Genomic DNA, 57,260 nt, shown 5'->3' on the forward strand with positions numbered 1-57,260 from the left:
GAGGCGGCGCGAGAGGGCTTCGGCGAGATACTGCCCGGCCCGACCGGACGGAGTGCGGGTGCCGTTCGCCCAGTGGGAGATGGCTGACTTGTTGGGCGGGGGCCCGGGTGCGACCGGCCGTGTCCGGCTGCCTAGCTGGCCGGGCCGGGCTCCGGCTCGGGGGCGGGCACGGGCTCGGGGCCGGGGGGCTTGGGCACGGGGTCCGGCTCGGGGCCGGGCGGGGGGCCGGGGTGCGGCGGTGGGGTGGGTGCGGGGCCGGGGACCGGGCTGGGAGCGGGGCCCGGCTGGGGTCCCGGCCCCGGGCTCGGCACCGGCGTCGGCGGCGCCGGATCCGGACCCGGGCCCGGCGTGGGCGCGGGCGGGACGGGGTCGGGGTACGGGTTGGTCATGGCGACTCCCCTGGTGGTTCGGCCGTGGCGGTACGGGCCTTTCGCCCGCACGGACCCGCTACGGGCGGCGGCCCCGCCACCCGTACCGGCTCTCCCCCGCCGCGTTCCCGCCCGCGAGAGGATCACTCGTCCACCGGTCGGGCTCTCCGGGCTGAATACGCCGGTGTCAGCCGCGCGGCCCGGGTACGGCGTGCGGGTCGCGGGCGGTGCCGCTGCCCGGCACCGGGGCCGAGGCGTCCGTCCCCAGCTCCACGATCCGGTTGGCCCCGTCGACGTGCACCACCCGCGGCACCAGGGCCCGCGCCTCGGCGTCGTCCACCTGGGCGTAGCTGATGAGGATCACCAGGTCCCCGGGGTGGACAAGGTGTGCGGCGGCACCGTTGATCCCGATCACGCCGGAGCCCCGCTCCCCCTCGATGACATAGGTCTCCAGCCGGGCGCCGTTGTCGATATCGACGATGTGGACGAGCTCCCCGGGGAGCAGGTCGGCCGCCTCCATGAGGTCGGCGTCCACGGTGACGGACCCGACATAGTGCAGGTCGGCCTGGGTGACGGTGGCGCGATGGATCTTGGACTTGAACATGGTGCGCTGCATCGGAGTGCTCCTGTGACTCGGCTCCCTGCCTGCGTACGTGCAGGTCAAGGGCGGTTCGGTCAGCCTACAGCGAGGCGCGTGCCGCGGGGCAGCCCCCTCCAGCGTCCTCGGGCGCCGAGCGGCGCGGTCGGCCAGCGCGGCCCTGTCCCCCGGCTCGTCGGCGGCAACGCGCCGGCGCGACGGACCCCGTGGTGCCCGCCCTCACGGAGGAGGGTCTTGCCCCGGGCCTAGGACTGCGTCGGCGCCGGTGTGGACGGGGTCGGCGGGACGGGCGAGGGGGACGCACCCGGGAGGGTGGGGGTGTCGGACGGGACGGTGGGGGTGGGCGTGGGGCGGGAGGGGCCGGCGGGCATGGGGGCCGGGGAGCGCGCCGGGGTGTCGGGGAGCAGGAGGAGGACGGCGGCGAGCACCGCGGCCAGGGCGAGGAGTGCGCCGGCACGGGGGGCGTGGCGGAGTATCCAGCCGGGTCGCGGGGCGGCGGTAGGCGGGCGGGGGTGGGACAGGTCCTCGAAGCCGATCGAGGCGGCCTTGGCGTGCAGCGCCTCGCGCAGCCGGTCTTCCGGGCCGGTCACGAAGCCTCCTCAAGTCGCCGGGCCAGGGCGGCCAGCGCACGGCTCGCGGTGGACTTCACCGCGCCGCGGGACAGGCCGAGGGTGTCGGCGATCTCGGCCTCCGACATGTCCGACCAGTATCGGAGCACAAGGACCTCACGTTGACGTGGGGTGAGCCGGCGCAGGGCGCGCAGCACCTCCCGGTGCTCCTCGCGCAGCAGGACGTCCTCCTCCGGCGGCGGGGCGGGTGATGCCCGCGGCGGGACGTAGGCGCGTACGGTGCGGCGTCGGCGCAGCACCGAACGGGCCCCGTTGACCACGCTGCGCCGTACATACGCCTCCGGGTCGTCCAGGCCCGAAAGAGCGGTTCCGTGGCGCCGGTAGAGGGCGGTGAAGGCGTCCTGCACCACGTCCTCGGCGGTGGGCACGTCGTCCACCAGAAGGACGGCTAGCCGTACGAGTGCCAGCCTGCGGTGGTGGTACAGCAGGTCGATGTCCGGCGCGGGACCGGGACGGTGGCGGCGGTCGGCGGGGCGGGCGGGGCCGGTGCGGCCGGTGAGGTCGGCCGCGGCGGGGGCGGGGAGGAGGCCCCGGTCGCCGTCGCGGAGGCGTCGCAGCAGCCCCCGTACACCGTGGAGAGGGCGTACGGGGGTGGGGGCGGGTATCGCGAACACTCAGGCGGCCGTCAGCGGTCGGCGGGAGTGGGGGACGCCGACGCGGGCCCCGGCTCGCCCGTGCCGGGGGCGGGCGAGGCGGGCACCGGCGCGGCGGACACCGACGGTACGGGCGTGGGCGTCGCCTGGCTCTGCGCGGGGGTGGGGCTGGCGGCGCTCGGCGCGGGGGTGGGGGTGGGGGTGGCCTGGCTTGGCGCGGGCGTGGGCGTGGCGGTGCTCTGCGCGGGCGTTGCCTGGCTCGGCGCGGGCGACGGGGTCGCGGGCCGCTCCGGGGAGGATCCGGCAGGGCGAGGCGTGGAGCTGTCGGCGTAGGAGACGGCCGCGGTGCCGCCGAAGGCGAGGGCCGCCGCGACGGCGGAGAGGGCCACCGTCATCCGGGGCCGGGCGCGCGACGGCCGGGACGCGGCCGGGTTCCTGCTGTCTGACATCTGTTCCTCGTTCTCTCGATCGATCGGGCGGGCCCGGAGGCGGCGCTCCGTACTCGGCCCTTCGCACTGACAGACGCGCGACCTCCGCCGAGGTTGCAGGTGGCGCTGAACGGTTCGCACACGACCGAAAGGCCTGGTGGCTCGTTGGGCCGGGTGACCACCCGACGCGTCCACAGGGAGACCTGGAATGAACCGTGCCCCGCTGCCCGGCCCGACGAGTGCGCCCGAGGCGGACCGGCCGGGCTGGCTGCCGCCCGAGCAGTACGCCGAGACGGTGCTGAAGGCGACGGCCTTCGCCTGTGTGTACTTCACCGACGAGGACGATCGGCCGCTCCAGTTGCGTTCGGTCTACTCCCCCGAGCATCCCTGGCAGTTGGTCGGCGGCACCATGGATCCGGGTGAGCGCCCCTGGCAGACGGCCGTGCGCGAGTGCCGCGAGGAGACGGGGCTGGTGCCGGCCGGGCCGCCCCGGCTGCTGGCGGCGGTGTTCGGGCAGCCCGGGGCCGGATGGCCGTACAGCACCACGGGCCTGGTCTTCGACGGCGGCCGGCTCAGCGGCGCGCAGCTCCGGGGCATCGTGCTGGATCCCCGGGAGCACGACGAGGCCCGGGTGCTGCCGCTGGGCGGGTGGGAGCCGCTGATGCCGCGTACGGACTTCGCGCGGCTGCGGGTGGTGGCGGAGGCCCGCCGTACCGGGGTGGCCGGCTACTTCGACAGCTGGGACTGGGCGGATGCGGATACGGAGGTGGGCGGCGGGGGCGGTTGAGGGTCAGCTCGGTTCAGCGGGCGTGGGTGGTGTAGGCCCGGGTCACCCAGTTGCGCATGTGCGGGGCCTGGGCCAGGAGGTGGCGGTGGACGCGGACAGCGTGGTGGTGGAGGGCCTCGGCCACCGGGGGTTCGACGGTGTCGCGGCGCCAGAGGAGCAGATGGCGCTGCCAGAGGGGGTCACCGGCCAGCGGTTTGACCAGGACGCCGTCGGCCGGGCGGAGGGTGGGCTGCACCAGGGTCACCCCGAGGCCCAGGGCGATCATCGACTGGAGCTGTTCCAGCAGATGGAACTCATGGACGCCGGTGGGGTGGAAGCCGGCCGCCTCGCAGGCGTCGTAGAAGGCGCCGGGCCAGCCGGCCCCGTCGTCGGCGGCGACGAACCAGCGGTCCTCGGACAGCTCCTCCAGCGGGACCTCGACCCGGTGGGCCAGCGGATGGGCGGCGGGCATGGCCACGAAGACCGGCACGGTGTTGATGGCCCGGTGGGCCAGGGCCGGGGAGTGCCGCAGCGGCAGGCCGGGGTAGTCGACGGCGAGGGCCGCATCGAGCGCCCCGCTCTCGACGAGCGCCAGGAGCTCCCCGGTGGCGTACACCCCGGAGACGGAGACCGTGAGGTCAGGGCGGCCCTCGCGGAGCCGGTCCAGCAGGGACGGCAGTACGGGGGTGTTGGTGGCCCCGAGGCGCAGGGTGCGTCCGGGGGTCGGGGCCTCGTGGGGCCGCCGGGCGAGGGCGTCGGCGCGGGCCAGCACGTCCCGGGCCCGGCTGACGGTCTCGACTCCGTAGGCGGTCAGTTCGACTCCGGTGCTGCCGCGCAGGAACAGTCCCTCGCCGAGCAGCTTCTCGATCCGGCGCAGCTGGGTGCTCAGCGCGGGCTGGGTGTAGCCCAGCGCCGCGGCGGCCCGTCCGACGCTGCCGGAGTCCGCGATTGCGCAGAGCACCCGCAGATGGCGCAGCTCCAGTTCCACGGCACACCCCTCGCTGGTCGGGAAACCGGACCATTATGCGCCGGGGCGGGGGGGAGGGGGCCGGGCGGGCGTTATGGCCTCGGCGCGGGTTCTCTTATGGGCTGGGCCGTTGTGGGGGGCTGCGGCGGCGTGGAACTCTCCGAGGGCCGCCGGCCCCGCGCGTGCGCGCCATCCGAAAGCCGCCGGGGCCCGCATCCGTCACCGAGTCGCAGAGGAGACAGCCGTGGCCGAGGAGCCGGACGAGAACAGGCAGCGCAGGAACGGCCTGTACCGGGAGGTGAGCCCCGAACTGGCCGAGAACATGCGGCAGGGCTGGGCCGACACCGAGCGCCGCGATCTGGCGCCCGCCGCGCAGTCGGCGCACACCGCGCGGCGCCGGGCGGAGCTGTCCGCGCGCTTCCCCGGGGAGCTGCTGGTGGTCCCCTCGGGGCTGCCGAAGGTACGCGCCAACGACACCTCGTACCCGTTCCGGCCCTCCTCGGACTACGCCTATCTGACCGGTGACCTGTCCGAGGGCGCGGTGCTGGTGCTGGAGCCGGAGGAGCGGGGCGGGCACCGGGCGGTGCTGTACCTGCGGCCGCGCTCCGACCGGGAGAACGGCGAGTTCTGGCTCGACTACCACGGGGAGCTGTGGGACGGGCGGCGCAACAGCCTCACCGAGAACGAGCGGCTCCTCGCCCTGGCCTGCCGCGATGTGCGGACGCTGGCCGAGCGGCTCGGGGAGGTCGGCGGTCCGGTCCGGCTGCTGCGCGGCGAGGATCCGGAGGTGGACGCCGCGCTGGAGGGGCGGGTGACGGAGGAGGGGGATGAGGACTTCCGTACCGCGCTGGCGGAACTGCGCCTGGTCAAGGACGCGTTCGAGATCGCCGAGCTGCGTTTCGCCTGCGAGGCCACGGCGCGGGGGTTCGAGGACGTGGTGAGGATCCTGGCGGGGGGCGAGCCGACCTCGGAGCGCCTGGTGGAGGGGACGTTCTTCACCCGCGCCCGGGTGGAGGGGAACGACGTGGGGTACGCCTCGATCTGCGCGGCCGGCCCGCACGCCACCACGCTGCACTGGGTGCGCAACGACGGCGAGGCCCGCCCCGGTGAACTGCTGCTGCTGGATGCCGGGGTGGAGACCCGCCGGCTGTACACCGCCGACATCACCCGCACCCTGCCGGTCGACGGCCGTTTCAGGCCGGTGCAGCGCCGGGTGTACGAGGCGGTGTACGCGGCGCAGGAGGCCGGGATCGCCGCGGTGAAGCCCGGGGCCGCGTACCGGGACTTCCATGATGCCGCCCAGTGGGTGCTGGCCGAACACCTCGCCGCCTGGGGGCTGTTCGGCGAGCGGTCGGCCGAGGAGGCGTACCGGCTGGGGCTGCACCGGCGCTGGACCCTGTCGGGCACCGGGCACATGCTCGGGCTGGATGTGCACGACTGCGCCAAGGCCCGTACCGACACCTATGTGGACGGCACCCTGGAGGCGGGCATGGTGCTCACCGTCGAACCGGGCCTCTACTTCCAGCCCGACGACCTGACCGTGCCCGAGGAGCTGCGCGGGATCGGCGTACGGATCGAGGACGATCTGCTGGTCACCGAGGACGGGAACGAGAACCTGTCGGCCGCTCTGCCCCGGCAGGCCGACGAGGTGGAGGCGTGGATGGCGCGGCTGCGTGGGTGAGGGCCGGTACGGCGGCCGGTACCGCGGCTGTCCGCGGGGGCGCGGGGTGAGGTGTCCGGTTGTTCGTCGCGGGGCCGTCCGGCTGGTGGGACAACGTGACATTGTAGGGTGGGGCCGACCCGGACGACGGCTCGGAGGAGCGCGGATGCCCCATCTCCAATCGCGGGCCATCTCGGTGCAGACGCATCTGCGCGACCAGGTGGCGGACGCGCTCCGGGCCGCACTGATCGCCGGTGAACTGCGCCCCGGCACCGTCTACTCGGCCCCCACCCTGGCGGCGGAGCTCGGTGTCTCGGCGACCCCGGTCCGGGAGGCGATGCTCGACCTGGCCCGGGAGGGCCTGGTCGAGGCGGTACGCAACAAGGGCTTCCGGATCACCGAGCTGACCGACCGTGATCTGGACGAGTTCACCGAGCTGCGCACTCTGATCGAGGTGCCCACGGTGGGCCGGGTGGCGGGGACGGCGTCCACCGAGGAGCTTCAGGCCCTGCGCCCGCTGGCCGAGCGGATCGTGACGGCGGCGCAGGAGCGCGACGTACTGGCGTATCTGGAGGCCGACCACCGCTTCCATCTGGAGCTGCTGGCGCTGGGCGGCAACCGCCATCTGGTGGAGGTGGTGGCCGATCTGCGCAAACGGTCGCGGCTGTACGGGCTGGGGCATCTCAACGTGTCCGGGCAGCTGGTCGCCTCGGCCCGGGAGCATGTCGAGCTGCTGGACCTGCTGGTGGCCGGCCGGGGCGCGGAGGCGGAGGAGTGCATGCGCCGCCATCTCGCGCATATCCGCACGCTCTGGGCGGACGGGACGGGAGACCGCTGACTACCGGCCGGATCCGGTGAGTTGAGGCCGCTGCCCGATGGGGTGGCGGCCTCGATCCGTGCATGACGGGCGATGTGCACGACGACTTCCCAAGCCATGTCACGTGTGCAATGGTACATGTCACAGGTCAAGTCGTGGTCATGCCAACGGCTGTTTCGACGGACCGCTGGGCGTGCTCTCTCCGCCGGTGTGCCCGTCCGTTCACGGGCACGGCCACTCCCCCGACTTGACGGTTCGCACGGTTCCGCACATCCCATCGGTCACGCGCCGCGTGACCCCACCCCCTCATGGGAGGCGCAGTGAGATACCCACTCGTCCGGAGAGAATCGGTACGGAGAGGTCTGGGGCTGGTGCTGCCGCTGGCGCTGGCCTGGTCCCTGGGCGCGGGCGGCCCCGCGCTTGCAGCAGCCGACGCCCCGGACGCCCGTCCGGCCGCACCCGCCACCGGGCCGGCCGATCCGGCGGCCGCCGAGCCCGCGCCCACCGGGCGGACCGGCGCCGCCGACGCCGCGCACACGGGCCGGGAGCGGCTGGACCCGTCCCGGATACCGCCGTTGACGGCGAGCAAGGACGCGCTCCGGCAGGAGTACGGGGGCACCGCCGCCTCCCGGCCGCCGGCCGCGAAGGGGGCGGCGGCCGCCGCTTGCGACCCCGCCGACTTCAGCGGCCGGACCGGCGCCGAGCTGGTGCGCCAGATCAAGGCGTCCCCGATCGACTGCGTCAACACGCTCTTCGGCCTCACCGGCGACCACGCCCGACGGGCGTTCCGGGAAGCCCAGATGGTCACGGTCGCCCAGGCGCTGCGGGACGGGTCGGCGGCCTACCCCGGGCACCCCGGCACCGGGATGCCGCAGCTGGTGCTCTATCTGCGCGCCGGCTACTACGTGCAGTACTACGCCCCGGACACCGTGGGGGGCTACGGCAGCGCCCTGCGGACCGCGATCCGCTCCGGACTGGACGCCTTCTTCGCCAGTCCGCGCTCACGGGACGTCAGCGACGCCAACGGCCAGACGCTCGCCGAGGCGGTGACGCTCATCGACAGCGCCGAGGAGAACGCCCGCTACATACCGGTGCTGCGGCGGCTGCTGGCGGACTACACCCCGGCGTGGAACAGCTCCTGGTGGATGGTGAACGCGGTCAACAACGTCTACACCGTGACCTTCCGCGGGCACCAGCTGACCGCGTTCGTCGCGGCCGTGCGGTCGGATCCGCGGCTGGTCGAGTCGCTGCACGCGTTCGCCGTACGGAACCGGGCGCTGCTCGGCACCGAGCGGTCGTATCTGACCGCCAACGCCGGACGGGAACTCGGGCGCTTCCTCCAGCACCCGGCGCTGCGGCCCACGGTGCGCCCGCTGGCGGCCGGGCTGCTGAAGGCGAGCTCCATCACCGGCCCCACCGCACCGCTGTGGGTGGGGGTCGCCGAGATGGCCGACTACTACGACCGGGCCTCCTGCTCCTCGTACGGGATCTGCGACCTCCGGGCCAAACTGGCGGCCGCCGTCCTGCCGGTGACCCACTCCTGCGGCCCGGGCCTCACCATCCGGGCGCAGGCGGTGGACGCCGGGCAGCTCGCCGCCACCTGCACCGGGCTGCGCGGGCAGGACGCCCACTTCCACCGGATCGCCGGGGACGGCGGCCCGGTGGCCGACGACCGCAACGAGAGCCTGGAGGTGGTGGTCTTCGACTCCGGCAACGACTACCGGACCTATGCCGGGGCCATGTACGGCATCCGCACCGACAACGGCGGGATGTATCTGGAGGGCGACCCGGCGGCCGCCGGCAACCAGGCCCGGTTCATCGCCTATGAGGCCGAGTGGCTGCGCCCCGCCTTCCAGATCTGGAACCTCAATCACGAGTACACCCACTACCTCGACGGCCGGTTCGACATGTACGGCGACTTCGAGGCGGGCATGACCACCCCGACGGTCTGGTGGATCGAGGGCCTGGCCGAGTACGTCTCCTACTCCTACCGGTCACTCCCCTACCCGGAGGCGACGGCCGAGGCCGGGAAGCGGACCTATGCGCTGAGCACCCTGTTCGACACCACCTACGACCATGACACCACCCGGGTCTACCGCTGGGGCTATCTCGCCGTGCGGTACATGGTCGAGCGGCACCCCGAGGATGTGGCGCGGGTGCTGGGCCACTACCGCTCGGGCGACTGGAACGCCGCCCGGGCCCATCTGACCGGCACCATCGGCAACCGCTATGACGCCGACTGGTACGGCTGGCTGGCCGGTTGCGCGGCCGGTGACTGCGGGGGCGCCGGGGCGCCCGAGTGCACCGGGGCGGACAGCAGGGAGCTGGGCCGCGACTGCCGGCGCGGCGGCCGCTCCGGGGCCGCCGGGGCACATGACTACCTCTATCTGGTGGTGCCGCCCGGGGTGTCCCGGCTGACGCTCACCACCTCCGGCGGCACCGGTGACGCCGATCTGTACTACAGCGCCACCGAGTGGGCCACCAGCACCCGCCACAGCCAGCGGGCGACCGGCGCGGGCAACGTCCACACCCTGACCGTCACCGACCCCCCGGCCGGCGTCCACTTCGTCACCCTGCACGGGGTGCGGGACTTCGCCGGGGTCGGCGTGACCGCGCGGTACTGACCACCCCGCGCGCGCCACGCGAACCGGGGCCGCTCACCGTGACGACGGTGAGCGGCCCCGATGTGCGGTCGGCGTCGGTCAGAGGGCGAAGCCCGCCGGGTAGGGGTCGGTCGGGTCCAGCAGATACTGCGCGGTGCCGGTGATCCAGGCGCGTCCGGTGACCGAGGGCCGGACGGCCGGGCGGCCGCCGACCTCGGTCTCACCGAGGATCCGCGCGGTGAACCGGGAGCCGATGAACGACTCGTTGACCATCTCGCGGCCGACCGGCAGCAGCCCCCGGGCGTGCAGTTGGGCCAGCCGGGCGCTGGTGCCGGTACCGCAGGGCGAGCGGTCGAACCACCCCGGGTGGATGGCCATCGCGTGCCGGGAGTGCTCGGGGGTGGACCCGGGCGCCTCCAGATAGACGTGGTGGCAGACGTCGATGGCGGGATCCTCGGGGTGCACCACCGGGTTCTTGCCGTTGATGGCCTCCATGATGGCCAGCCCCGCGTCCAGCATCCGCTGCTTCTCGGACCGGGCGAAGGGGATGCCCAGGTCCGCCAGCCGGACGAAGGCCACGAAGTTGCCCCCGTAGGCGAGGTCGTAGCGGACCGGCCCGTACCCGTCGACGTCCACCACCTGGTCGAGGGCGTGGCAGTAGGAGGGGACGTTCTCCAGGGTGACCGACTCGGCGCGGCCGCCGAAGACCCGTACCCGGGCGGTGACCAGGCCCGCCGGGGTGTCCAGCCGGACCACGGTCTCCGGCTCGGCGGCCGGGACCATCCCGGTCTCGACGAGGACCGTGGCGACCCCGATGGTGCCGTGCCCGCACATCGGCAGGCAGCCGGACACCTCGATGAACAGCACCCCGTAGTCGGCGTCCGGGCGGGTCGGGGGCTGGAGGATCGCCCCGGACATCGAGGCGTGCCCGCGCGGCTCGCACACCAGCAGGGTGCGCAGATCGTCGCGTTCGGCGACGAAGCGCTGCCGCCGTTCGGACATGGTCGCCCCGGGCAGCACCCCGACCCCGCCGGTGATCACCCGGGTGGGCATCCCCTCGGTGTGCGAGTCGACGGCGTGGTAGCAGACGGTGGAGCGCACGGTCACTCGGTCCCGGCGTCGATGACGGCCTGGGTCGCGGCGCGCACGGCGGCCTCGGTCTCCGGGTGCAGGGGCCCCCGGGGCGGGCGGCAGCGGCCGCCGTGCCGGCCGGTCATGTCCTGGCCGAGCTTGACGGCCTGGACGAACTCGGTCCTGCTGTCCCAGCGCAGCACCGGGTGGAGCCGGCGGTAGAGGGGCAGGGCGGTGGCCAGGTCCCCGGCGAGCACCGCGTCGAACAGGGCGCGGCAGGCGCGGGGGAAGACCTGGGGGTAGCCCGCGACCCAGCCCTTGGCGCCGGCCAGGCCGACCTCCAGGACGGTGTCGTCGGTGCCGACGAGGAGGTCGAGCCCGGGCGCCCGCTCGGCGATCTCGTAGGCCCGCCGGACGTCGCCGGAGAACTCCTTGACGCCGACGATGAAGCCCTCGGCGTGCAGCTTGGCCAGCAGCTCGGGTCGCAGGTCCACCTTGGTGTCGACGGGGTTGTTGTACGCGGTGACCGGCAGGCCCGCCGAGGCGACCAGCTCGTAGTGCTCCAGCACCGCGCGGTCGTCGGCCCGGTAGGCGGTGGGCGGCAGGCACATCACCGCCCCGCAGCCCGCGTCCCGGGCGAACTCGGCGTGCCGCTTGGCCTCCCGCGCCCCGTAGGCGCCGACGCCGGGCATCACGGAGAAGCCCTCGGGGGCGTGGGCGACGGCCGTCTCCACGACCCGGTCGCGCTCCTCGTAGGTCAGGGTCTGGTACTCGCCGAGCGAGCCGTTCGGGGCGACACCGTCCACCCCCTGCTCGGCGAGTTGGGCGACGTTCTCCCCGTAGGCCGCGTAGTCGATGGTCAGATCGGCGTGGAACGGCAGACTGGTCGCGACGACGACCCCGTGCCAGGGCTTGCGGCTGTCGCTCGTGGGCGGCATATACGGCTCCTTGTGTCGGATGAGGGGTGTCGCATGAGGGTCGTTTCCTACCGGTCCGCGGCGCCGCGGTCGGTGTCCAGGTCGGCGAGCGCGCCGAGGGTGACGGGGGTGGCGATCAGCCGCTCCGTCGGGGTGTACGGGCCCGGGGCGGCGGCCAGGCAGTGCACCGCGGGCCCGCAGATCCGGCCCTGGCACCACCCCATGCCGGCCCGGGTGAGCTGCTTGACCTGCCGGTGGTCCTGCGCGCCGTGCTCGTTGCGGGCGGCGAGGACCTGGTCGGCCGTCACCTCCTCGCAGCGGCACACCACGGTCCGGTCGGTGAGCCAGGATCCCCAGGCGGGTGGCAGGGGGTGCACGAGGGCCATCGCCCGGGCGAAGGCCCGGTGGGCGCGCGCCCGGGCGCGCAGGGCAGCGATACGTCGGGGGGTGTTGACCGATGGACGGGCTCCGGTATCGATTTCGGTTCCGGCTTCGGGTCCGGCCTCGGCTACGGCTCCGGCTCCGGCTCCGGCTTCGAGGTCGGCGAGGACGGAGGCGACGGCGAGGTGGCCCTCGGCTACCGCGAGCGGGGCCCCGCCGACGCCGCACACCTCCCCGGCCGCGTAGAGCCCGGGGACGCTGGTGCGCTGGCCGTCGTCCACGGCGGCGACCGCGTTGCCGTCCGGGGCGGGGACCAGGGCGCAGCCGAGCGGGATCAGCAGATCGAGCTGGGGGGCGAAGCCCCAGCCCACGCCCACGGCGTCGGCCTCGACACGCCGTTCGGTGCCCGGGCGGGGGGTGCCGTCGGGTGCCAGGGCGGCGAGGGTGACCGAGGTGACGCGGTCGGTGCCCTCGGCGGCGGTGATCGCGGTACGCGGGAGAACGGGGATACGGTGCCGGGCGAGCGCGGCGCCGTAGCGGGCGCCCTCGGCCAGTTTGGCGGGGTTGCGCAGCAGTGGCCCGGGGTGCCGCAGCCAGCCGAGCGGACCGGCGGCCTCGCAGACCGCGACGACCTTGACACCATGGGCCGCCAGGCCGGTGGCGACCGGCAGCAGGAACGGGCCGGTGCCGCCCAGCACCACCCGCCTGCCCGCCGCCACCCCGCCGCCCTTCAACAGCGCCTGGAGCCCGCCGGCGGTGAGCACTCCGGGCAGCTCCCAGCCGGGAAACGGCAGTTGGCGATCGTACGCCCCGGTCGCCACCAGCAGCCGGGGCGCGCGCACGGTGACCGCGCACTCCGCCCCGTCCCGGCTCCGGTCGACGGCGTGCACCGCGAAGCCCTCGCCGTCCCGGGTCACCGACCACACGGGATGCGCCAGATGGAGGAGGAGCCGGCCCTGTGCGCGGCCCTCTGCCAGAGCCCGGCGCAGCGCGCGGTGGGTACGCGCCCCCTGGTGCGGGTCCGCGTCCGGGATCGGCGTCCGGGCGTGCTCGGGCGGGGGCCGCCAGAACTGGCCGCCGACGGTGGTGCCCGCGTCCACCAGCGCCACCCGCAGCCCCCCGGCCAGCGCGGTGGCGCCCGCGGCCATCCCGGCCGGGCCCGCGCCCACCACGATCAGGTCCACCGGCTCACCCATCGCCGTCCTCCCGGGTGGTGACGGTCATCCCGGGGCGGGCGGGCACCAGGCAGGCGCGCCGGCCGGTGGCTCCGTCCACGGTGACCAGGCAGTCGAAGCAGACGCCGATCCCGCAGAAGATCCCGCGTGGGCGGCCGCCGGTGCGGGTGGTGCGCCAGGCGACCCGGCCGGCGGCCACCAGGGCGGCGGCCACGGTCTGGCCCTCGGTGAAGCCCAGCGGCTCACCGTCGACGAGGATGCGGTTCACCGGTTGCACCGGGGTGCACCTCCGGGGGGTGAGGAAGGGGGTGTGGAAGGGGTGAGGAAGCGGTCGGGCAGCAGGGCGGAGTACGCGGCGGGGTCGGCGCCCCGCCAGGGGCGGCCGAGCAGCTGGGCCGTCACCAGGGCGCCGGTGGCGGGGGCGAGCCCGATGCCGGCGCCCTCGTGGCCGCAGGCGTGCACCACCCCCGGGGCGCGCGGGTCCGGTCCGATGACCGGCAGATGGTCCGGGCAGTACGGGCGGAAGCCGCGGTAGGCGCGGATCAGCTGGACGTCCCGGAGGAAGGGAAAGAGCGCGCAGGCCCCCGCGGCGAGCCGGGCTACCACCGCCGAGTCCAACGCCGGGTCGAAGCCGACGCGTTCACGGCTGGCGCCGATCAGGATGGTGCCGCCCGGGGTGCCCTCCACCACGCAGGAGGTCTCCAGACCGGCGCCGGAGGAGGCCACATTGGCGACGTAGTCGGCCGAGTAGACCTTGTGCCGGATCATCGGCGGCAGCGGCTGGGTGACCAGGACGAAGCCCCGGCGCGGCAGCACGGTGAGGGGTGCGCCGAGTCGGCGGCCCAGCTCGCCGCCCCAGGTCCCGGCGGCGTTGACGACGGCCTCGGCGGGCAGCACCCGTCCGTCCGCCGTGCGCACTCCGGTGAGCCGTCCGCCCCGGCCGGTGACCGCGGCGGCGGCCTCCCCGGTGAGCAGCCGCGCCCCGTGCCGTACGGCGGCCCGCAGCAGCGCGGCCGCCGCGAGGACCGGCTGCACCTGGGCGTCCTGCGGGTAGTAGACGCCGCCGGGCAGCCCGGGAGCGATATGCGGCTCCCACTCGACTGTCTTGTCCACCGGTTCGGCGCGCACTCCGGCCGCCCTCTGCCGGGCGGCGAAGGCGCCGAGCGCGGTGAGGCCTTCGGGGGTACTGGCCACGACCAGGCCTCCCTTCGCCTGGAGTTCGAAGGTCTCCGGCCCCAGCTCCTCCCCCGCCTCGTCCCACAGCGTCCGGCTCAGCCGGGCGAGTTCCAGCTCGGGGCCCGGCTCCTTGTCGGAGAGCAGGACATTGCCCTCACCGCGGCTGGTGGTGCCCGCGCCGACCGGGCCGCGGTCCAGGACGGTGACGTCCAGCCCGGCCGAGGCGGCATGGTAGGCGCAGGCGGCGCCGATGATTCCGGCTCCCACGATGACGACCTTCAGGGCCACCGCCTCCTCTCCTCGCACTTCCCCGAGCTCTGTGCAATGTCACATGCCAGTGCGTACGCTATAGCCGTCCTCCGGTGCTCACAAGAGCACGGCAACGACAGCCCATCGACAAGAGAGGCGGAGCACAGGTGGTGGAGATGACAGACGGGGGCGTCGCCCCGCACACCGGTCACTCGATCCTGGCGGGGCGGGAGGTGCCCGGCACCGGCCCCGTCTGGCGGGGTGTCAGGGCGGCCACCGGGGAGGTCTGGGGCCCGCCGCTGCGGGACGCCTCGCCGGAGCGGGTCGCGGAGGCCGCCGGGCTGGCCGCCTCCGCCGCGCGCCCGTACCGCGCCCTTCCCGCTGAGCGGCGGGCCGCCTTCCTCGATGCCTGCGCGGAGGAGATCGAGGCGCTCGGGGACGGGCTGCTGGAGCTCGCGGCGGTCGAGACCGGGCTGCCCCTGCCCCGGCTGACCGGCGAACGGGCCCGTACCTGCGCGCAGTTGCGGATGTTCGCCGAGCTGGTGCGGAGCGGGGAGGTGGCCGGGGCCCGGTTCACCCCCGCGCTCCCCGAGCGCCGGCCACTCCCCCGGCCCGATCTGCGGCTGCGCCGGGTGCCCGTCGGTCCGGTCGCCGTGTTCGGGGCGGGCAACTTCCCGCTGGCCTTCTCGGTGGCGGGCGGTGACACGGCGTCCGCCCTGGCGGCGGGCTGCCCGGTGGTGTTCAAGGCGCATCCGGCGCACCCCGGCACCGGGGAACTGGTGGCCCGCGCGGTCACCGCCGCGGCCCGGCGCACCGGGATGCCCGAGGGGGTCTTCTCGCTGCTGGTCGGCCGGGGCAGCGGGACCGGCCAGGCCTTGGTGCGCGATCCGCGGATCATGGCCGTGGGGTTCACCGGCTCCCGTTCCGGCGGGCTTGCCCTGCTGGCGGCCGCCGCCGAACGGCCGGTGCCGATCCCGGTGTACGCGGAGATGTCCGCCGTCAACCCGGTGGTGGTGCTGCCCGGGGCACTGGCCGATCCGATGGCGCTGGCCGAGGCGTACACGGCCTCGCTCACCACCGGCGCGGGCCAGTTGTGCACCAGTCCCGGGCTGCTGCTGGTGCCGACCGGGCCCGAGGGGGACGCCTTCCGCACCTCACTCGCGAAGGCGCTCGCCGGTGCGACCGGGCAGGTGATGCTCACCCCGGACATCACCGGCGCCTTCACCGAGGGGGTACGGCGGTGGGCGGCCGTGGACGGGGTCGCGGTGGTGGCCCGGGGCGTGCCCGGCCCGGGCCCGTACGCCCCCGGGCCGGTGGTGCTGGAGTGCGAGGGGTCGCTCTACGCGGCCCAGCCGGACCTCGCCGGGGAGGTGTTCGGCGCGGCGGCCCTGCTGGTGCGCTGGTCGGACACCGGCGAACTGACCGCACTACTGGAGGGCATGGAGGGGCAGTTGACGGCCACCCTGCACGCGGACGAGGCGGCGGATGACGATCTGGCGATGGCCCGGCGGCTGCTGCCGGTGCTGGAGGAGCGCGCGGGGCGGGTGGTGTGGAACGGCTGGCCCACCGGGGTCGAGGTCTGCGAGGCCGTGGTGCACGGCGGGCCCTGGCCGGCCACCTCCGCGCCCGGCACCACCAGCGTGGGCACCCTGGCGGTGGACCGCTGGCTGCGGCCGGTCTGCTACCAGTCGTTCCCGGACGCGCTGCTGCCCGAGGAGCTGCGCACCGACGGCCACCCCGGCTGACCCCACCCGTACGGGCCGGCTCAGACCACGGTCACCGGGTGGCGCACCACGGCGTCGAACAGATACCCCTGGGTGTTGTACGCCGCGGTGTCCGGCTGGCTGCGGCCGGTGCCGTCCGTCGCCCGGGCCAGCAGCACCGCGGGGCCCGGGGCGGGCGGGGTCCACTCCAGGGACCAGCGCACCCAGGTGTTCCGCCGGGGGGTGTCATGGAGCCGGGCGCGGCGCCAGCGGTGGCCGCCGTCGGTGCTGATCCGGACCGTGTGCACCGGTGCGGCGCCGGACCAGGAGCGTCCGGTGAGCCGTACCGGGCGGCGGGCGGTCAACTCGGCACCCCCATCGAGCTCGAAGGCGCTCTTGAGGGTCTGCCGGGTGAGCGGGGCGCTGCCCTCGGCCGGATGGTCGGGGCCGAACAGTCGGTACAGGTCGGTGTTCCAGGGTGTGTAGAGCGGGGTGTCGCTGACCTCGATGTCCCCGAGCCACTTGATGGAGGAGATCCCGATCCAGCCGGGGACGACCAGGCGGACCGGGTGGCCGTGGTCGGGTGGCAGCGGCTCCCCGTTCAGCTCGTACGCGAGCAGCGCGTCGTCCAGCGCCTTGGCCACCGGCAGCGGGCGGCGCACCCGGCCGAGGTTCACCCCGGCGCTGACCACCTCGGCGTCCAGCCCCCGGGGCAGCACGTCCACGGCGCGCCGGGTGATTCCGGCGCGGCGCAGCACCTCGGCGAGCCGAACCCCGCGCCACCGTCCGACGCCGATGGCGCCGAGGGTCCAGGCCGTTCCGGACACCGTCTGGCCCTGCTGGGTGGTGTAGTGGCTGCGCCCGTTGCCGGCGCATTCAAGGAAGGCGGTGGCCGTACGGGCGGGCAGGGCGCGCAGTTCGTCGTAGCCGAAGTGCACCGGGCCGCCGCGCAGTCCGTCACCCCAGACGGTGAGCCGCCAGTCCGCGGCGTCGATCAGCGGGGTGGAGGTGTGGTTCCGTACGAAGAACCGGTCGGTGGGAGTGTGGTGGCCGGTGTCCCGCAGGGCGGCGAACCGGGTCTCGGCATTGGTGCCGCGGAGGGTGAACAGCTCCGGCGGCAGCGGCTTGACGATCCCGGGCGCGGCGGGGGCGGTGGCTTGGGCCGGGACGGCTGCGGCGGGCGCGGCCTGCGCACCGAGCGGGACGGCGACCCCGGCGGCGGCCACCAGCCGTAGCAGATCCCGCCGGGCCACTCCCGCGGTACGGGCCTCGGACCGGGTCCACTGGCCCAGCCGCCGCCGGTCGTAGGCGGACTCCGGGGGGACGCTGCCGGGCATGGGGCTCCTCGGGCGGGGGCGGGGGAACAGGCCCTGGGGAGCGGCCCGTTGTCGGACCCTAGGGAGGGCGACGACGGGCGGGGAAGGGAAAGCGCCCGACCGACAGGAAGCCGCAACACCGCGGCAACAGTCGGGGCGGCCGCATACCGTCCGGGTGGCGGGAACCACCCGGACGGCGGGGCGGCGCCGGGGTCAGGAGGCGGGGGTGAGGCGCCACATGCGGCTGTCCCAGCCGATGTCGGTGACCGCGTGGACGGTCAGTCCGGCGCGCTCGGCGAGGGCGGTGAGGTGGGCCTCGTCGCGGACGCCGGAGCCGAAGGCGCACTTGAGGCGGAGGTGGTGCAGCACGGCGTCGACGTCGTCGGTGTCGGCGGGGGTGGTGGGCTCGACCAGCAGCAGGGTGCCGCCCTCGGGGAGGGCCGCGCCGGCCTCGGCGAGGACCTGGACGGCGTCCTCGTCGGCGAGCTGCTCCAGCAGGCGGGAGATGAGGAGGACGGAGTCGGGGCGGGCGGGGACGGGGCCGGTGGCGGGGGTGAGTTCGACCTTCGGCAGGACGTCGGTGTCCAGGATCCGGTCCTGGACGGCGCGCAGCGCGGAGGGCAGCGCGGTGATCCGTACCTTCAGCTCGGGGAAGGCCTTGACCAGGGCGTTGACGACGGTGGCGGAGCCATGGCCGGTGGCGGTGAGCGCGGGGACGGAGGCCCAGTCGTGGGCGCGGACCACACCGGGGGCGATCCAGCGGGCCTCCTCCTCGATGGCGGCGCGGGCGGTGCCGGCCAGGTGGTCGTCCTGGGCGATGGCGGCGGCCAGCGGCAGTCCGGCGGAGGTGCGGTAGCCGGCCTCGCCGGTGCGCAGGGTGTGCAGCAGCCCGGAGAGCGAGGCGTCCAGGTGGGCCTCGGCGCCGTCCAGGTGGTACTCGTCGGCGGAGTGGTCGTCCTCGACCAGCTCCTCGCTGATCGGGGTGAGCCGGTAGCCGTCGGCGTCGCCGTCCAGCACGTCCAGGGAGACCAGGTAGCTGAGGAGCGCGGCCAGGGTGGAGCGGTCGGCGGCGGTGGCCTGGTGGAGGGCGTCCAGGGTGCGGGTGCCGGACTCGACCAGCTCGAACAGGCCCAGGGTGACGGCGGCGCGGATGGCGTAGCCGGGGGCGAGGTCGGTGAGGGCGTGCAGCCGCTCATGGGCGTCGTCGTCCTCGTCCTCCTCGACGGCGGTGGCGGCCGTGTCCTCGGAGACGGCCGCGACGGGGGGCGCGGTGCGGCGCCAGTAGCCGGTGATGTGGGTGTGGTCGCGGGGCACCTGGCGCTCGGCGGCGAGGTGGCGGCGGATGCCCTTGAGGGAGATCGCCTCGCCGGCGACCCAGGCGAAGACGGTGCCGGGCAGCCACTCCAGCTCCCGGACGGCCTGCTCCAGCAGGTCGGTGGTGCCGGCCGGGGCGCCGTTCCGGGAGAGCCAGGTGATGTCGGCGTCGGCGCGGGTGGGCAGCTCCTGGCGGTGGCTGTCCTCGCCGATCTCGATGAGCACCTTGGCGCGGGTGCCTTCGGGCATCTCGTGCAGCCAGCGGGCGATGGCGGGCAGCGCGGTCTCGTCGCCGGCGACCAGGATCCAGTCGGCGCCCTCGGGGTGGCTGTGGGACATCTTGGGGCCGGCGATCCAGGCGCTCTCGCCGGGCTTGGCCTGCTCGGCCCAGGTGGAGGCGACGCCGCCCTCGTGGCGTACGAAGTCGAAGTCGATCTCACCGGCGGCCGGGTCGAAGCGGACCGGGGTGTAGTCCTTGGCGACGGGTCGGCCGTCGTCGGGCCAGTCCAGGCTGCTGGTGTTCTGCCGGGGCAGCACCAGCCGGCCTTCCTCGTCGGCGAAGAAGAACTTCACATGGTCGTCGAAGCCCTCGGTGCGCAGCTCGGGCAGGTCGAAGCCGTCGCGGTGGAAGGCGTGCAGCTGCTCTCCGCCGAGGGTGATCCGCCGCATGCCGGGGGTCAGGTTCTCGGCGCGCAGCACCGTCAGCTCCCTGAGCACGATGGGGAAGGTGGCGACCGAACGGGGGCTGCGGGTGGGCATGGTGATGCTCCTTCGTACGCGGCGGCCTCGGGAGGTCCGCGGCGGCGCGGGGTGGGGCGGAGGGCGCGGGCAGGCGGGGGCCGGGCCGCCGGAGGGGTGCTCCGGCGGCCCGGCCCGCCCGGTGGCGGCCGGGTGTATGGCGGTACGCCCGGACGCCGGTCGGCTTACTTGCCGGCGACGGCCTTGGCCAGGATGGGGGTCAGGTTCTCGACCACCCAGGAGGCGCTGAGCGCGTCGGGGTAGGCCATGGCGACCGCGAGGCCGTTGGCGGAGGGGATGACGGTGTCGTGGTTGCCCTTGACGACCTTCAGCGAGCGGTAGAGCTTGTTCTTCTCCAGCTCGTCGGCGCTGAGCAGGCCGTTGTCACCGAAGGGGTACGTCATCAGCAGGACGTCCGCCTCCAGCTCGTCCAGGTTCTCCAGCGAGACGGCGTTCTTGTTGGGGCTGTAGTTCTTGGCGGCGGGCGCCTTGGTGAAGCCCAGCTGCTCGAAGACGCCCGGGTCCTGGGCGGCGTAGGAGCCGTAGCTCAGCTGCTCGGGGTGGACGATCGCGTAGGTGTAGGTCTTGCCCTTGAACTCGGGGTGGGCCTTGGCCGCGTCGGCGAGCGCCTTCTCGTTGGCGGCGATGACCTCCTCGGCCTTCTCCTCCAGGCCCAGCGCCTTGGCGGCGCCCTTGAGGCGCTCCTGCCAGGTGAGGGTGTCGGCCTCTTCCTTCTTGCCGTAGGTGACGACCGGGGCGATGGGCGAGAGCTTGGCGTACTCCTTGTCCATCTGCCAGGTGTTCATGCCCAGGATGACGTCGGGCTGGGCGGCGGCGATGGCCTCGAAGTCGGTGCCGTCGGTGTCGTCGTACGTCTTGGGCTTGCCGCCGCCGAGCTTGTCGAGCGCCTTCTGCTTGTACTCGGGGAAGGGCGAACCGTCCTCGACGTCCGGGGTGATGACCGGGACCAGGCCGAGGGCGAGCGCGATGGAGGTGTCGCCGTCGGAGACGGTGGCGACCTTGACCGGCTTCTTCTCGACCTTGGCGGTGCCCCAGGCGTTGGTGAGGCTGACCGGGAAGGCGCCGGCGGAGGCGCCGCCCTTGCCCTTCTCCTGGGACTGGTCGTCCTTGGCCTTGTCCTCGGAGCCGCAGCCGGCGACCAGGGTGGCGCAGACGGCCGCGGCGACGAGCACGGTGCCGCGGCGGAGGGCGGGTCTGGCGAGGCGGTTCATATCAGCTGTTCTCCTGTGGTGCGTGACGGCGGCCGAGCGGGAAGATCTGCGGCCGGTCCGTGCGAGGGTGGGGTACGACGACGCAGTCGAGACCGAAGACCTCGGCGACGGTGCGGGCGTCGAGGACCTCTTCGGGCGGGCCCTGGCGGATGATCCGGCCATCGCGCATGGCGACGATGGTGGAGGCGTACAGGGCGGCCTGGTTGAGGTCGTGGGAGACGAGGACGATGGTCTTGCCGGCCTTCTCGTTGAGGTCGGCGAGCAGGTCCATCACCTCGATCTGATGGGCGATGTCCAGGTAGGTGGTCGGTTCGTCCAGCAGAAGCGTGGGGGTGTCCTGGGCCAGGGCGAGGGCGATCCAGACGCGTTGGCGCTGGCCGCCGGAGAGCTGGTCCACCGGGCGGTCGACCAGTTCGGCGGTGCCGGTGGCGGCGAGCGCCTCGGCGATCAGGATGTCGTCCTTGCCGGTGCGGCGTTCGCCGAAGCGGCGGTGCGGGTGGCGGCCGCGCCAGACCAGGTCGCCGACGGTGATGGACTCGGGGGCGATCGGCGACTGGGGCAGGATGCCCAGCCGGCGGGCCACGTCCCGGGTGGGCATGGCGTGGATGTCGGCGCCCTCCAGGAGGACCGATCCGGCGGCCAGCGGCAGCAGCCGGGCGACCGACTTCAGCAGGGTCGACTTGCCGCAGGCGTTGGGCCCGACCAGGGCGGTGATCTTCCCGGCGGCGATCTGCACGTCGAGCCCGTCGATGACGAGGCGCTTGCCGTAGCCGGCGGCGATGGCGCGGGCTTCCAGTGGGTGTGTCACGAGGCTCCCTGTCCGCGCCGAAGGATCAGCCAGACGAAGTAGGGCGCGCCCAGCAGCGCGGTGAGGACCCCGGTGGGTACCGGGCTGATCAGGGGGGCGTGCAGGGCCAGCACATCGGCGCCGATGACGATGGCGGCGCCGACCGGGGCGGCCAGCATCACCGAGCGCTCGGCTCCGACCAGCCAGACCGCGATGGGGCCGCTGATCAGGGAGACGAAGCCGATGGGGCCGACGACGCTGGTGGCGAGCGCGGCGGCCGCGGCGCCGAGCAGCAGCACGGCGACCCGGGCCGGGTTGACCCGGGTGCCCAGGCCGGTGGCGAGCTGGTCGCCGAGCGCCATGGCGGTGAGCGAGCGGTTCAGCCAGACGGCCAGCGGGAGGCAGCAGGCCAGGCCCACGGCGAGGGTGGTGACCCCGTCCCAGTCGGCGGCGTTGGTGGAGCCGATGGTCCAGCGCATGGCGATGGCGAGGTCGTTGGCCTCGGCCATGGTGAACAGGTAGTTGGTGTAGGCGACGCAGACCGCGCTCAGGCCGATGCCGACCAGGATCAGCCGGTAGGTGTCCACCTGCCCGCCGCGCCAGCTGAGCGCCTGGACGGCGGCTACCAGGACGAAGGAGCCGGCGATGGCGGCGACCGGGGCGCCGACGATGTACGCGGCGGGGGCCAGCAGCAGCACGGTGGCGGCCCCGGCGCTGGCGCCGGCGGAGATGCCGACGATGTCGGGGGTGGCCAGCGGGTTGCGGATGAGCCGCTGGTAGAGCGCGCCGGCCAGGCCGAACAGGGCGCCGGCCAGCAGCGCGGCCAGGGTGCGGGGCATCCGCAGCTGGAACACCAGGTAGTCGGCGAGGCCTTCGCGCAGTCCGAGGGCGGCGGGCAGCACCTCGCTCGCCGGGACGCCGTTGAGGTCGATCAGCAGCGCGGCGGCGGTGAAGGCGACCAGCAGCACGGCGAGGGCCGCGCAGACCAGGGCGGTACGGCGGTGGCGGGCGCGGCGGACGGCGCGCAGGCGGGCCGCGGCGGCGAGCGCGGGCGCGGCGGCGGAGTCCGGGGCGGTGGCCCGGGTGTCGAGGACGGTCATCACACCCGTACCAGGTCGCGGCGGCGGGCGAGCCATACGAAGAAGGGGGTGCCGACGACGGCGGTCATCACACCGACCTGGATCTCGCCGTGGTCCAGGATGAGCCGGCCGGCGGTGTCGGAGACGGTGAGCAGTACGGCGCCGGTGGCCATGGCGACCGGCAGCGACCAGCGGTGGTCGGCGCCGACGAGCATCCGGGCGACATGGGCGCCGACCAGTCCGACGAAGGCGACCGGGCCGATGGCGGCGGTGGCCGCGGCGCAGAGCAGCACGGCGACGGCGGCCGCGGTGAGCCGGGCCCGCTCGACCTTGACGCCCAGTCCGCGGGCGGCCTCGTCGCCGAGGCCGAGGACGTTGAGGGTGCGGCCGAGGGTGAGCGCGAGCAGCAGGCCCGCGATCGCGAACGGCAGGATCTGGCCGAGGGCTTCGGACCGTCCGGTGAGCTGGCCGACGGACCAGGCCCGCAGATGGGCGAAGGCCACCCGGTCGCGGACCACGAGCAGGGTGATCAGGGAGGACATCACGGCGCCCATGGCGACCCCGGCGAGGACCAGTCCGATGGTGGTGGAGCCGGTGTTGGTGCGGGTCCCGATGAGGTAGACCAGGGCGGCGGCGCAGGCGGAACCGGCCAGCGCGAGCCAGAAGTAGCCCTGGACGCCGGTGACTCCGAGGAACAGGATGCCGAGGACCACGAAGAGCGAGGCGCCCTGCTCGACACCGAGGATGCCCGGATCGGAGAGCGGGTTCATGGTGAGCGCCTGCATGATGAGCCCGGAGGCGCCGAGCGCGGCGCCGACCAGCAGGCCGAGGAAGGTCCGCGGGATCCGGTCGGTCCACAGCACATGGGAGTTGAACGTCTCACCGCCGGGGTGCAGCAGGACCCTGACGACCTCGCCCGCGGAGATGTCGCGGGCGCCGAGGGCGATGCCCGCGACAAGGGTGGCGGCCAGCGCGGCGAGGGCCAGCACCGCCACGGTGGCGCCGCGCGAGGAGCGGGTCCGGGCCAGTGGCGGGGCGGACGTCACCGGTGGGGACGTATCGGTCATGTGGTTTTCCTCGGCTCCTTACGCATCGGCTCGGTGGGTTAGGTTACCCTAACCTTAATTCCGCCGATCCAACAGGGAGGCGGACCGATCATATGTGGGGTCCGAAGCCTCGGCCCCGCCGTTTCAAGGGGGTTGGACTGGCATGGTGCGGCATGCGGTGCAGGCCGGGCATATCGGACGATACGAGGAGCGGTTCGGCGACGGCCATGTGACGGCCGTCGGGCACGGGTTGCGGGTGTACGACTTCCACCGGTTCCTGTGGACCCCGGTGGGCCGGATCACCGTGAGCGCCCAGGGCCGGGACCACGAGCTGTCCCCGGCGGTGGCGCTGTGGGTGCCCGCCGGCGTACCGCACAGCGCGCGCTACGACCCCGACTCCCTGGTGGTCACCGAGGACTTCGCGGCCGACCGCGACCTGCCGTACGCCCGGGCCACCCGGGTCAACGTCGGCGAGGCCCAGCGGCGGCTGCTGCTCGGCCGGACCCGCACCGCGCGCCCGGAGCCGGACGACCCGCGGGTGTTCGCCGCGCTGACCGCCGGCCACCGGGACTCGCTGCCGCTGCCGCAGCCGGTGAGCGGCGCGGCCCGGGCGGTCGCCGGCGAGCTGCTGCGCCACCCGCAGGACCAGCGCACCGCCACCGAGTGGGCGGCCGGCCTGTACGTCAGCTCCACCAGCCTACGCCGGGCGTTCCGTTCGGAGACCGGGCTCGCCTTCTCCGAGTGGCGCACCCGGGTGCGGCTCAACCGCTCGCTGGACCTGCTGGCGCAGGGCCTGCTGGTCGGCACGGTGGCCGCCCGGGTGGGCTTTGTCTCCACCAACGGCTACATCCTGGCCTTCCGGCGCCACTTCGGCTCCACGCCGGGGGCGTACGCCCGCCGCCGGGTGAGCGCCCCGGCCGCTTAGGACCTGGCCCTTCCGCCGGCCGGGCGAAGTTAGGCTAACCTAAGTTCCGTTGCGCCAGCCGTGTGCCGCCATCCGGTGCGCCCGTCCGGCGCCGCGTACCCCGTAGGCCGCCGACCGGCGCTCCGCGGGTCGCGCCGCCTCCCGTCCACCGCGCCACCAGCGAGGAGTCGTATGGGTCCGTCGACCGCCGCGCCGCACCCCCTGTCCGGGGAGGACGGCATACCGCCGCCCGAAGCGGTACGGCTGCCCGAACCGGGCCGCGCCGCGCTGGTCGTCCTCGGTCTCGACCAGGACCCCGGAGCGGTGCTGCCGGAGCCGGTCGCGGCCGAACTGTCCGCCGCGGTAGGGCCGCTGAGGGAGCGGGCCGCCGCGCGGGGGCTGCTGGTGGTGCACGGCGTACGGCACGGGCCCGAGGCACCGGAGGCCGGATCCGCTACGGCGTTGGCGCTGACGCTGCGGGTGGGCGAGCACCTGGTGGACCACCTCCACCCCAACGCCTTCCTCGGCAGCCGGCTGGGCCGGGTGCTGCGGGCCGCCAGACGCGACCAGGTGGTGCTGTGCGGGCTGCCGGCCGAGCACACCGTGCTGCTGACCGCGGCCGACGCGGTGATGCACGGGCTGACCGTCTTCATCGCCTCCGACGCGGTCGCCGACCTCACCCCGGAACGCCAGGCCGGCGCCCTGAAATGGGCGGCCCGGCACGGGGTCGGGGTGCTGCCCGGCGCCCAGCTGCTGCCCGCAGCCACGAAAGCCCCGGCCACGGACGCCCCGGCCCCCACCCAAGGCGACCCCGCGGTCTGACACCGCCGCACACCCCACCCCCGCCCCCCATCGACCACCGGCTCCCCCGCCCGGCGGAGCCGCCCCACCCACCCGCACAGCTCCCCCCGCCCCGGTCCATCGCGCGGCCGGGGGCGGACCCGTGCCCGAAAGAGGAGGAACGCCTCCATGACCCTCACCGCGGCCGTGGCGGGCGCCAGCGGCTACGCCGGGGGTGAGCTGCTGCGGCTGCTCACCGCGCACCCCGGCGTGACCGTCGGCGCCCTGACCGCGCACAGCAGCGCGGGCCGCCCGCTCGGCGAGTCCCAGCCCCAGCTGCCCGCGCTCGCCGACCGGGTGACCGTGCCGACCAGCGCCGAGGCGCTCGCCGGGCACGATGTGGTCTTCCTGGCGCTGCCGCACGGCCAGTCCGCCGCGCTCGCCCGCGAACTCGGCCCGGACACCCTGGTGGTGGACCTCGGCGCCGACTTCCGGCTGAGCGACGCCGAGGCCTGGCGGCGGTTCTACGGCACCGAGCACGCCGGCACCTGGCCCTACGGCCTGCCCGAACTGCCCGGCGCCCGCGAGGCGCTGCGCACCACCCGGCGGATCGCCGTCCCCGGCTGCTACCCGACCGCGGTCACCCTGGCCCTGTTCCCCGCCTTCGCGGCCGGACTGGTGGAGCCGGAGGCCGTGGTGGTGGCGGCGAGCGGAACCTCCGGCGCGGGCCGGGCGCTCAAGCCGCACCTGCTGGGCGCGGAGGTGATGGGCTCGATGAGCCCGTACGGGGTCGGCGGCGGCCACCGGCACACCCCGGAGCTGGTGCAGAACCTCTCCGCGGTGGCGGGTGAGGACGTCGCCGTCTCCTTCACCCCGCTGCTGGCACCGATGGCCCGCGGCATCCTCGCCACCTGCTCGGCCCGGCTGCGGCCCGGCGCGGACGAGGGCGCGGTCCGCGAGGCGTACCGGAAGGCGCTGAGCGGTGAGGAGTTCGTGCGGCTGCTGCCGGAGGGCCGCTGGCCGGCCACCGCGGCGGTGCTGGGCTCCAACAGCGCGCAGCTCCAGCTGGCGGTGGACCCCTCGGTCGGCCGGCTGACCGTGGTCTGCGCGATCGACAACCTCGTCAAGGGCACCGCCGGTGGCGCGGTGCAGTCCATGAACCTCGCCCTGGGCCTGCCGGAGGGCACCGGGCTGACCGTGAACGGAGTGGCGCCATGAGCGTGACCGCCGCCCGGGGCTTCTCCGCCAGTGGAGTGGCCGCCGGGATCAAGAGCTCGGGGAACCGGGACCTCGCCGTGGTGGTCAACCACGGCCCCTCGTACACCGCGGCCGGGGTGTTCACCTCCAACCGGGTACAGGCCGCACCGGTGCGCTGGTCGCGCGCGGTACTGGCCGACGGCCGGCTCTCCGCGGTCGTTCTCAACTCCGGCGGCGCCAACGCCTGTACGGGGCAGGCGGGCGCCGTGGACACCCGGCTGACCGCCGAGCGAGCGGCCGCCGCGCTGGGCACCGACGCCCGGGAGGTGGCGGTCTGCTCCACCGGGCTGATCGGGGTGCGGCTCCCGGTGGACGCCGTGCTGAGCGGGGTGGACGCGGCCGTGGCCGAGCTCACCGGGGAGAGCGGCGGCGGTGAGTCGGCCGCGGACGCCATCCTGACCACCGACACCGTCCGCAAGACCGCCGTGGCCCACGGGGCGGGCGGCTGGACGGTGGGCGGGATGGCCAAGGGCGCGGGGATGCTCGCCCCGGGCCTGGCCACCATGCTGGTGGTGATCACCACCGACGCCGAGCTGCCCGCCGGGACGCTGGACGCGGCGCTGCGCGAGGCGGTGCGCACCACCTTCGACCGGGTGGACTCCGACGGCTGTATGTCCACCAACGACACCGTGCTGCTGCTGGCCTCGGGCGCCTCCGGGCAGCGGCCCGGCGCGGCCGAGTTCACCGACGCGCTGCGGGCGGTCTGCCGCGACCTCTCCCGCCAGCTGGTGCAGGACGCCGAGGGGGCGTCCAAGGAGATCGACGTGGTGGTGACCGGCGCCGCCTCCGAGGAGGACGCGGTGGCGGTGGGCCGCTCGGTGGCCCGCAGCAACCTGCTGAAGTGCGCCCTGCACGGCGAGGACCCCAACTGGGGCCGGGTGCTCTCGGCGGTCGGCACCACCAGCGCCTACTTCGACCCGGACCGGCTGGACGTGGCGGTCAACGGGGTGTGGGTGTGCCGGGACGGCGCGGCCGGGGAGGCGCGCGAGAAGTGCGATCTGACCGGGCGGCGGGTCACCGTCACCGTGGACCTGAAGGCGGGTGACGCCTCGGCGGAGATCTGGACCAACGACCTCACCGCCGCGTATGTCCACGAGAACAGCGCGTACAGCTCATGAGCGAGGCGGAGGACAGACCCATGGACGACCACCAGGGCCGGGCGCCGCGGGCGCGGACCGTGCTGGAGGCGCTGCCCTGGCTGGAGCGCTACCACGGCCGCGCGGTGGTGGTGAAGTTCGGCGGCAACGCCATGGTGGACGAGGAGCTGAAGCAGGCCTTCGCCCGGGATGTGGTGGCGCTGCGCTACGCCGGGCTGCGGCCGGTGGTGGTGCACGGCGGGGGCCCGCAGATCAGCGCCCTGCTGGACCGTCTCGGCCTGGAGGTGAAGTTCACCGCCGGGCTGCGGGTGACCACCCCCGAGGTGATGAACGTGGTGCGGATGGTGCTGGCGGGTCAGGTGCAGCGGGAGATCGTCTCGCTGCTGAACACCCATGGCGCCTTCGCGGTCGGGATGACCGGCGAGGACGCCCGCACCCTGACCGCGGTGCGCCGCCCGGCCTGGGTGGACGGGCAGCCGGTGGACATCGGGCTGGTCGGCGATGTGGTGCGGGTGGACCCGGACACCGTACGGGCGCTGCTGGACCGCGGCCGCATCCCGGTGGTCTCCCCGGTGGCGCGCGGCGAGCACGGCGAGGTCTACAACGTCAACGCCGACCTGGCGGCGGCGGCGCTGGCGAGCGCCCTGGACGCGGAGAAGCTGGTGATGCTCACCGATGTGGCCGGGCTGTACGCCAACTGGCCCGAGTCGGACGAGGTGATCGGCCGGCTGACCGCGGCTGAGCTGGAGGAGCTGCTGCCGACGCTGGCCAGCGGGATGGTGCCCAAGATGGAGGGGTGTCTGCGGGCGGTCCGGGACGGGGTGCGGATGGCACACGTACTGGACGGGCGGATCCCGCACATCCTGCTGCGGGAGGTGTTCACCGACGACTCCACCGGCACCGTGGTGGTGCCCGACCCGGTGGGGAACCCGCTGGCGGACATCACCGGGGCGGGGGCGGCCCGATGACGGACGCCCCTGTCACCCCGCCGCTGGAGCGCTGGCGGCGGGTGATGATGGACACCTACGGCACTCCCCCGCTGGCGCTGGAGCGCGGCGAGGGGGCCACGGTGTGGGACACCGAGGGCCGGGCGTATCTGGACTTCACCGGCGGTATCGCGGTCAACGCCCTGGGCCACGCCCATCCGGCGGTGGTCGCGGCGGTGACCGGGCAGATCGGCCGGCTGGGCCATGTGTCCAACCTGTACGCGGCCGAGCCGCCGATCGCCCTGGCCGAACGGCTGCTGGCGCTCGACGGGCGGCCCGGCGGCCGGGTGTTCCTGGCCAACTCGGGCACCGAGGCGATGGAGGCGGCGTTCAAGCTGGCCCGGCGCACCGGGCGGACCCGGATGGTGGCGGCGACGGGCGGCTTCCACGGCCGCTCCCTGGGGGCGCTGGCGCTGACCGGGCAGCCGGCCAAGCAGGCGCCGTTCCTGCCGCTGCCCGGCGAGGTGGCCCATGTGCCCTACGGCGACGCCGAGGCGCTGGCCGCCGCGGTGGACGAGCGCACGGCCGCCGTGGTGCTGGAGCCGGTGCAGGGCGAGGGCGGGGTGGTGCCGGCGCCGCCGGGCTATCTGCGGGCGGCCCGCGAGGTGACCCGGGCGGCCGGGTCGCTGCTGGTGCTGGACGAGATCCAGACCGGGATCGGGCGGACCGGGCACTGGTACGCCCACCAGGCCGACCCCGATATCGCGCCGGATGTGGTGGCGCTGGCCAAGGGGCTGGGCGGCGGGCTGCCGATCGGCGCGGTGCTGGCCTTCGGGGCGGCGGCCGGACTGCTGACGCCCGGCCAGCACGGCTCCACCTTCGGGGGCAACCCGGTCTCCTGCGCGGCGGCGCTCGCCGTACTGGACACCATCGAGGCGGACGGGCTGCTGGTGCATGTCCGGGACACCGGGCAGCGACTCCGCGAGGGGATCGAGGAGCTCCGGCATCCGCTGGTGGAGCGGGTACGGGGCGCCGGGCTGCTGCTCGGCGTGGTGCTCACGGAGCCGGTGGCCGGGCGGGCCCAGGCGGCCGCGCAGGAGGCCGGCTTCCTGGTCAACGCGGTCGGTCCGGCCGTCCTGCGGCTGGCTCCGCCGCTGACCGTGACCGCCGGCGAGGTGGACCGCCTGGTCGCCGCGCTGCCGGCAATTCTGGGCTGAGAGCGCCCCCTTGGGCACGGCCGTCGATACGCCGGTCGTGCCCCGGTTTGCCCCTTGGCCGACTTGACACCCTTCACCCCTTAGGACATCTTAGGCAAGCCTTACCTAAGGGTTTGGGTGTCTCGCGCGGCCCGAAGCGCCCGGTGCCCCACCCCGGCTCATTGACCGGGGCACCCTTCCGGCACCGGGCTGGACTCAAGACAAAGGATGAGCATGTCTGCAGGGCACGCGAACGCCGCACGGCACGGCAGCGGACCCGACCAGGACCAGGACGTCGACCTGGTCGGCGTCGGGTTCGGGCCGGCCAACCTGGCACTGGCCATCGCGGTCGACGAGCACAACGCCCAGTGCGGCCCCGGGCGCGCGATACGCACCGCCTTCGTGGAGCGGCAGCAGCAGTTCGGCTGGCACCGGGGCATGCTGCTGCCGGGCACCACCATGCAGGTGTCGTTCCTCAAGGACCTGGCCACCATGCGGGACCCGAGCAGCCGCTTCACCTTCCTGCGCTATCTGCACGACCGGGGCCGGCTGGCGGACTTCATCAACCAGAAGTCGTTCTTCCCGACCCGGCTGGAGTTCCACGACTACCTCCTCTGGTGCGCCGCCGAGTTCACCGACCGGGTGCGCTACGGGCGCGAGGCCGCCGAGGTCAGACCGGTGGAGCGGGACGGCGCCGTCGAGGCCTTCGACGTACTCACCGAATCCGTCGCTTCCGGTCAGGAGACCGAGGCGCTGCGCGCCCGCAACCTGGTCATCAGCACCGGGCTCGTTCCGCGGATGCCGGCCGGCACCGCGATCGGCCCGCATGTCTGGCACACCCGCGACCTGCGGCTCAACGCCGAGGCTGTCACCGACCGGCCGCACCGCCGCTTCGTGGTGGTGGGCGCCGGGCAGTCGGCCGCCGAGGCCGCCGAGTATCTGCACCGGGAGTTCCCCGACGCCGAGGTGTGCGCGGTCTTCACCCGCTACGGCTACAGCCCGGCCGACGACAGCCCGTTCGCCAACCGGATCTTCGACCCGGCGGCGGTGGACGACTTCTACCGCGCCCCGGACGAGGTCAAGCAGGCCCTGCTGACCTACCACGCCAACACCAACTACTCGGTGGTGGACGGCGAGCTGATCGAGCAGCTGTACCGCACGGCCTACCAGGAGAAGGTGGCCGGCACCGAGCGACTGCGGGTCATGGGCACCACCGCGCTGACCGCCGTGGAGCAACTGCCCGACGGGGCGCGGGCGGTGCTGCGCTCGCTGACCACCGGCGAGGCCTTCACGCTGGAGTGCGACGCGGTGGTGATGGCCACCGGCTACACCCCGACCGACCCGCTCGACCTGCTCGGCCCGCTGGCCGGCGAGTGCCTGACCGACGAGCAGGGGCGGCTGCGCATCGGCCGCGACCACCGGGTGGCCACCACCGACCGGGTGCGCGCCGGGATCTACGTCCAGGGCGCGGCGGCCGGCCATTCGCACGGCATCACCTCCTCGCTGCTGTCCACGCTGGCCGTGCGCTCCGGTGAGATCTGCGACTCGCTGCTGCTGGGCCGGGCCGAACGGGATGTGCTCACCGGGCGCGGCGCCGCCGATGCCTCCCCGGCCGGCGGGGTTCCGGTGGCGGCCGGCTGACCGCCGCCGCACCGACGCCCCCGCCATCACGAGACGTGACCCCACCGGAAGTCCCCATGCCCGCCCGCCCCTTGACCGCGCCCGCCACGGCGGCGAATGGCGCGCTGGAGCTCACCGCGGCCCAGGCCGATGTGCTCTCCGCCCAGCGCGCCGCTCCCGACGATCCCACCTACAACGTCGGCCAGTACGTCGACCTCACCGGACCGCTCGACACCGAGCTGCTCCGCCGGGCCGTCGCCCGCACCCTCGCCGAGGCCCCCGGACTGCGTCTGCGGGTGTGGGAGGAGGGCGGTCGCGCCTGGCAGCAGCGGCTGCCCTTCGACCCCGAGGACTGGCGGCTGCCCCGGCTGGACACCACCGGCGCCGCCGACCCGGTGGCCGCCGCGGTGGAGCTGGTACGCGACCAGCTGGCCTGCCCGCCCCGGCTCCAGCCGCCCTCCGGCGAGGGCCCGCCGCCCGCGCTGACCGGCACCGTGCTGGTCAGGGTCGGGCCCGAACGGCACCTGCTCTTCTCGTACTTCCACCACCTCGCGGTGGACGGCTACGGGGTGGCGCTGCTGACCCGCCGGATCGCGGACCTGTACTCCGCCGCGGTACGCGGGGCCGAACCGGCGCCGTCGCCGTTCGCGCCGCTGGAGGTGCTGGTGGCGGCCGAGCGGGAGTACGCCGGCTCGGCCCGCGAGGCCGCCGACCGCGCCCACTGGACGGCCCGGTACGCCGACCGCCCGGCGCCCGTCCGCTTCCCGGCCGCCGCCGGGACCGGCGGCGCCTCCACCGGCGCGGCGCGGCACACCGTACTGCTGGACCCGGAGGACTCCGCGCTGCTGGCGAAGGCGGTCCGGCCGGCCCGCGCCACCTGGGCGGAGGCCGTGACGGCGGCGCTGGCGGCCCGGCTGCACCGGGACACCGGGGCCACCGAGGCGGTCTTCCGGATGTACGTGCTGGGGCGGACCGCGCCCGGCGCCCTGCGGGTGCCCGGGATGGCGGTCAATGTGCTGCCGGTGCGGATCGCGGTGGACGGGGCGGCGACCTTCCGGGAGCTGCTGGAGCGCACGGTCGCCGAGTTCGCCGCCGTACGCGAACACCAGCGGTTCCGCGGCGAGGTGCTGGCCCGGGAGATCTGGCCCGGCGCCGGGGGCCGGGCGCCCTCGGTGGCGCTGCTCAATCTGCGCCCCTTCCCCGCCGAGGTGGACTTCGCCGGACTGACCGGACGGGTGGTCACCCTGGCCTCCGGACCGGTGGACGATATCTCGCTGTCCGTGGTCCGGCACCCCGACGGACGGCTGCGGCTGGACCTGGACGCCGACACCGCCCGCTACGGCACCGGCGGACCCGCCGCGCTGGCCGGGCGGTACACCGCCCTGCTACTGGCCCTGGCGGCCGCCCCGGACGCACCGCTGGCCAACCTGCCGGAACCGGCCGTACCCGCTTCCCTGGTGGACGCGCCGGAACCGGCCGTACCGACGGCTTCCCTTCCCCACCCCCAGGCCGTACCGGCCGCACCCACGCAAGGAGAGACCCGATGACCGCGACCAACCCCTTCGAGGACGACGACGCCCGCTACCTGGTGCTGGTCAACGACGAGAACCAGCACTCGCTGTGGCCGGCCTTCGCCGAGGTGCCGGCGGGCTGGACCACGGTGCACGGCGAGGACTCCCGCCAGGGCTGCGCCGCGTACGTGGAGGAGAACTGGACCGACATGCGGCCCGCCAGCCTCGCCGCGAAGTCCTGACCCCCGGTGAGACGTCTTCCGGGCCGGGGCATCCTCGTCGTCAGCCGCCCCGGCCCGGAAGACCCGCCCCGCCGAACCGCCGCCACCCGGCCCGCCCCTCGGGGCGGGCCGCAGTGCGGTGCGGGGCTAGTGGCCCAGAGGGCGGCTGAGCACCACCGAGCCGCGCTCGGGGTCGAGCGCCGCCCGCCAGGCGGCGGGCGCCCCGTGGTCGCCACCGGGGGCGAAGCCGTAGCGCAGGAACAGCTCACCGCCGCCGGTGGTGGCGGTGAACAGCGCGCGGACGCCCTCGGCCTCGGCCCGGGCGAGCACCGCCCGCAGCAGGGCGGAGCCGGTGCCCCGGCCCTGACTGACGGGCGACACGCAGAAGTTGTAGAGCACGGCGAGGGTCCCGGGACCGGGCTCGGCGGGGTGGTGGCGCAGTGCCACACAGCCCTCCAGTCCCCCGTCGGGCGCCTCGGCGACCAGGAACTCCCCGGCCCTCTCGGCGTAGAGGGCGGCCGGGCGCTCGCGGAGCGCTCCGGTGCGCGCGAACGTCCGGGACAGCCGGTACAGCGCTTCGGCGTCCCGCCGGGTGGCGGTCCGTACCACCGGGCCCCGCTGGCGGGGCCCGGCCGGTCTGGGTATCGCCGTGGTCAAGGGCTTCTCGCTCTCGTGAAGTTGGTGGCCGGGTGCGGCGGCGGAACGCGGCCGCCCGGCTTGACGAGGACAACCATAGATAGTTAGGTAAGGCTCACCTTATCGGTATGCTTGCCCCTTGACGCAGGCACACCACTGACGCGGAGGAACCGGAGATGGCCGACACGGCCGGAGCACAGCGGACGTTCAGCATCGAGCGCCTGGCGCGGGACGTGGCCGAGGTGCTGTACGTCGACGCCGACGAGGTCGAGACGGAGGAGAGCCTGCTCGACCAGGGGCTGGACTCGATCCGGCTGATGACGCTGGTGGAGAACTGGCGGGCGGACGGCGCCGAGATCGGCTTCGCCGACCTGGCCGAGCGCCCCACCCTGCGCGAGTGGGCCGAGCTGCTCGACCCGGCGGCGACCAGCGCGGCGGGAGCGGACCGTGCGGGCGCGTGACCTGCTGATCGACATCACCCCGCTGCGGGACAGCCGGGACTTCCGGGCCATCTTCATCGCCCGGGTGGTGTCGCTCTTCGGCCTCGGCATGGCCACGGTCGCGCTGGCCGGCCAGGTGTACGAGACCTGGTCGACCTTCCATGTGGCCACGGTCAGCATCGTCATGAGCGTCACCGTGCTGCTGGGTTCGCTCTGGGGCGGCTGGATGGCCGACCGGATGGACAAGCGGACGCTGATCGTCTGCGCCCGGGGCGCCGCCGCGCTGGCCTTCGCGGGCCTGGCGGTCAACGCCTTCCTGCCGGACCCCTCGCTCTGGGCGGTCTACCTCTGCGTCGCCTGGGACGGGCTGGCCACCGGGGTCAGCGTCACCGCGCTGATGGCGGTCGCCCCCACCCTGGTCCGCCCCGACCAGCTGCCGGCGGCCGGTGCGCTGATCTCCCTCACCGGTGAGATCGGCTCCATCACCGCCCCGCTGCTCGGCGGTGTGCTGCTCGGACTCACCGGCCCCGGCGCGGTGTTCGCCTTCGCCGCGTTCACCACCGCCGTCACCTCCCTGCTGATCACCCGGGTCCGTCCGCTCCCGCCGGTGAAGGACGAGGACGACGACACCGAGGACAGCGGCTCGGTCCTGGTGGCCTTCCGCTACGCGGCCCGCAACCGGGTCGTCGGCGGACTGCTGCTCCTCGGCGGGGTGATGGCCGTCTTCAGCCTGCCGGTGGTGCTCTTCCCCGAGATGGTGGACAAGCAGCTCGGGGCCGACGCGGGGAACTTCGAGTTCATGCTCGGGGTGCTCTACACCGCCCCGGCGGTCGGCGCGGTGGCCGTCTCGGCCACCAGCGGCTGGCTCAACCGGGCCGCCCGCCCCGGCCGGCTGCTGCTGGCCGCCGCGTTCGTCGGCGGGTCCAGCGCCATCGGCTTCGGGTTCAGCGGCCATCTGGCGCTCGCCTTCGTGATGCTGGCGATCGGCGGCGCGGCCGGCACGGTGTACGAGATCCTGGAGTACGCGCTGGTCCAGCACAACACCCCGGACCGGCTGCGCGGCCGGATGGTCAGTGTGATCACCGCCCAGGGAACCAGCGGCGGCATGGTCGGCGACGCCGAGGCGGCCGCGGTCGCCCGCTGGACCAGCCCCGGCGGCGCCGCCGTCATCAACGGCGCGATCTGCGCCGGCGCCGCCCTGCTGATCGCCCTGCTCGTCCCCGGGCTGCGCAAGGCCACCCTGCCGTACGACGACGAAGACGGCGATGGCGACGAGTCGGCCGGCGGCCCGCCGAGCGACACCGAGCCCGCCCTCGCCGACCCCGGCTCCGTGCCCGGCACCCCGGGGGCCACCGCCGCCCCGGCCGCCACCGGCTGACCCCGCCCCCGCCCGCCTTCCTCGAAACCCGCCTCCCGCCGGCTGCCCGTACGACACGCGTACGGGCGGCTCGCGTGCGAACACTGGAGCAACATCCCATGACCGAGCGTGCTTTGCGGCGACTGCCCCTGACCGGGGCGCAGACCGGTGTCTGGTACGGGCAGCGGCTCGCGCCCGACTCCCCGGTCTACAACGTCGGGCAGTACGTGGCGATCGACGGCCCGGTCGACGCGGACCTCTTCGAGGCGGCGCTGCGGCGCACCGTCGGCGAGGCCGAGGCGCTGACCGTCCGGTTCGAGGAGGACGAGGCAGGCGGGGTCTGGCAGCTCACGGCCGAAGGCCCGTACACCGGCGAGGTGCTGCGGGTCATCGACCAGCGCGCGGAGGCCGACCCCCAGGCGGCGGCGCTGGCCCTGATGCGGGCCGACATGGACCGCCCCAGCGATCCGGCGGCCGAGCCGCTGTTCGCCTTCGCACTGCACCGGGTCGGCGAGCACCGCACCCTGTGGTACCAGCGGGTGCATCACATCGCGCTGGACGCCTACGGCTTCTCGCTGCTGGCCCGCCGTACCGCCGAGGTCTACAGCGCGCTGGTATGCGGCGAGGAGCCGGCCGCGAGCCCCTTCGGGCCGCTGGCCGCCGTGGTCGAGGAGGAGCAGGAGTACGCGGCCACCGAGCGCTGCGCCCAGGACAAGGCGTACTGGGGCGAGCGGCTGGCCGACCGGCCCGAGCCGGAGCCGCTGGCCGGGGCGTCCTTCCCGGCCTCCGCCGCCTTCCTGCGCGACGGCGCCACCCTCTCCGCCGAGGCCACCGCCGGGCTGAACGCCATCGCCAAGGCCGCCAAGGCCAGCTGGGCCGATGTCAGCACCGCCGCCTTCGCCGCCTTCCTGCACCGCTCCACCGGCGCCCGGGACGTGCTGCTGTCCATGCCCGCCATGGCCCGGCTGGGCACCGCCGCGCTGCGGGTGCCGGCCATGGTGGTCAACGTGCTGCCGCTGCGGGTCACCGTCCGCCCGGACCACACCCTGGCCGAGCTGACCGCCCAGGTCGCCGCCGCCGTGCGGGACCTCCGCCGCCACCAGCGGTACCGCGCCGAGGACATCCGCCGCGACCTCGGCCTGGTCGGCCGGGAGCAGGGCCTGCTGGGCCCCATGGTGAACATCAAGGCCTTTGACAACGCCCTGGACTTCGCGGGCACCCCGGGCGCGGTGCACAACGTGGCCGCCGGCCCGGTGGACGACCTCACCCTGGCGCTGCACCACGACGCCGCCGAGAAGCGGATCCGCTTCGAACTGGACGCCAACCCGGCCGCGTACGGCACCGAGGCGCTGGCCGCCCGAACCGCCGAGTTCGCCCGCTTCCTGGACGAGGCCGCCACCGCCGGGCCCGAGGCCCCGGTGGGCCGCCCCGACCTGCTGGACGCCGACACCCGCCGCGCGCTGATCGAGGACACCAACGCCACCGCCCGCGCCATCCCGGCCGGCACCGTGGTGGACGCCTACCAGTCCCAGGTGGCCTGCCACCCCGAGGAGCCCGCGCTGATCAGCGGGGGCACCACCCTGAGCTATGCCGAACTGGACGCCCGGGCGAGCCGGCTGGCCCGGCTGCTGATCGCCCGCGGCGTCGGACCCGAGAACTTCGTCGGCCTCGCCCTGCCGCGCTCCGCCGACCTGGTGGTGGCACTGCTCGCGGTGCTCAAGGCGGGTGGCGCCTACCTTCCGCTGGACCTGGACTACCCGGCCGACCGGCTGGCGTACATGGTCGAGGACGCCCGCCCGGTCTGCGTGCTGACCACCCTGGCCTCGGCCGCCGACGCCCCGGACGCGGCCGGCACCGAGCGGATCGTGCTGGATGCCCCGGACACCCTGGCCGCCCTCGCCGAGCTGGACGCGGGCCCGCTGGAGCCCGCCGAGCGCCGCGCCCCCCTGCACGGCGCCCACCCGGCCTATGTCATCCACACCTCCGGCTCCACCGGCCGCCCCAAGGGCGTGGTCGTCCCGCACGCCGCGCTCGCCAACTTCCTGGCCATGCAGGCCGGCGAGCTGGCCATGGGGCCGCGCGACACCCTGATCGCCGTCACCACGATCTCCTTCGACATCGCCGCCCTGGAGCTGTACGTCCCGCTGGTCAGCGGCGCCACCGTGGTCCTCGCCGACCGGGACACCGTCCGCGACCCGGCCGCCCTGGCCGCACTGGTCGAACGCCACCGCCCGGCCGCCATGCAGGCCACCCCCTCGCTGTGGCACGCCCTGTTGGAGGACGGCGGCCCGGCCGCGCTCGCCGGGACCAAGGTCCTGGTCGGCGGTGAGGCGCTGCCCGCCGACCTGGCCGAGCGGCTGGCCCGCACCGCGAGATCCGCCACCAATGTCTACGGCCCCACCGAGGTCACCGTCTGGGCCACCTCCATGGTGCTCGCGTCCGACCACACCGGTACGCCCTCCATCGGCACCCCGTTCTGGAACACCCGCGCCTATGTCCTGGACGGCGCCCTGCGGCCCACCCCCTCGGGTCGCCCCGGTGAGCTCTACCTCGCCGGTGACCAGCTGGCCCGCGGCTATCTGGGCCGCCCCGCGCTGAGCGCCGAGCGCTTCGTCGCCGACCCCTACGGCCCGGCGGGCGCCCGGATGTACCGCACCGGCGACCTGGTGCGCCGGAGCCCGGACGGCTCCATCGACTTCCTGGGCCGCGCCGACGACCAGGTGAAGGTGCGCGGCTTCCGGATCGAGCTGGGTGAGATCGAGGCCGCTCTCGGCGCCCCGGAGGCGGTGGGCCGCGCGGTGGTGGTGGTCCGCGAGGACCTGCCCGGCACCCAGCATCTGGTCGGCTATGTGACGGCGGTGGCCGGGGCCGAGCCCCCGGACCCGGCCGCGCTGCGCGCCGTGGTGGCCGAGCGGCTGCCCGAGTACATGGTCCCCTCGGCGGTCGTGGTGCTGGACGCCTTCCCGCTGACCGCCAACGGCAAGGTGGACCGCCGGGCACTGCCCGCGCCCGACCTGGCCGCCCGCACCGGGACCGGCCGGGGCCCGCGCGGCGCCCGCGAGGAGATCCTGACCGGCATCCTCGCCGAGGTCCTGGGCCTCCCCTCGGTGGGCGTGGACGACGACTTCTTCGACCTGGGCGGGCACTCGCTGCTGGCCGCCAAGGTGATCGCCCGGGTGCGCACCGCGCTGGGCACCGAGTGCGGCATCCGGGACGTGTTCGAGGCCCGGACCGCCGCCGCGCTGGCCGCCCGGCTCGCCGGCCGCGCCTCCGCCGACCGCCCCGCCCTGGTGGCGGCCGGGACCCGACCCGACCGGCTCCCCCTGTCGTACGCGCAGGCCCGGCTCTGGTTCCTGCACCAGATGGAGGGCCCCAGCGCCACCTACAACATCCCCTTCGTCGCCCGCTTCGACGAGGCCCTGGACGCCGATGCCCTGGCGGCGGCGCTGGGCGATGTGCTCACCCGCCACGAGGCGCTGCGCACCGTCTTCGCCGAGGAGGGCGGCGAACCCTACCAGCGGGTGCTGTCCCCCGCCGGCGCCGAGGCGGCCGGCGCCCGGCTGCGCGTCCAGGAGACCCCGTACGAGAGCTTCGGCGCCGAAGCCGAGACGGCCCTCGGCCACCTCTTCGACCTGGCCGCCGAGGCCCCCATCCGGCTGACGCTCCTGCGCGACCCGGCGAGCGGCGCACACGCCCTGGTGGTGCTGCTGCACCACATCGCCAGCGACGAGTGGTCGATGGGCCCGTTCCTGCGCGATCTGGAGCTGGCCTACGCCGAGCGGCTGGCGGGCCGGACCCCCGCGTACCAGGATCTCCCCCTCCAGTACGCCGACTTCGCACTCTGGCAGCGCGCGCTGCCGTCCACCGTCACCGAGCGCCAGACCGACTTCTGGCGCGAGGCGCTGGCCGGGCTGCCGCAGGAGCTGCCGGTGCCCACCGACCGCCCGCGCCCGGCCGCGCCGAGCCACGACGGCGGTATGGTCCACCGCGAGCTGCCCGAGGAACTGGCCCGCGCCATACGGGGGTTGGCCCGGGAGAGCGGCACCAGTGTGTTCATGGTGGTGCACGCGGCGGTGGCCGCACTGCTGCACCGGCTGGGCGCGGGCGAGGACATCCCCCTCGGCACCCCGGTGGCCGGGCGCGGGGACACCGCGCTGGACGAGCTGGTCGGCTTCTTCGTCAACACCCTGGTGCTGCGCACCGATCTGACCGGCGACCCCAGCTTCACCGAACTGCTGGACCGGGTCCGCGCCACCGACCTGGCCGCCCTGGACCACGCCGACCTGCCGTTCGACACCGTGGTGGAGGCGGCGAACCCGGAGCGGTCGCTGACCCGGCACCCGCTGTTCCAGACCATGGTGGCGCACTCCACGGTCACCCAGGATGTGCGAGCGCTGTTCGGGCTGGCCTCGCGGAGTGACCGGATCGACCCGGGCACCACCAAGTTCGACCTGGACATCACCTTCTCCGACACCGCGCACGGCGACGGGCTGGACCTGGAGGTGTTCTACGCCTCCGACCTCTACGACCGGTCCACCGTGGACGCCCTCGCCGACCGGCTGCTGCGGCTGCTGGCCCAGGCGGTCGCCGCGCCCGAGCGGCCGCTGTCCGCGCTGGAGCTGCTCGACGGGCGCGAGCGGGAGCTGCTGGCCTCCTGGCAGGGCGGGGAGCGTGCGGAGCGGCCCGCCACCGTGGTGGAGCTGCTGGCCGAGCGGGCCGCCGCCACCCCGGACGCCACCGCCGTGGTCTTCGACGGCACCTCGTTGAGCTTCGCCGAGCTGGACGACCGGGTGGGCCGACTGGCCCGGCTGCTGGTCGCCGAGGGCGTCGGCGCGGACGCGGTGGTGGCCCTGGCGCTGCCCCGTTCCGCTGACTCCGTGGTCGCCGCGTTCGCCGTGCTGCGGGCCGGTGGCGCCTACCTCCCGCTGGACCTGGACCACCCGGCCGAGCGGCTGGAGTTCATGCTGACCGACGCCGCCCCGGTGGTGGTGCTCACCGCCGGTACGGCCACCGGCACCGTGCCGGTTCCGGCGGGTGTGACGGCCCTGGAGCTGGACACCCCGGCCACCGCCGAGCGACTGGCCGCTCTCGACACCGCCGAGGCCCCCGCGCTCCCCTCCCCCGCCCCGGCCGACCTCGCCTACGTCATCTACACCTCGGGCTCCACCGGCCGTCCCAAGGCCGTCGGTCTGCACCACGCGGGCCTGACCAACCTCTACCGCGACCACGAGCGCGAGCTGTACGTACCCGTCGCCGAGCGCCTGGGTCGTCGGGTGCGCGCGCTGCACACCGCCTCGTTCTCCTTCGACTCCTCCTGGGAGCAGCTGCTCTGGCTGGTCGCCGGGCATGAGCTGCATGTGCTGGACGAGTTCGGCCGCCGGGACGCCGACGCCGTGGTGGCGTACGTCCGGGAGCACCGGATCGACACCCTGGACGTCACCCCGTCCTACGGCCGCCAGCTGCTGGACGCCGGACTGCTGGAGCAGGGCCAGTGGCGGCTGCCGCTGTTCCTGCTCGGCGGCGAGGCGGTGCCGCCCGCGCTCTGGGAGGAGCTGCGCGGGTACGGGGACGTGGAGACCGTCAACTACTACGGGCCCACCGAGTTCACCGTGGACGCGCTGGTCGCCCGGGTGACCGACTGCGCCACCCCGGTCGTCGGCCGCCCGCTGGACAACAGCCGCGCCTACGTCCTGGACGCCCGGCTGCGCCCGGTGCCGCCCGGCGTCCCCGGTGAGCTGTACCTCGCGGGCGTGCAGAACGCCCGTGGCTACCTGGGCCGTTACTCCCTGACCTCCGAGCGGTTCGTGGCTGACCCGTTCGGCGCGCCCGGGGCCCGGATGTACCGCACCGGCGACCTGGCCCGCTGGCGGAGTGACGGTCTGCTGGAGTTCCTGGGCCGAAGTGACGACCAGGTCAAGATCCGTGGCTTCCGCGTCGAACTGGGCGAGATCGAGGCGGCGTTGGCCGAGCAGCCCGAGGTGGGCGCGGCGGCCGTGGTGGTCCGCGAGGACACCCCGGGCGTGCCCCGGCTGGTCGCCTACGCCACCGGCGCGATCTCCGGCGGTGCGGTTTCCGACGGCCTGGGCGCTGAACTGCGTCGCCGACTGGCCGCCGAACTGCCGGAGTACATGGTCCCGGCCGCCATCGTGATGCTGGACGTACTGCCGGTGAACGTCAACGGCAAGCTGGACCGGGCCGCACTCCCCGCGCCCGAGCCGGTCGCCGGGGACACCGGTTCCCGTCCGCCGCGTGGCGCGGCCGAGGAGCGGATGGCCGGCATCTTCCAGGAGGTGCTGGGGCTCGCCTCGGTCGGCGCGGAGGACGACTTCTTCCGGCTCGGCGGGCACTCGCTGCTGGCGACCAGGGTGGTCGCCCGGGTGCGCGCCACCGGTGCCGCCTGCTCGGTCCGCGATGTGTTCGAGGCCCGTACGGTTGCGGAGCTGGCGCTGCGGCTCGCCGAGCGGGCCGCCTCCGAGCGCCCGGCACTGGAGCGGGTAGCCCAGCGACCTGAGCGGCTGCCGCTGTCGTACGCCCAGCGGCGGCTGTGGTTCCTGCACCAGATGGAGGGCCCCAGCGCCACCTACAACATCCCGGTGGTGCTGCGGCTGCGCGGCGAGGTGGACCCGGTGGCGCTGGCCGCCGCCGTCAACGACGTGGCGGCCCGGCACGAGGCGCTGCGGACCGTGTTCGCGGAGGACGGCGGCGAGCCGTACCAGCGGATCGTCCCCGCCGCCGAGGCCCGCATCCCGTTCGCCGTGCGGCGGGCCGCCGAGTCCGACCGTCAGGTGCTGCTGGAGACGGCGGCCGCCGAGCCGTTCGACCTGGCGGCCGAGCTGCCGCTGCGGGTGACCCTGCTGAGCAACCCGGAGCGTGACGACCATCTGCTGCTGGTGCTGCTGCACCACATCGCCGGTGACGAGTGGTCCACCGGGCCGCTGCTCGCCGATCTGGACGCCGCCTACGCGGCCCGGCAGGCTGGCCAGACCGCTGAGCTGACCGAACTCCCGGTCCAGTACGCGGACTTCGCCATCTGGCAGCGTGAGCTGCTGGGCTCCACCGAGGACCCGGCGTCGCTGGCCGCCCGGCAGTCCGCCCACTGGCGGGCCGCGCTGGCCGGGCTGCCGGAGGAGCTGGCGCTGCCGTTCGACAAGCCGCGCCCCGCCGTGCCCAGCCACCAGGGCGACACCGTCACCATGGACCTCCCGGCCGAGCTGGTGGCCCGCCTGGACCGGCTGGCCTCCGATTCCGGCGCCACCATGTTCATGGTGGTCCACGCCGCCGTCGCGGCCCTGCTGCACCGGCTCGGCGCCGGGGACGACATCCCCCTCGGCTCCCCGGTGGCCGGACGCGGCGACGACTCCGCGCTGGACGAACTGGTCGGCTTCTTCGTCAACACCCTGGTGCTGCGCACCGATCTGACCGGCGACCCCAGCTTCGCCAAGCTGCTGGAGCGGGTGGCCGAGCACGATCTCGCCGCCCTGGACCACGCCGACCTGCCGTTCGAGGCGGTCGTGGAGTCGGTGAACCCCGAGCGCTCGCTCTCCCGTCACCCGCTCTTCCAGACGATGGTGGCCTACGAGGGCGGCGGCCCGGACCTGTCCCGGCTGCTGTTTACGGACGCCGAGGAGTACCCGTTGGGTGCCGGGGCGGCCAAGTTCGACCTGGAGATCCTTTTTCGGCGGGCATCAGACTCCACGATGACCTGTGGAGTGCGGTACGCCACCGACCTCTTCGAGCGGGCCGGCGCCGAGCGGCTGACCGCCCGGCTGGTGCGCCTGCTCGACCAGGTGACCGCCGCCCCCGAGCTGCCGCTGTCCTCGGTGGAGCTGCTGGAGGCCGAGGAGCGGGAGCAGGTGGTGGAGGGCTGGAACGCCACCGCGCGCGTTCTGGAGGGCCCGGTCACCCTGGCCGATCTGGTCGCGGCTGGTGCCAGGGATCCAAAGGCTCCCGCGCTGGTCTTCGAGAGCCGAGCGCTCTCCCGGGCCGAATTCGAGGAGCGGGTCAACCGCCTCGCCCGGCTGCTGATCGGGCGCGGGGTCGGACCCGAGTCCATCGTGGGCGTGGCGCTCCCCCGCTCGTACGAGCTGCTGATCGCCCTGCACGCCATCGTCCGCGCGGGCGGCGCCTACCTCCCGCTCGACCTGGGCCTGCCCACCGACCGCCTCACCTACATGATCGAGACGGCCCAGCCGGTCGTGACACTTACCGACACACTGTCGGCAAACACCGTCTCAGGTGTACTCATCGACTCCCCTGCCGTAGAAGAGGAGTTGGCCGGGCTGTCCGCCGAGCCGGTGACCGATGCAGACCGTCGGGCGCCGCTGCTCCCCCGCCACCCGGCCTACATCATCTTCACCTCGGGGTCGACCGGCCGCCCCAAGGGCGTCATGGTCGAACACGCCGCCATCGTCAACCGGTTGCAGTGGATGCAAGGGGCCTACGGCCTCATCGACGCCGATCGGGTGCTCCAGAAGACCCCGACCAGCTTCGACGTCTCCGTCTGGGAGCTGTTCTGGCCCCTCGCCCAGGGCGTCCCCCTGGTCATCGCCAAGCCGGACGGACACAAGGACCCCGAATACCTGGCGGACCTGATCCGCGAACAGGGCGTCTCCGTCTGTCACTTCGTTCCTTCCATGCTCGCCGCCTTCCTCGGCGAGGTCGAACTGACCACCGTCCCGTCGCTTCGACTGGTGGTATGCAGCGGCGAAGCCCTGCCGGGCGACCTGGTCACCCGCTTCCACGCCTCCGCGCGGAACTCCGGTGTGGCGCTGGAGAACCTGTACGGGCCAACCGAGGCGGCCGTCGATGTCACCGCCTGGTCGGCCACCCAGGCCGAGGGGGCCTCGGCGCCGATCGGCGCCCCGGTCTGGAACACCCGGGTCTACGTCCTGGACGAGCGACTGCGCCCCGTCCCGGTCGGAGTGCCGGGCGAGCTGTACCTCGCCGGTGTGCAGTTGGCACGCGGCTACACCGCCCGCCCCAGCCTCACCGCCGAGCGCTTCACCGCCGACCCCTACGGCTCACCCGGCGCCCGCATGTACCGCACCGGAGACCTCGCCCGCTGGCGCACCGACGGCACCCTCGACTACCTCGGCCGCACCGACGACCAGGTCAAGCTCCGAGGGTTCAGGATCGAACTCGGCGAGATCGAAGCCGTACTGGCCAACGCCCCCAGCGTCGCCCGCGCCATCGCCATCGTCCGCGAGGACAACCCGGGCGCCCAGCGCCTGGTGGCGTACGCGGTCCCGGCGGCCGGAGCAGCAGTGGACACGGCAGCACTCCGCGCCCTGGCGGTGGATCGGCTGCCCGAGTACATGGTCCCGGCGGCCTTCCTGGAGCTGGCCGAGGTACCCCTGTCCCCCAACGGCAAGCTGGACCGGCGTGCGCTGCCCGCGCCCCCGGAGGCGGTGAGCGGCCCGGCACGGGCGCCGCGTGACGCCCGTGAGGAGATCGTCGCCGGGATCTTCGGCGACATCCTGGGGCTGCCCGAGTCGGCCGGTGTGCTGGACGACTTCTTCGCGCTGGGCGGTCACTCGCTGCTGGCCACCCGTGCGGTGAGCCGAATCCGTACCGCCCTCGGGGTGGAGTGCGCGGTGCGCGACCTGTTCGAGGCGCGGACCGTGGAGGCCCTGGCGGCCCGGCTGGCCGAGCGGGCCACCGACAACCGGCTGGCTCTCACCCGCGCCGCCGCCCGCCCCGAGCCGCTGCCCCTGTCGGCCGCCCAGCGCAGGCTGTGGCTGCTGGACAGCGTGCGCGGCGCCGGGACGGCGTACAACGTGCCGTTGGCGGTACGGCTGCGCGGGGCGGTGGACGCGGCCGCGCTGAAGGCGGCGGTGGCCGATGTGGTGGCCCGGCACGAGGTGCTGCGCACGGTGTTCGGGGAGGTCGACGGGGAGCCGTTCCAGCGGATCGTCCCAGCCTCCGAGGCCCGGGTGCCCTTCGATCTTCGCCGCGTGTCGGCCACCCGACTGGCGGCCGAGGCGGTCGCCGCCGGCGGCCATGTCTTCGACCTGGCCCGGGACCTGCCGATCCGGGCGACGCTGCTGACCGCCGCCGAGGACGACCATGTCCTGGTCGTCCTGCTCCACCACATCGCGACTGACGAGTGGTCCACCGGGCCGCTCTTCGCCGACCTGGACACGGCCTACGCGGCCCGCACGGCGGGGCACGCGCCCGAGTGGGCGGAACTTCCGGTGCAGTACGCGGACTTCGCACTCTGGCAGCGTGATCTGCTGGGCCGTACCGAGGACCCGGAGTCGGTGGCAAGCCGGCAGTCCGCCTACTGGCGGAAGGCCCTGGCCGGGCTGCCCGAGGAGCTGGCGCTGCCGTTCGACAAGCCGCGTCCGGCGGTGCCCTCGCACGGCGGTGATGTGGTGCCGTTCACCGTGGCCCCTGAGACGAGTGAGGGCCTGGCGCGGATCGCCCGGGAGACCGGGGCGACCCTCTTCATGGTGGTGCACGCGGCGGTCGCCGCCCTGCTGCACCGGCTCGGCGCGGGCGAGGACATCCCCCTCGGCAGCCCGGCCTCCGGGCGCGAGGACGCCCAGGTCGACGGCCTGGTCGGGTTCTTCCTCAACACCCTGGTGCTGCGCGCCGACCTGTCCGGGGACCCGGCGTTCACCGAGCTGGTGGGCCGGGTGCGGGACACCGGACTGGCCGCGTTCTCGCACGCCGACCTCCCGCTGGAGGCAGTGGCCGAGGCGGTCGGGCAGACCCGGGCGCAGTCGCGGAACCCGCTGTTCCAGACGATGGTCACCTACCACTCCGTGGAGACCTCGGTGCGCGAGCTGTTCGGCGCCCCGGCCGAGGAGCTGGTCGTGGAGATCGGCGGCTCCAAGTTCGACCTGGAGTTCGCCTTCGGCCCGGACGGCACCCAGGCCAACGGGCTGGCCGGTGGACTCCGCTATGCCACCGACCTGTTCGAGCGGGCCGGTGCCGAGCGCTTGACCGCTCGGCTGGTCCGGCTGCTGGACGCGGTCGCCGCCGAGCCCGGTGCTCCACTCTCCCGTATCCCGGTGATGGACGCGGAGGAGCGGGACCGGGTGGTGGAGGGCTGGAACGCCACCGCCCGCCCGCTGGAGGGCCCGGCCACCCTGGCCGATCTGGTCGCGGCCGGTGCGCGCGACCTGTCCGCCCCCGCGCTGGTCTTCGAGGGCCAGGCCCTGTCCCGGGCCGAGTTCGAGGAGCGGGTCAACCGACTGGCCCGGCTGCTGATCGGGCGCGGAGTCGGACCCGAGTCGATCGTCGGCGTGGCACTGCCCCGCTCGTACGAGCTGCTGATCGCCCTGCATGCCATCGTCCGCGCGGGCGGCGCCTACCTCCCCCTCGACCTCGGCCTGCCCACCGACCGCCTCACCTACATGATCGAGACGGCCCAGCCGGTCGCGGTACTTACCGACACCGCGTCGGCAAACATCGTCCCGGGTGTCCTCATCGACTCCGCAGAAATCCGGCAGGAGTTGGCCGCGCTCAGCAGTGAGCCGATCACCGACGCGGACCGCCGGGCGCCCCTGCTCCCCCGCCACCCGGCCTACATCATCTTCACCTCGGGGTCGACCGGCCGCCCCAAGGGCGTCATGGTCGAACACGCCGCCATCGTCAACCGCCTGGAGTGGATGCAAGGCGCCTACGGCCTCACCGACGCCGACCGCGTCCTCCAGAAGACCCCGACCAGCTTCGACGTCTCCGTCTGGGAGCTGTTCTGGCCCCTCGCCCAAGGCGTCCCCCTGGTCATCGCCAAGCCCGACGGACACAAGGACCCCGAATACCTGGCCCACTTGATCCGCGAACAGCGGGTATCCGTCACCCACTTCGTCCCCTCCATGCTCGCCGCCTTCCTCGGCGAGGTCGAGCTGACCACCGTCCCCACCCTCCGACTGGTGGTGTGCAGCGGCGAGGCCCTGCCGGGTGATCTGGTCGCCCGCTTCCATGCCTCGGCCGGTGGACGTCCGGTGGCGCTGGAGAACCTCTACGGTCCGACCGAGGCGGCCGTCGATGTCACCGCCTGGTCGGCCACCCAGGCCGAAGGGGCTTCGGCACCGATCGGTGCCCCGGTCTGGAACACCCGGGTCTACGTCCTGGACGAGCGACTGCGCCCCGTCCCGGTCGGAGTGCCGGGCGAGCTGTACCTCGCCGGTGTGCAGTTGGCGCGGGGCTACACCGCCCGCCCGGGCCTGACCGCCGAGCGCTTCACCGCCGACCCCCACGGCGCACCCGGCGCCCGCATGTACCGCACCGGAGACCTCGCCCGCTGGCGCACCGACGGCACCCTCGACTACCTCGGCCGCACCGACGACCAGGTCAAACTCCGAGGGTTCAGGATCGAACTCGGCGAGATCGAAGCCGTACTGGCGAACGCGCCCGGGGTCGCCCGTGCCATCGTCATCGTCCGGGAGGACAACCCCGGGGTGAAGCGGCTGGTCGGCTATGCCGTACCGGAGGCGGGGGCCAGCGTGGACCCGGACGCACTCCGCGCCCTGGCTGCCGAGCATCTGCCGGAGTACATGGTCCCGGCGGCCGTGCTGGAGCTGGCCGAAGTGCCCCTGTCCCCCAACGGCAAGCTGGACCGGCGCGCACTGCCCGCGCCGGTGCCGGCCGCCAAGCCGACGGCGGCGCCGACCACCCGTACCGAGGAGGCACCGCAGCAGGGCTCCCCGGCCGAGGTGCTGGCCGGGCTGATGGCCGAGGTGCTGGGGCTGGAGGCCGTGGGCACCGAGGACAACTTCTTCGAGCTGGGCGGCGACTCGATCGTCTCCATCCGGTTCGTCAGCATGGCCCGCAAGCGGGGGCTGACGCTGACCGCGCGCCAGGTGTTCACCCACCCGACGCCCTCCCAGCTGGCCTCGGTCGCCGTGCCGGTGGCGGGCGCGGACCAGAAGAAGGACCGTCGTCCGGTGGACGAGGGCACCGGACCGCTGGTGCTGCCGCCGGTGGCGCAGTGGTTCGCCGGGCGCGGCGGTCCCTACCAGCGGTTCTGCCAGGCGCGGTTGGTCCGGCTGCCCGTGGGCGTAAAGCCCGAGCAGTTGGTGCCGGCGCTCCAGGCGGTGCTGGACCGGCACGACGGGCTCCGGCAGGTACTGACCGTGGCGCGGCCGGGCGTGTGGAGCGCCGAGGTGCGGCCGGTGGGCGCGATCAGCGCGGCCGCCGTCTTCCGGACGGTGGACGCGGCCGGGACCGACGGCGAGGCGCTGCGGGACCTGGTGGCGGCCGAGTCGGACCGGGCGGCCGGTGAGCTGGACCCGGCGGCGGGCGAGACCGTGCGCGCGGTGCTGTTCGACGCGGGCCCGGGTGAGCGGAGCCGGCTGCTGCTGGTGGCGCACCACCTGGTGGTGGACGAGGTGTCCTGGCAGATCCTGCTGCCGGACCTGCGGGCGGCCTGGGAGGCGGTGACGGCGGGCCGGACCCCGCAGTTGGAGCCGGTGCCGACCTCGTTGCGGAGCTGGACGGCCGGTCTGGTGACCGAGGCGCACAGCGCGCGGCGGCTGGCCGAGCTGGACCGCTGGCTGGAGGCGGTGCCGGACGGGCGGCTGCTGACGGACCGGGCGCTGGATCCCGTACGGGACACGGTGGCGACGGCCCGCCGGCTGACCGTGCGGCTGTCCGCCGAGCGGACCGGGCCGCTGCTGGAGACCGTGCCGCAGGCGGTGCACGGCACCGTCAACGACACCCTGCTGACCGCGCTGGTGCTCTCCGTCGGCGACTGGGCGGCCCGTTCGGGCCGGGGTTCGGCGGCGGACGGCTTCACGGTGGATGTGGAGGGCCACGGCCGGGAGCAGGACCTCGTCCCGGGCGCCGATCTGACCCGTACCGTCGGCTGGCTGACCTCGGTCTACCCGCTGCGGCTGGGCGCGCGTGCCTACGATCCGGCTGCTGTGCTGTCGGGGGCCGGGGACGCGGGGGCGGCGCTGAAGGAGGTCAAGGAGGTGCTGCGGTCCGTCGCGGACGGCGGCGTCGGCGCGGGGCTGCTGCGCCACCTCAACGCGGGCACGGCCAGGCTGTTCGACGCCGCCGGGGCGGCCCCCGAGGTGCTGTGGAACTACCTGGGCCGGCAGACGGCCAAGACGGCCTCCGACTGGGGTCCGGCGGCCGAGGCGGACGCCCTGGCCGTACGGCCGGATCCGGCGCAGCCGCTGTCGCACGCGTTGGAGATCAACGCGGAGGTGGAGAACGGCCCCGACGGGCCCGAGCTCACCGCGACCTTCCTCTGGGCGGGCGAGGCGCTGTCCCAGGACACGGTGAGCGAGCTCGCGGACGGCTGGCTGGCCGCCCTGGGCGCGCTGGCCGCGTGGGCGGACGGCGGGTCGACCGCCGGGCACACGCCCTCCGACCTCGACCTGCTCGATCTCGACCAGGACCAGATCACCATGCTCGAAGAAATGTGGAGGGCCCAGCAGTGACGCAGGCTCGTATCGAGGACATGCTGCCGCTGTCCCCCTTGCAGCAGGGCATGCTGTTCCATTCCGTCTACAACGGTTCGGACGGCGGTGGCGAGGGCGCCGCCGGGGACGCGGACGTCTACACCGTGCAGGTGTCGGTGGCGCTGACCGGGCCGGTGGACGCGGACCGGCTGGAGCGGGCGGCGGGCGCGCTGCTGCGCCGCCACCCCAACCTCCGGGCCGGGTTCTGGCACGAGGGGGTGCCGCAGCCGGTGCAGTTCGTGCCGGCCGAGGTGACCGTCGCGGTGGAGCGGGTGGATCTGGCCGGGTCCTCCGTGCCGGTGGCGGAGGCGCTGCGGGAGGTCGAGCGGGGTGAGCTGGCGCGCCGGTTCGCGCTGCACCGCCCGCCGCTGCTGCGGCTGGTGCTGGTACGCCTGGGGGATGGTGACCACCGGCTGGTGGTGACCGTGCACCACATCCTGGTGGACGGCTGGTCGATGCCGCTGCTGGTGGGCGATCTGCTGGCGCTGTACGGGAGTGACGGCGACGCCGCGGGGCTGCCGCCCGTCCGGCCCTACAAGGACTATCTGAAGTGGCTGAAGGCGCAGGACAAGCCGGCCGCCGAGGCGGCCTGGCGTGCGGCGCTGGCCGGGGTGGAGGAGCCGACGCTGGTCGCGCCCGCCGATCCGGCGCGCCGCCCGGTGCGGCCGGGTGTGCACGATCTGGAGCTGTCGGCGGAGGCGACCGCCCGGCTGACGGCGGCCGCCCGGCGCCTCGGCACCACGCCGAGCACGCTGATCCAGTGCGCCTGGGGTCTGGTGGCCGGTGCGCTGACCGGCCGCCAGGACGTGGTGTTCGGGCTGACCGTGTCGGGCCGCCCGGAGGAGATACCGGGCGTCGAGTCGATGCTCGGGCTGTTCATCACCACCGTGCCGGTGCGGATCGGGCTGCGGCCCGCCGAGAGTGTGGAGGGGCTGCTGCGGCGGTTCCGGGACGAGCAGAACGCGCTGCTGGCCCACCACCATCTGGGGCTGCGGCTGATCCAGAAGCAGGCGGGCGGCGGTGAGCTGTTCGACACCCTGGTGGTCATCGAGAACTATCCCGTGGACCCGGACGCCAAGCCGGAGGTGGTGGACGGGCTGCGGGTGGCCGGGATCGAGGCCCGGGACGCCACCCACTATCCGCTCACTCTGGCGGTGGCGCTGGAGGAGCGGGCGCTGCTGCGGCTGGAGTACCGGCCGGACCTGTTCGACGCCCGCCGGGCCGGGCTGGTCGCGGACCGGCTCGCCTCGGTGCTGGAGCAGATCACCGGGGACGCCTCGGTGGCGGTGGGCGCGCTGGAGCTGCTGGCGCCGGCCGAGCGGGAGCGGGTGGCCGGGCACTGGCCGGGGACGGTGCGGGATGTGCCGGGCGGCACGGTCGCGGACCGGTTCGCCGAGCGTGCGGCGGCCACCCCGGACGCGGTCGCGGTGGTCTCCGGCGGCGCCGAGCTGACCTTCGCCGAGCTGGACGAGCGGGCCGGGCGGCTGGCGGCGCTGCTGGCCGGGCGCGGGGTCGGCCCGGAGTCGGTGGTGGCGCTGGCGGTGGAGCGCTCGGCCGCCTCGGTGGTGGCGATCCTCGCCGTGCTGAGGGCCGGTGGCGCCTATCTGCCGCTGGACCTGGACTACCCGGCGGACCGGCTGGGCTACATGCTGGCCGACGCCGCCCCGGTGTGTGTGCTGACCACCGAGCGGGCGGCGGCCCTGCTGCCCTCGTCGGGCGGCCCGGAGCGGATCGTGCTGGACGCGGCCGGGACGGTCGCCGAACTGGCGGCGCTGGAGCCGCTGTCGGCGCCGGTGGAGGTGGCGGCCGAGCACCCCTCGTATGTCATCTACACCTCCGGCTCCACCGGGCGGCCCAAGGGCGTGGTGCTCACCCACGGCGGTCTGTCCAATCTGTACGCCAACCACATCGACGAGGTCTTCGGCCCGGTGCTGGGCGCCAACGGCGGCCGTACCCTGCGGGCTCTGCACACCGCCTCGTTCAGCTTCGACACCTCCTGGGAGCAGCTGTTCTGGCTGGTCGCCGGGCATGAGCTGCATGTGCTGGACGAGGTGGAGCGGCGGGACGCGGAGTTCACCGTCGGCTATGTCCGCGACCGGCGGATCGACGCCATGGACGTCACCCCGACCTACGCCCGGCAGCTGGTCGACTGGGGGCTGCTGGACGGCGCCCACCACCGTCCGGCGCTGCTGCTGCTCGGTGGCGAGGCGGTGCCGGAGGCGCTGTGGTCCGAGGTGCGGGCGGCGACCGGGGTGATGTCGGTCAACCTGTACGGGCCGACCGAGTACACCGTGGACGCGCTCGCCGCCGACCTGGCGGTCAGCGGGACCCCGATCGTGGGCCGTCCGATCGGCAACACCCGTGCGTACGTCCTGGACTCGGCGCTGCGGCCGGTGCCGGAGGGCACCGTCGGCGAGCTGTATCTGTCCGGGCACGGCACCGCGCGCGGCTATCTGGGCCGGTTCGCGCTGACCGCCGAGCGGTTCGTGGCCGACCCCTACGGTCCGGCCGGGGCCCGGATGTACCGGACCGGCGACCTGGTGCGGCTGCGCGCCGACGGGGAGCTGGAGTACCTGGGCCGGGTGGACGACCAGGTGAAGATCCGGGGCTTCCGGATCGAGCTGGGCGAGGTCGAGTCGGCGCTCGCCGCACTGGACGGGGTCGCCTCGGCGGCGGTGCTGGTCCGCGAGGACACCCCGGGCGTCAAGCGGCTGGTCGGATATGTCACCGGGTCCGCCGACCCCGCCGCGGCCCGGGAGACGCTGGCCGGCTCGCTGCCGGACTACATGGTCCCGGCCGCCATCGTGGTCCTGGACGCGCTGCCGCAGACCGTCAACGGCAAGCTGGACCGGGCCGCGCTGCCCGCGCCGGTGCTGGCCGGGTCCACCGCCTCCCGGGCCCCCAAGGACGGCCGCGAGGAGACCCTGGTCAAGGTGTTCGCCGAGGTGCTGGGGCTGGCGGCGGCGGGGGTGGAGGACGACTTCTTCGCCCTGGGCGGCGACAGCATCGTCTCCATCCAGCTGGTCACCCGGGCCCGCAAGGAGGGCCTGGTCCTCACCCCGCGCGATGTGTTCGAGCAGCGCACCCCGGCCGGTCTGGCCGCCGCCGCCCGCACCGCGCCCGCCCCGGGTGCCGCGCCCGCCAAGTCGGCCGACCGGCCGCTGGTGGAGCTGGACGAGGCGGGCCGCGCGATCCTGGACCGGGTGTTCCCGGCCGCCGCCGAGGTGCTGCCGCTGGCGCCGCTCCAGGAGGGGCTGTACTTCCACGCGGTCTACGACGACCAGGCGCTGGACGTCTACCTGATGCAGAACTTCGTGGAGCTGCGGCACGCCGTGGACACGAACGCCCTGCGGGCCGCGTTCGACGCGATGCTGCGCCGCCACCCCAACCTCCGCTCGGCCTTCTGGCACGAGGGGCTGCCGGGGCCGGTGCAGGTGGTGCCCACCGAGTGGACGCTGCCGTTCGAGGTGCGCGACCTGACCCACCTGGACGAGGCCGGACAGCAGGCGGCCCAGCGGGAGTTCTCGCTGACCGACGCGGAGACCCGGTTCGATCTGGCGGCGCCGCCGCTGATGCGGGTCACCCTGCTGAAGTTCGCCGAGGACCGCTGGATGCTCTGTGTGACCCAGCACCACATCCTCACCGACGGCTGGTCGGAGTCGCTGTTCTTCGAGGAGCTGTTCCAGCTGTACGGGCGGGGCGGCGAGCTGGAGGGCATGCCTCCGGTCACCCCGTACCGGGAGTATCTGCGCTGGCTGGCCGACGGGGACACGGACGCGGCGCTGGAGGCCTGGCGGACCCATCTGTCCGGGCTCGACCAGGCGACCCTGGTGGCGCCGGCCGATCCGACCCGCCGGCCGGTGACCGCCGAGGTGGTGGACCTGGCGCTGGGCGAGGAGTTGAGCGACCGGCTGCGGGCGTTCGCCCGGGGCTCGGGCGTCACCCTCAACACGGTGCTGTCGGCGGCCTGGGCGCTGTCGCTGTCCGGGATGACCGGCCGGGACGACGTGGTGTTCGGCGCCACCGTCTCCGGGCGCCCGGCGGACGTCCCCGGTGTGGACCATATGATCGGCATGTTCATGAACACCCTGCCGTTCCGGGTCGCGCTGCGCCCCGGGGAAAGCCTGCGTGAGCTGCTGGTCCGGATGCAGGCGGAGCACGCCGAGCTGCTGCCGCACCACTATCTGGGCCTGGGCCGCATCCAGCAGACCAGCGGTATCGGGACCCTCTTCGACACGCTGTACGTCTTCCGCAACACCCCGCTGGACGACGCGGCCCGCGAGGAGGCCGTGGCCAAGCACCAGATCGGCTGGACGCACAGTGTGGACGGCACCCACTACCCGCTGACTCTGGCGGTCACCCCGGGTGCCTCGCTGGAACTGAGCCTGGCCTACCGGCCGGACCTCTACGACCGCGAGACGGCCGAGACGCTGGCCGGGCGGCTGGGGCGGCTGGTGGAGCAGTTCGCCGAGGGCGGTTCGCTGCCGGTCGGGCGGCTGGCCACGCTGGCGGAGGCCGAGCGGGACGCGCTGCTCGCACTGGGCGACGACTTCGGGCACGAGGTGCCGGATGTGCCCCTGGTGGACCTGTTCGTCCGCCAGGCGGAGACCACCCCGGACGCCACCGCGCTGGTCTTCGAGGACGAGCACCTGAGCTACGCGGAGCTGGACGCCCGCTCCTCGCGGCTGGCCCGGGCGCTGATCGCGCGCGGCGCGGGCCCGGAGCGGACGGTGGCCCTGGGCCTGCCGCGCTCGGCGCACTTCGTGGTGGCGCTGTTCGCGGTGCTGAAGACCGGCGCCGCCTACCTGCCGCTGGACCTGGAGAACCCGGTGGACCGGCTGGCCATGATGGTGGAGGACGCCGCGCCGCTGTGCCTGCTCTCCACCACCTCGGTGGCCGACCGGGTGCCCAGCGTGGACGGGGTCCCGCCGCTGGTGCTGGACGCCCCGGAGACGGTCGCCGAGCTGGCCGCGCTGGACGGCGGTGCGGTCACCGACGCCGAGCGGACGGCCGAGCGGGACGGGCGCCACCCGGCGTATCTGATCTACACCTCCGGTTCCACCGGGCGCCCCAAGGGCGTGGTGGTGCCGTACTCCGGCCTGGTCAACATGCTCTACAACCACCGGGAGCGGATCTTCGACCCGGCGGTGAAGCTGGCCGGCGGGCGCCGGATGCGGGTGGCGCACACGGTGTCGTTCGCCTTCGACATGTCCTGGGAGGAGTTCTTCTGGCTGGTCGACGGGCATGAGGTGCATGTCATCGGCGAGCAGCTGCGGCTGGACCCGGCGGCGCTCACCGCGCACTACGACCGGGTCGGCATCGACGTGGTCAATGTGACCCCCTCGTACGGGCAGCAGCTCATCGACGCCGGGCTGCTGGACGCCGACCGGCACCGGCCCACCCTGGTGCTGCTGGGCGGTGAGGCGGTGCCCGACTCGATGTGGGCGCTGCTGAAGGCCACCGAGGGCACCATGGGCTACAACCTCTACGGGCCGACCGAGTACACCATCAACGCGCTCGGCGCCGATGTGGACGAGAGTGTGTCGTCCTGTGTGGGCCGCCCCATCTACCAGACCCGCGCCTATGTGCTGGACTCCGGGCTGCGCCCGGTGCCGCACGGGGTGCCGGGCGAGCTGTATCTGGCGGGCGCGGGGCTGGCCCGGGGCTACCACGACCGGCCGGCGCTGACCGCCGAGCGGTTCGTCGCCGACCCGTTCGGCGCGCCGGGCACCCTGATGTACCGCACCGGGGACCTGGTGCGCTGGCGGGCCGACGGGCAGATCGACTACCTGGGCCGGGCCGACCACCAGGTGAAGATCCGCGGCTTCCGGATCGAGCTGGGCGAGATCGAGTCCGCGCTCGCCGACGCCCCCGGGGTGGCGGCCGCCACGGTGGCCGTGCACACCTCCCCCAACGGGGTGAAGCGGCTGGCCGCCTACACGGTCGCCGCCTCCGGGGCGGACGGATCGGCGGTGGACCCGGTGGGGCTGCGCGAGCGGCTGACCGGGCTGCTGCCGGAGTTCATGGTGCCGTCCTCGTTCACCGCGCTGGACGCGCTGCCGCTGACCGTCAACGGCAAGGTGGACCGGGCCGCGCTGCCCGCGCCCGCCTTCGAGGAGGCCGGCGGCGGCCGGGCGCCCAAGGACGCCCGGGAGACCCTGCTCTGCTCGATCTTCGCCGAGGTGCTGGGTCTTGACCGGGTCGGTGTGGAGGACAACTTCTTCGACCTGGGCGGCCATTCGCTGCTCGCCATGCGGCTGGTCGGCCGGATCCGGGACGAACTGGGCGTACCGGTGCAGGTCGGTACGGTGATGTCGGCGCCGACGGTCGCCGGGGTGGCGGCCCGGATCGGCACCGACGCCCGGGAGGGCGCGCTGCGGGTGCTGCTGCCGCTGCGCGAGAAGGGCGCCAAGGCCCCGCTGTTCTGCTTCCACCCGGCCTCCGGCTTCGCCTGGCAGTACACCGGTCTGCTGCGCCATCTGGACGCGGACCGGCCGGTGTACGGGGTGCAGTCGCCGGGCCTCGCGGGCGAACTCCCGGACGTGGCGGACGTGGCGGAGCTGGCCGAGCGGTACCTCGCGGAGATCCGCGCGGTGCAGCCGGAGGGCCCGTACCACTTCGCCGGCTACTCCTTCGGCGGGACGGTGGCCCACACGCTGACCGCGCTGCTCCAGGAGCGCGGCGAGGAGGTGGCGTTCCTGGCGCTGCTGGACGCCTATCCGCCGGAGCGGGACGACTGGTCCTATCTGGACGGCCCGGACTGGCGGGAGCGGCTGGAGCGCGAGGAGAGCGGCTTCCTGCTCTCGGTCGCCGGACTGGGCGGCGAACCCTCCGGTGCGGAGGGCCCCCGGGACGCGGTCTCCCGGGAGGAGGCGGTGGCCGCCATCCGGGACAGCCAGGGCCTGCTGGCCGGGTTCGACGAGGAGCTGCTGGGCGCCATCGTGGACACCAACGTCCACTGCGTACGACTGCTGTCGCGCTCCACCACCCGGCACACCACCGGTGATGTGCTGTTCTTCACCGCGGCCCGCAGCACGGCCGCCGAGGACGCCCCGGCGAAGGTCTGGCCGGAGTTCGTCTCCGGGGCGCTGGAGGAGCACGTACTGGACTGCTCGCACGACGAGTTGATGGCACCGGCCGCGCTGGACCGGATCGGCCCGGCGCTGGACGCCGCGCTGCGGTCGGCCGCCCAGGGCTGACCGGCGGTGTACTGCCGCGGTGCGCCGGGGACTCCCCCGGCACTGGGTCAGCCCGGAGCAGTCGTAGGCGTTGGGGCCTTCCTCGC

The 57,260-nt window shown here is 74.5% G+C and carries 35 protein-coding genes; 19 read left to right on the forward strand and 16 right to left on the reverse strand.

Going from position 1 to position 57,260, the window contains the following annotated elements; all coding sequences use genetic code 11:
* Positions 1 to 555 precede the first annotated feature (555 nt).
* The 3 genes from panD to ABZ945_RS28995 all read right to left on the reverse strand — a co-directional run bounded on the left by panD (position 556) and on the right by ABZ945_RS28995 (position 2,029).
* Positions 556 to 984 carry an aspartate 1-decarboxylase gene (gene panD / locus ABZ945_RS28985; RefSeq protein ID WP_361275418.1) on the reverse strand — a complete coding sequence of 143 codons (429 nt, stop codon included), beginning with the start codon at positions 982 to 984 and terminating at the stop codon, positions 556 to 558.
* Positions 985 to 1,211: 227 nt separating this feature from the next.
* The gene (locus ABZ945_RS28990) at positions 1,212 to 1,556 is read right to left on the reverse strand and encodes a hypothetical protein (protein WP_361275421.1); all 345 of its coding nucleotides are present in this window, start codon (positions 1,554 to 1,556) and stop codon (positions 1,212 to 1,214) included.
* Positions 1,553 to 2,029, reverse strand: a complete 477-nt coding sequence (locus ABZ945_RS28995; RefSeq protein WP_361275495.1) for a SigE family RNA polymerase sigma factor — start codon at positions 2,027 to 2,029, stop codon at positions 1,553 to 1,555. Before ABZ945_RS28995 ends, ABZ945_RS28990 begins: the two co-directional genes overlap by 4 nt.
* Positions 2,030 to 2,236: 207 nt before the next feature.
* On the opposite strand from ABZ945_RS28995, the gene ABZ945_RS29000 reads away from it, so the two are divergent.
* Positions 2,237 to 2,521, forward strand: a complete 285-nt coding sequence (locus ABZ945_RS29000) for a hypothetical protein (protein ID WP_361275424.1) — start codon at positions 2,237 to 2,239, stop codon at positions 2,519 to 2,521.
* A gap of 303 nt (positions 2,522 to 2,824) precedes the next feature.
* Complete coding sequence (locus ABZ945_RS29005; protein WP_361275426.1) at positions 2,825 to 3,403, forward strand: NUDIX hydrolase; 579 nt, start codon at positions 2,825 to 2,827, stop codon at positions 3,401 to 3,403.
* A 13-nt stretch (positions 3,404 to 3,416) separates the two neighbouring features.
* Here ABZ945_RS29005 and ABZ945_RS29010 read toward each other — a convergent pair whose 3' ends face one another.
* On the reverse strand, positions 3,417 to 4,370 hold the full coding sequence (locus ABZ945_RS29010; protein WP_361275429.1) for a LysR family transcriptional regulator: 954 nt from the start codon (positions 4,368 to 4,370) through the stop codon (positions 3,417 to 3,419).
* 223 nt (positions 4,371 to 4,593) lie between these two features.
* On the opposite strand from ABZ945_RS29010, the gene ABZ945_RS29015 reads away from it, so the two are divergent.
* The 3 genes from ABZ945_RS29015 (at position 4,594) to ABZ945_RS29025 (ending at position 9,450) form a co-directional block, all read left to right on the forward strand.
* Positions 4,594 to 6,030 (forward strand): aminopeptidase P family protein, encoded by a 1,437-nt coding sequence (locus ABZ945_RS29015; protein ID WP_361275432.1) that lies wholly within the window; start codon positions 4,594 to 4,596, stop codon positions 6,028 to 6,030.
* 145 nt (positions 6,031 to 6,175) lie between these two features.
* Positions 6,176 to 6,847, forward strand: coding sequence for a GntR family transcriptional regulator (locus ABZ945_RS29020; RefSeq protein ID WP_361275434.1), 672 nt, complete (start codon positions 6,176 to 6,178; stop codon positions 6,845 to 6,847).
* Positions 6,848 to 7,134: 287 nt separating this feature from the next.
* Complete coding sequence (locus ABZ945_RS29025) at positions 7,135 to 9,450, forward strand: M9 family metallopeptidase (RefSeq protein WP_361275436.1); 2,316 nt, start codon at positions 7,135 to 7,137, stop codon at positions 9,448 to 9,450.
* A 78-nt stretch (positions 9,451 to 9,528) separates the two neighbouring features.
* Here the strand turns inward: ABZ945_RS29025 and ABZ945_RS29030 are convergent, their stop codons facing one another.
* From ABZ945_RS29030 to ABZ945_RS29050, 5 genes are read right to left on the reverse strand one after another with little or no spacing between them, the layout of a single operon-like run.
* The gene (locus ABZ945_RS29030; protein WP_361275438.1) at positions 9,529 to 10,530 is read right to left on the reverse strand and encodes a proline racemase family protein; all 1,002 of its coding nucleotides are present in this window, start codon (positions 10,528 to 10,530) and stop codon (positions 9,529 to 9,531) included.
* A gap of 2 nt (positions 10,531 to 10,532) precedes the next feature.
* On the reverse strand, positions 10,533 to 11,438 hold the full coding sequence (locus tag ABZ945_RS29035) for a dihydrodipicolinate synthase family protein (RefSeq protein ID WP_361275440.1): 906 nt from the start codon (positions 11,436 to 11,438) through the stop codon (positions 10,533 to 10,535).
* Positions 11,439 to 11,485: 47 nt separating this feature from the next.
* Positions 11,486 to 12,994 (reverse strand): NAD(P)/FAD-dependent oxidoreductase, encoded by a 1,509-nt coding sequence (locus tag ABZ945_RS29040; RefSeq protein ID WP_361275442.1) that lies wholly within the window; start codon positions 12,992 to 12,994, stop codon positions 11,486 to 11,488.
* Entirely contained in the window at positions 12,987 to 13,241 is a 255-nt protein-coding gene (locus tag ABZ945_RS29045) for a (2Fe-2S)-binding protein (protein ID WP_361275497.1), read from the reverse strand. Before ABZ945_RS29045 ends, ABZ945_RS29040 begins: the two co-directional genes overlap by 8 nt.
* Positions 13,238 to 14,431: an FAD-binding oxidoreductase gene (locus ABZ945_RS29050; protein ID WP_361275499.1), complete on the reverse strand. Its 1,194-nt coding sequence runs from the start codon at positions 14,429 to 14,431 to the stop codon at positions 13,238 to 13,240. Before ABZ945_RS29050 ends, ABZ945_RS29045 begins: the two co-directional genes overlap by 4 nt.
* Positions 14,432 to 14,574: 143 nt before the next feature.
* On the opposite strand from ABZ945_RS29050, the gene ABZ945_RS29055 reads away from it, so the two are divergent.
* Positions 14,575 to 16,143, forward strand: coding sequence for an aldehyde dehydrogenase (NADP(+)) (locus ABZ945_RS29055; protein ID WP_361275444.1), 1,569 nt, complete (start codon positions 14,575 to 14,577; stop codon positions 16,141 to 16,143).
* 20 nt (positions 16,144 to 16,163) lie between these two features.
* On the opposite strand, the gene ABZ945_RS29060 is transcribed toward ABZ945_RS29055, so the two are convergent.
* The 6 genes from ABZ945_RS29060 to ABZ945_RS29085 all read right to left on the reverse strand — a co-directional run bounded on the left by ABZ945_RS29060 (position 16,164) and on the right by ABZ945_RS29085 (position 23,634).
* Positions 16,164 to 17,438, reverse strand: coding sequence for a sulfite oxidase (locus ABZ945_RS29060; protein WP_361275447.1), 1,275 nt, complete (start codon positions 17,436 to 17,438; stop codon positions 16,164 to 16,166).
* Positions 17,439 to 17,630: 192 nt separating this feature from the next.
* Positions 17,631 to 19,490: a siderophore-interacting protein gene (locus ABZ945_RS29065; protein ID WP_361275450.1), complete on the reverse strand. Its 1,860-nt coding sequence runs from the start codon at positions 19,488 to 19,490 to the stop codon at positions 17,631 to 17,633.
* Positions 19,491 to 19,654: 164 nt separating this feature from the next.
* On the reverse strand, positions 19,655 to 20,701 hold the full coding sequence (locus ABZ945_RS29070) for an ABC transporter substrate-binding protein (RefSeq protein WP_361275453.1): 1,047 nt from the start codon (positions 20,699 to 20,701) through the stop codon (positions 19,655 to 19,657).
* 1 nt (position 20,702) lies between these two features.
* Entirely contained in the window at positions 20,703 to 21,509 is an 807-nt protein-coding gene (locus ABZ945_RS29075; protein WP_361275455.1) for an ABC transporter ATP-binding protein, read from the reverse strand.
* Entirely contained in the window at positions 21,506 to 22,588 is a 1,083-nt protein-coding gene (locus ABZ945_RS29080; protein ID WP_361275457.1) for an iron ABC transporter permease, read from the reverse strand. Before ABZ945_RS29080 ends, ABZ945_RS29075 begins: the two co-directional genes overlap by 4 nt.
* The gene (locus ABZ945_RS29085; protein WP_248633851.1) at positions 22,588 to 23,634 is read right to left on the reverse strand and encodes an iron ABC transporter permease; all 1,047 of its coding nucleotides are present in this window, start codon (positions 23,632 to 23,634) and stop codon (positions 22,588 to 22,590) included. The genes ABZ945_RS29080 and ABZ945_RS29085 overlap by 1 nt, the downstream gene beginning before the upstream one ends.
* Positions 23,635 to 23,776: 142 nt before the next feature.
* Between ABZ945_RS29085 and ABZ945_RS29090 the strand changes: the two genes are divergently transcribed.
* From ABZ945_RS29090 to ABZ945_RS29130, 9 genes are all read left to right on the forward strand, one after another.
* Positions 23,777 to 24,538 (forward strand): AraC family transcriptional regulator, encoded by a 762-nt coding sequence (locus tag ABZ945_RS29090; protein ID WP_361275460.1) that lies wholly within the window; start codon positions 23,777 to 23,779, stop codon positions 24,536 to 24,538.
* 171 nt (positions 24,539 to 24,709) lie between these two features.
* Entirely contained in the window at positions 24,710 to 25,339 is a 630-nt protein-coding gene (locus tag ABZ945_RS29095) for an isochorismatase family protein (RefSeq protein WP_361275463.1), read from the forward strand.
* 147 nt (positions 25,340 to 25,486) lie between these two features.
* Positions 25,487 to 26,515 carry an N-acetyl-gamma-glutamyl-phosphate reductase gene (gene argC, locus ABZ945_RS29100; RefSeq protein WP_361275465.1) on the forward strand — a complete coding sequence of 343 codons (1,029 nt, stop codon included), beginning with the start codon at positions 25,487 to 25,489 and terminating at the stop codon, positions 26,513 to 26,515.
* On the forward strand, positions 26,512 to 27,672 hold the full coding sequence (gene argJ / locus ABZ945_RS29105; protein WP_361275468.1) for a bifunctional glutamate N-acetyltransferase/amino-acid acetyltransferase ArgJ: 1,161 nt from the start codon (positions 26,512 to 26,514) through the stop codon (positions 27,670 to 27,672). Before argC ends, argJ begins: the two co-directional genes overlap by 4 nt.
* A gap of 20 nt (positions 27,673 to 27,692) precedes the next feature.
* Positions 27,693 to 28,619, forward strand: coding sequence for an acetylglutamate kinase (gene argB / locus ABZ945_RS29110; protein WP_361275470.1), 927 nt, complete (start codon positions 27,693 to 27,695; stop codon positions 28,617 to 28,619).
* On the forward strand, positions 28,616 to 29,794 hold the full coding sequence (locus ABZ945_RS29115; protein ID WP_361275473.1) for an acetylornithine transaminase: 1,179 nt from the start codon (positions 28,616 to 28,618) through the stop codon (positions 29,792 to 29,794). Before argB ends, ABZ945_RS29115 begins: the two co-directional genes overlap by 4 nt.
* A 213-nt stretch (positions 29,795 to 30,007) precedes the next feature.
* Positions 30,008 to 31,414 carry a lysine N(6)-hydroxylase/L-ornithine N(5)-oxygenase family protein gene (locus tag ABZ945_RS29120; RefSeq protein WP_361275475.1) on the forward strand — a complete coding sequence of 469 codons (1,407 nt, stop codon included), beginning with the start codon at positions 30,008 to 30,010 and terminating at the stop codon, positions 31,412 to 31,414.
* Between the two features lie 56 nt (positions 31,415 to 31,470).
* Positions 31,471 to 32,940, forward strand: a complete 1,470-nt coding sequence (locus ABZ945_RS29125; protein ID WP_361275477.1) for a condensation domain-containing protein — start codon at positions 31,471 to 31,473, stop codon at positions 32,938 to 32,940.
* Positions 32,937 to 33,146, forward strand: coding sequence for an MbtH family protein (locus ABZ945_RS29130; protein ID WP_361275480.1), 210 nt, complete (start codon positions 32,937 to 32,939; stop codon positions 33,144 to 33,146). Before ABZ945_RS29125 ends, ABZ945_RS29130 begins: the two co-directional genes overlap by 4 nt.
* Before the next feature lie 126 nt (positions 33,147 to 33,272).
* Here ABZ945_RS29130 and ABZ945_RS29135 read toward each other — a convergent pair whose 3' ends face one another.
* The gene (locus ABZ945_RS29135; RefSeq protein ID WP_361275482.1) at positions 33,273 to 33,782 is read right to left on the reverse strand and encodes a GNAT family N-acetyltransferase; all 510 of its coding nucleotides are present in this window, start codon (positions 33,780 to 33,782) and stop codon (positions 33,273 to 33,275) included.
* A gap of 155 nt (positions 33,783 to 33,937) precedes the next feature.
* Here ABZ945_RS29135 and ABZ945_RS29140 point away from each other — a divergent pair, with 155 nt between their 5' ends.
* The 4 genes from ABZ945_RS29140 (at position 33,938) to ABZ945_RS29155 (ending at position 57,174) form a co-directional block, all read left to right on the forward strand.
* The gene (locus ABZ945_RS29140; protein ID WP_361275485.1) at positions 33,938 to 34,222 is read left to right on the forward strand and encodes a phosphopantetheine-binding protein; all 285 of its coding nucleotides are present in this window, start codon (positions 33,938 to 33,940) and stop codon (positions 34,220 to 34,222) included.
* Positions 34,209 to 35,579: an enterobactin transporter EntS gene (entS, locus tag ABZ945_RS29145; RefSeq protein WP_361275488.1), complete on the forward strand. Its 1,371-nt coding sequence runs from the start codon at positions 34,209 to 34,211 to the stop codon at positions 35,577 to 35,579. Before ABZ945_RS29140 ends, entS begins: the two co-directional genes overlap by 14 nt.
* Positions 35,580 to 35,677: 98 nt before the next feature.
* Entirely contained in the window at positions 35,678 to 49,954 is a 14,277-nt protein-coding gene (locus ABZ945_RS29150; protein ID WP_361275490.1) for an amino acid adenylation domain-containing protein, read from the forward strand.
* Positions 49,951 to 57,174 carry an amino acid adenylation domain-containing protein gene (locus tag ABZ945_RS29155; protein ID WP_361275492.1) on the forward strand — a complete coding sequence of 2,408 codons (7,224 nt, stop codon included), beginning with the start codon at positions 49,951 to 49,953 and terminating at the stop codon, positions 57,172 to 57,174. The genes ABZ945_RS29150 and ABZ945_RS29155 overlap by 4 nt, the downstream gene beginning before the upstream one ends.
* Positions 57,175 to 57,260: the final 86 nt, after the last annotated feature.

The organism is Streptomyces sp. NPDC046887 (genome assembly GCF_040644755.1).
In the GTDB taxonomy this organism is placed as follows: Bacteria; Actinomycetota; Actinomycetes; order Streptomycetales; family Streptomycetaceae; genus Streptomyces; species Streptomyces lichenis.

Bases quoted from the DNA above. Each gene is read 5' to 3' on its own strand.
- ABZ945_RS29140 (WP_361275485.1), top strand. From the start codon at position 33,938: ATGGCCGACACGGCCGGAGCACAGCGGACGTTCAGCATCGAGCGCCTG.
- ABZ945_RS29085 (WP_248633851.1), bottom strand. From the start codon at position 23,634: ATGACCGATACGTCCCCACCGGTGACGTCCGCCCCGCCACTGGCCCGG.
- ABZ945_RS29080 (WP_361275457.1), bottom strand. From the start codon at position 22,588: ATGACCGTCCTCGACACCCGGGCCACCGCCCCGGACTCCGCCGCCGCG.
- ABZ945_RS29130 (WP_361275480.1), top strand. From the start codon at position 32,937: ATGACCGCGACCAACCCCTTCGAGGACGACGACGCCCGCTACCTGGTG.
- ABZ945_RS29070 (WP_361275453.1), bottom strand. From the start codon at position 20,701: ATGAACCGCCTCGCCAGACCCGCCCTCCGCCGCGGCACCGTGCTCGTC.
- ABZ945_RS29125 (WP_361275477.1), top strand. From the start codon at position 31,471: ATGCCCGCCCGCCCCTTGACCGCGCCCGCCACGGCGGCGAATGGCGCG.
- ABZ945_RS29055 (WP_361275444.1), top strand. From the start codon at position 14,575: ATGACAGACGGGGGCGTCGCCCCGCACACCGGTCACTCGATCCTGGCG.
- ABZ945_RS29115 (WP_361275473.1), top strand. From the start codon at position 28,616: ATGACGGACGCCCCTGTCACCCCGCCGCTGGAGCGCTGGCGGCGGGTG.
- ABZ945_RS29120 (WP_361275475.1), top strand. From the start codon at position 30,008: ATGTCTGCAGGGCACGCGAACGCCGCACGGCACGGCAGCGGACCCGAC.
- argC (WP_361275465.1), top strand. From the start codon at position 25,487: ATGACCCTCACCGCGGCCGTGGCGGGCGCCAGCGGCTACGCCGGGGGT.
- ABZ945_RS29020 (WP_361275434.1), top strand. From the start codon at position 6,176: ATGCCCCATCTCCAATCGCGGGCCATCTCGGTGCAGACGCATCTGCGC.
- ABZ945_RS29095 (WP_361275463.1), top strand. From the start codon at position 24,710: ATGGGTCCGTCGACCGCCGCGCCGCACCCCCTGTCCGGGGAGGACGGC.
- ABZ945_RS29035 (WP_361275440.1), bottom strand. From the start codon at position 11,438: ATGCCGCCCACGAGCGACAGCCGCAAGCCCTGGCACGGGGTCGTCGTC.
- panD (WP_361275418.1), bottom strand. From the start codon at position 984: ATGCAGCGCACCATGTTCAAGTCCAAGATCCATCGCGCCACCGTCACC.
- ABZ945_RS29060 (WP_361275447.1), bottom strand. From the start codon at position 17,438: ATGCCCGGCAGCGTCCCCCCGGAGTCCGCCTACGACCGGCGGCGGCTG.
- ABZ945_RS29090 (WP_361275460.1), top strand. From the start codon at position 23,777: ATGGTGCGGCATGCGGTGCAGGCCGGGCATATCGGACGATACGAGGAG.
- argJ (WP_361275468.1), top strand. From the start codon at position 26,512: ATGAGCGTGACCGCCGCCCGGGGCTTCTCCGCCAGTGGAGTGGCCGCC.
- ABZ945_RS29150 (WP_361275490.1), top strand. From the start codon at position 35,678: ATGACCGAGCGTGCTTTGCGGCGACTGCCCCTGACCGGGGCGCAGACC.
- ABZ945_RS29065 (WP_361275450.1), bottom strand. From the start codon at position 19,490: ATGCCCACCCGCAGCCCCCGTTCGGTCGCCACCTTCCCCATCGTGCTC.
- ABZ945_RS29040 (WP_361275442.1), bottom strand. From the start codon at position 12,994: ATGGGTGAGCCGGTGGACCTGATCGTGGTGGGCGCGGGCCCGGCCGGG.
- ABZ945_RS29005 (WP_361275426.1), top strand. From the start codon at position 2,825: ATGAACCGTGCCCCGCTGCCCGGCCCGACGAGTGCGCCCGAGGCGGAC.
- ABZ945_RS29025 (WP_361275436.1), top strand. From the start codon at position 7,135: ATGGGAGGCGCAGTGAGATACCCACTCGTCCGGAGAGAATCGGTACGG.
- argB (WP_361275470.1), top strand. From the start codon at position 27,693: ATGGACGACCACCAGGGCCGGGCGCCGCGGGCGCGGACCGTGCTGGAG.